Below are 57,671 nucleotides of genomic sequence, written 5' to 3' on the forward strand. Positions count from 1 at the left end.
CTCCGCACCCCGCAAACCCGCCCCCAAAACCAGCAGGCTAGGGGGGGAGCCGAAACACCCAACCTCAACCCAAAGCCGACCGAACCGAACTCGGAGACTGAACCACAACCTCCGCCACCGTATGCAACTTCTCCAACTGAGCCTGAAGCATAGCAATCGGCCGGGAACCCTCCAGCGTCAACGCAATATCCAAATGCTCGCTGCCCGAACTCATCGACATCTCAGAAATCCGAAACCCACGCACCCGAACAACCTGACACAAACGCTCAAGCGCCGCCGCCTCCATATGCATACGACAATTCAAGTTGTAGCTCGGTGTAGAACACTCTGCTTGCGAACTCATGCTACCTGCTCCTTAGTAGATGCGCTGGTGCGCCGGGTTTCATCAATCATCTCTTTGTTGCTGCCGCCGGGTTTCACGATCGGCCAAACGTTCTCCTCACGGCTGATGGCAACGTGCAATAACATCGGCCCGTCATAAGCCAGAATGGCTTCAATGCCACGGCGAATCTGATCCGTGCGCTCAATGTGCAGCGCCGGAATATCGAAGGCCCGCGCCATGGCCACAAAATCCGGGTTGTCATCCAGATTAATGTGGCTTTCACGATTCTTGTAGAACAACTCCTGTTGCTGGCGAACCATGCCCAAACACTGGTTATCCATAATGATCAGCTTCAAGGGCAGGTTGTAACGGCGAATGGTGGCCAGCTCCTGAGCGTTCATCATGAATGAGCCGTCGCCGGTCACATTAATAACCGTGCTGTTGCGGTCGGCAAACTGCGCGCCGATGGCGGCTGGCAAGCCAAACCCCATGGTGCCCAACCCACCGCTGGTCAGGTGATGCCGGGGGTGATCAAACTCGTAATGCTGGGCCACCCACATTTGATGCTGGCCAACGTCGCAGGCAATCACCGCGTTATCGGGAGCAATTTTTGACAGCTGGCGAATAAAAGCAGGGCCAGCAATCGGAGCCAACGATTCTTCATTGTCGGCGGCCTGAAAACCGCCGGTGGTGTGCCAGGTTTTGCACTGTTTCTGCCATTCGTTGATCGTTAACGGCTTGGCATTCAACTCGGCAGTGAAAACTGCAAGAATCTGGTTCAGATTACCTCGCAACGCTAAATCCGCCGGGCGAAGTTTGTTGATTTCAGCGGCATCCGCGTCGATATGAATCATGCGCGCATTGGGGGCGAAACCGTCCAGTTTGCCCGTCGCGCGGTCATCCAGACGGGCTCCGATGACAAACAACAAGTCGCACTCATCAACCGCTTTGTTTGCCGCACGTGACCCATGCATGCCCAGCATGCCCAGGTTGTGCGGGTTGCCTTTGCCTGCGTTGCCGATGCCTTTCAGAGTCACAACCGACGGCATACCCGAAGCTTGTGCAAACTGGCGGAAATTGTCCTCCCCCTGCGCCAAAGAAATTCCCCCACCGCTATAGAGCAGAGGGCGCTTGGCGGATCGCAACATAGCGAGGGCCTCGGCAATGTCCGGGCATGGGCCTTCTGGCTCGCTCGATTTTGAAACGAAGGGGGCGGTCACTTCCGTGAGCAAGAGGTTTTTCGGAATATCAATCCAAACCGGCCCGGGGCGGCCGCTTTGGGCCAGTGTGATGGCTTCTTCCATAATGGTAGGTAACGCGTTGGCATCGTCCACTAAATAGCTGTGCTTCACGATGCCTAAGGTCATGCCCAGAATGTCGGTTTCCTGAAACGCATCGGTGCCGATCAGAGGTGAGGGCACCTGACCACTGATAACCAGCATGGGTATCGAATCCATGTAGGCATTGGCAACACCGGTAATCAGGTTGGTTGCGCCGGGGCCCGAGGTGGCAATGCAAACGCCTATCTCGCCACTGGCGCGGGCAAAACCGTCGGCCGCCAAAGCGCAGGCCTGTTCATGGCGGCACAGCACATGCTCCACGCCGACATCATCTACCAGTGCATCGTAGAGCGGCATAATGCAGCCGCCCGGATAGCCGAAAACGGTATTGATATTGTGGCGGTGAAACGCGTCAAGAATGTGCTGTGCGCCGTTCATGGTCGTTACTTCCCTTTTCTTTTGCCGCATAAAAAGAAACCCCCGGGACCTTTCGGTGCCGGGGGTTTCTGGTGTCTGTATCAGGTTGTCGCTATTTCACCTGCTTGTCCACGCAAAAGCCCCCGGACGGTACCACGACCACCAGGATTAGCTTTACTAGGACGATAACTGCAGTGAAGTTCATAAAATCGACAGTCTGCTCTGAATAGAGTTGAACAATATGTGTAGAATCTACCGCACGTTTAAAAGCGGTTGCAACCCTTTGTTGGAAATTATTGGAACAAGGTCAACTTTTTGCAGCAACCAAGAACAACTAAAACGGCGAGTGGAATATGACGAAAGCAAAGTGGGGTTCTCTGGGGCTATCGATACTTGTGATGGTGGTTTTGATCGTCTGGATGGCTACCGGAGATGTGAAAGTCGCCAGCGATGATGCACCACAAGAGCCTGAACAATCGGAAAAAGCACCCACTAAGGTGGAAGTCGAGTTGCTGAAAGCTGAGCCATACCAGCCTTCGATTAAAATGCAGGGGCAGATTGAGCCTTGGCAGAAGGTGATGGTCAGCGCGCGCACGGCAGGAACGGTTGAACAGCTGCGGGTAAATCTTGGGCAGCACGTCAAAGCGGGCGAAACGCTGTTGACGTTGTCCACCGATGGGCGTGATTCGGTGGTTGCCAGCTGGCGCGCGCGTATTCGCAAACTGGAAGCGGATTTATCGGCGGCCCGCAAGCTTAAAACCCGGAACCTGGTGGCAGAGAAAGAAATTCTGAGCCTTGAAAGCGAGCTGGCGGCGGCTCGGGCGGAAATGACAGGCGCCCAGCTGACGTTGCAGCACCTGACCCCCGTCGCGCCGTTTGATGGCGTCGTAAATCGCCGGGAAGTGGACCCCGGAACGCTGGTCAAAGTAGGCACTCCGTTACTGGAGCTGGTTCAGGTTGATCGCCTGAAAGCTACGGGGCGGGTGCCGCAGCAAACCGTGAAAGACGTACAGCCCGGCCAAGCGGTCGAAGTGATTTTGCTGGACGACACCCGCTTGGCCGGAGTGGTGAGTTTTGTCGCAAGTGCTGCCGATACTGCAACCCGTAGCTTCGCCGTAGAAGTGGTGGTGGAAAACCCTGAGCGCAAACGCGCCGCGGGCGGCACAGCAACGCTCAACGTGCGCTTGCCTGAGCAGAAGGCCATGTTTATCTCCCCCGCTTATCTGAGCCTCAATGATGACGGCCGTCCCGGTGTGAAATACGTCGATTCCAACAACGAGGTGGTATTCGAAACGGTCAAATTGCTCAGCATTTCCACCAATGGTGCGTGGGTAACCGGCCTCCCGGATGAAATATATTTGATCACTCGCGGTGCCGGGTTTGTTGTGGCCGGTGAGGTTGTGAACCCGATTGACCGTTCCGACAAGCGGGGCTGATGATTGTGAGAACCCTTATCACCGCAGCCATGGACCGCAGCCGCACTACGTTGCTGGCTTTTTTGTTTCTCCTGATTGGCGGAATCGTCGCCTATCAAGTGATTCCCAAGGAATCGAGCCCTGATATTGCGATTCCTATGATCTACGTTGCTATGGCGTTGGACGGGATCAGTCCGGAAGACGCCGCGCGGTTGCTTGTTCGCCCCATGGAACAAGAGCTTCGCTCTCTTGAAGGAATCAAAGAGATGCGGGGCAACGCCTCTGAGGGCCATGCGTCAGTCATGCTGGAATTCGATGCCGGTTTTGACGCCGATAAAGCCTTGCAGGATGTGCGGGAGAAGGTGGATACCGCCCGTAGCAAACTGCCTCAGGAAGCCGATGAGCCTCGAGTTCACGAAATCAACATTTCTCTGTTCCCGGTACTTTCCATTGGTCTGTCTGGCCCCTTGTCAGAACGTGAACTGATCACCATAGCCCGGCGTTTCCAGGATGCCATAGAGGGTGTGCCGGAAGTGTTGGAAGTCGAGATAGGCGGTGATCGGGAAGACCTGTTGGAGATCGTTGTAGATCCCCAAGTGCTAGAAAGTTACGGCATTGATTTCAATGAGCTTGCGTCCATGGTGAGCCGCAACAACCGACTGGTGGCCGCGGGTTCATTGGACACCGGAAATGGCCGAATGTCGTTGAAAGTGCCTGGTGTCATCGAGTCGATCGAAGATGTTATGTCGATGCCCATCAAAGTGGATGGCGACACGGTCGTTACCTTTGGCGATGTCGCCATGTTGCAGCGGACGTTTAAAGATCCGTCCGGGTTTGCGCGCATTAACAACGAACCGGCTTTGGTGCTGGAAGTGTCGAAACGATCCGGGGCGAACATTATTGCCACCATCGAGAAGGTCCGTTCGCTGGTTGAACAAGTGAAACCTCAGTTACCAGAAGCGCTGGAGATTCGTTACATCATGGATCAGTCGGAAGAGGTGCAGGATATCCTCTCTGACTTGCTCAACAACGTGATGACGGCGATTGTGCTGGTTTTGATTGTGGTAATTGCAGCTATGGGCGCGCGTTCCGCTTTGCTGGTTGGGCTAACCATCCCGGGGGCGTTTCTGACCGGTATTCTGGTGATCTGGAGCATGGGGCTCACGCTCAACATCGTGGTGTTGTTCAGCTTGATACTGGTGGCCGGAATGCTGGTGGATGGTGCCATTGTGGTATCGGAACTGGCGGATCGTAATTTGACCGATGGCCAGCCGGTAAAAACGGCTTGGGTAGAAGCCGCTTCCCGAATGGCGTGGCCTGTGATTGCATCGACGGCCACCACGTTGGCGGTATTCGTGCCCCTGCTGTTTTGGCCGGGTGTGGTGGGCGAGTTTATGAAGTTCCTGCCGATGACCGTGCTGATTTGTCTCATAGCCTCACTGGCAATGGCGCTTGTTTTCCTGCCGGTTATGGGCGGCGTCAGTGGTGGCCGGCGCGCTCATGAAGATGCGGTCGAGGGGCGCATCATGAAAGTCTATCGACACGCCTTGGCCAACATCCTGCAGCGCCCTGGGCTCACATTGATTGGAGCCCTAGTGCTTATTGTTCTGATCTATGCCGCCTATGGGCGTTTTAACCACGGCGTCGATTTCTTTCCGAGTGTGGAGCCCGATTCGGCGCAGGTTCAGGTGCGTGCTCGCGGCGATCTGTCCGTTTGGGAACGAGATGCCATCGTTCGTGAAGTGGAAAGTCATTTGCTGAACATGCCGGAAGTAAAAGCCTTATATGCACGTTCCATGCTGTCCACCGGAAACAATATGGCACCGGATGTGATCGGTGTGTTGCAGTTCCAGTTTACCGATTGGTACACGCGTCGGCCTGCAACAGAAATACTGGAAGACTTCCGCGAACGTACCGCGGGTATTCCCGGTATTGAACTGGAGTTTCGAAAACAAGAAGGCGGCCCTGCAGATGGCAAACCGATTGAGTTGTTAGTCAGCAGTCTGGATTCCGAGCAGCTTGATGGCTACGTGGATGAGATCGAACAGGCCATGCAGAGCATTGGCGGCTTTGTCGATATTGAAGACGATCGCAGTTTGCCGGGCATTGAATGGCGCTTGCAGGTAGATCGCGAGGCGGCCGCGCGTTTTGGTACCGATGTGCTGAGCATCGGCAGTGCCGTGCGTTTGGTGACCAACGGCATGGTGCTGGCCACCTATCGCCCGGAGGATGTCCGGGATGAAGTGGATATTGCGGTACGGGTACCGAATAACTGGCGTGAGCTTGAACACCTGCAGCGGCAGACCATCAATACGCCTCGTGGGCAGGTACCGTTGTCTCAGTTTGTGACTCTGGAGCCCGGTGACAAAACTGGCAGTATTGTTCGAGTGGATGGCCAGAGAACCATCACCATCAAATCCGACGTGGCACCGGGCCGGCGCATGGACGAGCTGCTCAAGGCCTTGCAAGAACAAATGCCGGAACCACCGGAAGGCGTCACGCTGCGATTTGGCGGTGAAAATGAGGATCAGCAGCAGGCCTCGACTTTCTTGGTCACGGCCTTCCTGGTGGCGATCTGCATGATGGTGCTCATCCTGCTTACCCAGTTCAACTCCATGTACCAGACCTTACTGATTCTCTCGGCCATTGTGCTTTCAACCGCCGGCGTTTTGCTCGGTCTGCTGTTGAACGGCCAGTCATTCGGCATCGTTATGGTAGGGATGGGTATCATCGCATTGGCGGGGATTGTGGTGAACAACAACATCATTCTGATTGATACCTACAACCAGATGAAGCAAGAGGGTAAGGAAGCCGTTGAAGCCGCACTCGAAACCGGTTGCCTGCGTTTCCGCCCGGTGTTGTTAACCGCCACCACCACGATTCTTGGCCTTATGCCCATGGTGCTGGGCGTTAACGTGAACTTGCTGGAGCCGTCGTTAGGCTTGGGGGCACCGTCTACCCAGTGGTGGACTCAGCTATCGAGTGCTATTGCAGGCGGCTTGGCCTTCGCGACTTTGCTTACCTTGCTGCTGACTCCGGCTTTGTTGGTGCTGGGGGAGAACGCCGGTCAGCGCTTTCGTTCACTGATCGGCCGCTCGGGCTGAAGCCGGGTTAGTTGTTTAGGCGCTGGGCGATGGCCTGGGCTTTGCCGGCCATTGCCTCGAGTTCCGGAACAGCCCGCAGGTTGTCTTCTGCCGCTTCGGACATTTTTTCGGAAATCTCGGCCACTTCCGTAACGTTTCGATTGATATCCTCACTGACGCTGGTTTGCTCTTCAGCAGCTGTCGCCACCTGAGTGGTCGCGTCATTTACGCTGAGCATTCGCTGATTGATAACTGCCAGCGTTTGCCTGACCGCATCCACGGAGTCGCTGCTCTCTCTGGCGACGATCCCGGAGGCCTCCATATACTCTGTGGCATCTTTAGATCCAGACTGAATATTGGCGATAATGCCGTCAATTTCCACCGTAGACGCCTGTGTTTTTGCTGCCAAATTGCGTACTTCGTCAGCCACAACGGCAAAACCTCTTCCCGCCTCTCCGGCTCGTGCCGCCTCAATCGCGGCATTCAATGCCAACAGGTTGGTTTGATCCGCAATCTCGCGAATAACCTGCATAACATTGCCTACCTGCTCACCGCTTTTCGCCAGTTGCGCTACGGTTTCGGTAGAGCTTTGGATTTGGTCCGTCAGGCGATTCATGCTGCTGACGGCAATGTTGATCTGATCGTCGGCATGACGGGTCTGATTGGTGGTTTCATCAACCTGACCGGCCACGGAGGCCGCGTGGCGAGCGACGTCCTGCGCCGTCGCAGACATTTCGTTCATGGCGGTGGCGATCTGGTCGATACGCTGGTGTGCTTGATCTGATTGGTTCGAAACGGCATCGGCACTGGTGCGGATCATTGCGCCGGTATCGGCCAATTGGGTGGCATTCTGCTTCATCAGTTCGCCAGTATCGGTCAGGAAACGATGCAGAACCCGCGCCGTATCTGCCAGTTTGCCCAGTTCGTCCCGACGCTCAAGGGTAACCGGGTCGGACAGATCGCCTGCGCCAATTTTGGATAGCTTGCCTACGAGCTCCTGAGTAGGGCGTATCACCGAGCGAATCAATGCAATCAAGCAGGCGAGGGTGCCCAGAATGATAGCGCCAAGCAACAGACTGCCCATAAACCATGTGTCGGATGTGGCATCTTGGCGCAACTCAGCCGAGCGTGAAACGGCAACATCCCGGATTTGCGTGACCGCGCCCTCAATCATCCGGCTCGGCTCCCGGTCGATGCCGGCCACTGCCTGATCTCCTGCGGTATGGTCAAAGTTTGCGGCTTCAAATCGCATGAAGCCTTCGCGATAGGCGCGTCCCATGGTTTCATGAGACGCTTGGAATCGTTGCATCAGCGCTTTTGCTTTGGCATCCGTCAGCGTCGGGATCAATTGATCAAGCTGGTGCTGAATGTTTGCTTCCGTACTCTGAAACCTATTCCAGTACTTTTCACGCTGCGCCGGATCCGTTCCCCGAAGCAGTACGTTCTTCCATTCCTGAACCTGTGTTTTGAAATCGCTCAGGATGTCCTGAGCCTGTATGGCCTGAACCATTTGAGCGCTAACCAGATGATCGTATTGCTCTTGGACTTTCAAAGAACTGTTGAAATACATGGCCGCCATGGCTGCAATCAGCAGGTTGGCCAGCGAAACGACGGTGAGAATGCGGTTCAGGATACTTTTGGTGTACCACTGCATTGGAGGTAATCCTGTTTCATGTGGGGGTTGAACGGTATGATTCGGTCGTACGGAGCGGTCAGGACAACCCTGCCGTAGATAGCTTCCTATTATCGGCCATTCGTGAAAATGCTGAACCCCCTTTTTGAAATTTATTCTGACCAGTGGCTACTGGCCGTGCACAAGCCGTCCGGACTGTTGGTTCACCGCAGCCCCATCGACAAGCACGAAACGGAATTCGCCTTGCAATACGCCCGGCAATTGAACGGTGGTCAGCATGTGTATCCGATTCATCGGCTGGACCGGCCCACGTCGGGCGTGCTGCTGTTCGCGCGTGATTCAGAGACGGCGCGAATAATGGGGCGGGCGATGATGGCTGGGCAGGTGTCCAAAACCTATCAGGCGGTGGTGCGTGGCTGGACACCGGAATCGGGTGTGATTGATCATCCTTTGAGGGATGAGCCGGAAGATCGGCGGCTGAAAGGGCTGGAGCAGCCGATACGGGAGGCGTTAACCCATTACCGGAGATTGGCAACCACCGAGTTGCCGGTCGAAATCGAGGGTTATCCCACCAGCCGCTACAGTCTGGTAGAGCTATACCCGAAAACCGGACGGAAGCATCAGCTGCGTCGGCATATGAAGCACATCAATCACCCGATTATCGGTGATGCCAATCACGGCAGAGGGCGGCATAACCGTTACTTTGCCGAACGGTTTGGTCAGGGCAGATTGCTGTTGGCGGCAACGGAGCTACGAATTCAGCACCCGGTGACGGGGGCGGAGCTTGTCCTGAAAGCGCAGCCGGAGCCGAGCTTTCAGGACGTACTGACTATTTTTCCGGAGGTTTAGCCTAAGCTTGGAAAACCGTGCTCGGTCTCTAAGGTATAGGCGAGTTCAAGCAGTGTGCGCTCGTCCCCGTGTTTGGCCATGAACTGTACCGATATAGGTAAGTTGTTGTTGGTCATGCCCATAGGCACGGAAATCGCCGGGGCACCGGTGGCGTTCGCCAAAGGTGTAAAGTTCGAGTAGGCATTCAAACGCTCGAACAGGGTGTCAAAAGGTACGTTGGGGCTCAGATGGCCAAGCTTCGGTGTTGGGTGGCCGAGCACCGGTGTTAATACTGCATCGTAATCGGCCATTTCGCGGGCATAGTCATGCCAAGACCGTTTCAAACGCCAAATAACGCCGGGCAGTCGCCACAGCTGTTTGCGGGTACGGCGGTCCAGGCCCTTGGTTAAACGGGTCACTTTTCGCTTATCAAAATCGGGGTGCAGCATTTGGCGCCCTTTGAGCCTCATGCCAAAAGCCAGCATGCCCCAGTACAACGCAAAGTCATTCGGGAAGGTGTCTGCTACAGGAACTGACATAAGCTCTACTGTGTGGCCCGCTTTTTCCAGTAATTTCGCGGTTTTCTCAACAGTTTGACGTGTTTCATTATCCGTAGGATGGCCGTTGATGGAATCCAGCACCAAGCCAATTCGCAAGCGTTTATCGCCGGGGCCTTGCACGAGCCCGACTTTGGGCAGTTTCTGATTGTAGAAATATTGCTCGGCATGAGACAAGAATCCGGCGGTGTCTCTTACCGAGCGGGTAACCACTCCGTCGCTGACGATGTCTACTGGCACACTCTTCGCCGAGTCGTTCAGCACCACTCGGCCTCGGGTGGGTTTCAGGCCAATGAGGCCACAGCATGCAGCCGGAATGCGAATGGAGCCTCCACCGTCGTTTGCATGGGCGATGGGGACCACGCCTGCCGCGACCATGGCTGCGGAGCCACCGGAGGATGCGCCACAGGAGTAATTCAGGTTCCAGGGATTTCGGGTGGCTTCACCATTTGGGAACTCGGTAGAGGCATTGAAGCCAAATTCCGGCAGCGTACTTTTGCCTAGGCATACGTAGCCTTGGGCCAGCATTTGTTCGACAAAGGGACTGGTGGCTTTGGCAGGCCGGAGTGGAACGGCTTCAGACCCGTGGCCACTGGGTAGGTCTTTTACGTCCAGATTGTCTTTTATAAAGGTGGGAACACCCGCAAATGGCGATGTCGCCGGATCTACAGCTTTAGCGTGTTCGAGGGCCCCTTCGTAATTTTCGGTGGCGACACCGTTGAGCGCTATTTGTGCCTGTTTGGACCGGGCTATCGCCGCTTTCGTTACCTCGACCGCAGATACTTCGCCCCGGCGAATTCGTTCCGCCAGTTCTGTGGCGTCAGAGCGACCGAGTGCGTCATCCTGAAAACAATGAAAGAGGGTCGGTTGCTTGTGGTCCATTCAGTACTCCAAAAGGTGTTTGACGGACCTTGACCATAACCCAGCCGAAAACGTGACGGCATATCATTTTGGGCTCAAGACGCTGTTTTTCTGGCTTCCTTGATTACGTCATAGGCGTGGCTGATTTCCCGGGTTCGTTCCTCAGCCATCTCTCGCATGCTTTCGGGTAAGCCCTTGCCGGCCAGTTTGTCTGGGTGATTTTCACTCATCAGCTTGCGGTAAGCCCGTTTGATTTCGGCATCTGATGCGCTTGGCGAAACGCCGAGTACTTTGTACGCATCTTCCAGCTGCTGGCCGGTAGAGTAGTTTGACCTGCTGCCCGACTGACCCGCGTGAGCGCCGCGTAACATGGCTTCGAGCTGGTCTACCTGGCTTTCAGGCAGGCCCAAGCCTCGAGCTATGCGAAGCAGCATTTCATGTTCGGCAGGATGTACCTGGCCATCAGCGGCGACCGCGGATACTTGAATCTGGAGGAACATCTGCAGCAGAGCCGGCTGACGCCCAGACGCGGCAAGGAAGCTCTGAAGTGCTGCATCCAGATCGAAATCCGGTTGCTTGCCGCGATTAAACGCGGCTTTGGCGATGGCTTTTTGCTCCTCGTTCAGGCGGAAACGCACAAACATGGTTTCAGCCATCTGGATTTCATCACGGCTGACAACACCATCAGCTTTGCAGAGAGCCCCCATCACAGAGAATGCCGATTCGATGAAGTTTTGCTGGATGTGCTGTAAGCCGCCGACCAGTTTGCTTTTTAACCGCTGAAACAGGAAGGCGCCGATTGCAGCGCCAATTAAAAAGCCCGGAAAGCGGCCAAAGGCGTAACCAATCAGGCCACCAAATATCATTGCGAACAGCATTCGGGTTTCCTTAAAGTCGTTATCAATAGCTGAAATATACGGGTTTTTTGGCTCGGCTTCATGAACAGGCTTTCATTTGCCTGAACAGCGGGCCATGTGTGTGATACGCGCGAGGGTCGGCTTCAAGGGCATTATTGTAACCAAGCCGCGAAGAAGCCGGCGGCGAGCGACAAAACCATGGGACCGGCCACCAGCATGCCAATGTTACGGTTGCCTATGGCCCAGGCAATGCCTGACTTCACCAGATTATTCACCGAGGCGGCGACAACGATTCCCAAAACGGCGGCTTCCATGCCCAGACCGTTGTTCGACATGCGGGTCAGTGAGAGGGTGATGGCATCAACATCCGCTACGCCCGATGTGGCAGCCAATGCATAAATACCGGCATCGCCGAACGCTTCTTTCAGGAATTCACCCAGCAGCAGGATCGCGGTGAGCAAAACACCGAAGACCAGTGCGGAGGCGAGATTCAACGGGTTCTGGGTAAGGCGTGGCTGGGTGATGAATTCGTCGGTTGTGTGCTTTCGCCAAATATAGAAAGCCGGGCCATATAATAGTGCCGTCATAAGCAGCACAGGCCAGGTCAGTTGCGGCAATAGCGCAGGGTTAATGATCAGGCAATACACCAGAATCCTCGGGAACATGGTGCCGCAGGCAATGAGAATACCGGCGGCAAACTGGGGATTTAATTCCGGAGCTTGTTTGGATTGCCGGGCAAAGTGCAAAGTCAGTGCAGTGGAAGAGCTTAGGCCGGCAAAAAGGCTGGTGAACAAGATCCCTTTTCGGGTGCCGGCAACTCGCATTGCGAAATAGCCGACAAAGGAAATGGAGGCAATCATGACCACCATCCACCAAATTTCCCGCGGGTTGAGTACGCCACCCGGCCCCAGCCGTTCGTTGGGCAGCAGCGGCAGCATGACGACGGAAATGAGTAGCAACTTGAGCGCGGCATCCAGTTCATGGGCTTGCAGTTTTCTGACCCAGTTATGGATTTCTTGCTTGTTGTCCAAAATGAGGGCGGTTATGACGGCGGCGGCAATGGCAATAACCGGATCGACGGCAACAGCAACGGCCCCGAAGCAGAAGGTCAGCAGCATGCCGATGAGGCCGGTAATGCTGAAGTTTTGTACGTGTCGCAATCTTTCTCTATAGGCGACCAATCCGATGGCCGTGACGCAGAACAGAAGGGCCGGGAACGCCCAGATGCTGATTTCGGTAGACAGTACCGCAGAGAGGCCACCAAGAAAGCCAATCAGTGAGAAAGTTCGGATGCCGGCGATACGTTCTCCGGCTTTCTGATCCCGGGCACCCCAGCCGCGTTCCAGACCGACGATGGCCCCAAGCAGCAAGGCCAATGCAAGGTGAATGGCGGTCTGGTTTGAAGTTATAAACTGGCTTGCTAGTTCATCCATGTAGGTTCCGTTCAATAACTCGCTGTTATTCTATTTTAGGCAATTACCCGGCCGAGGGTCACGCTTTGACGCGTGCAGCTCTGGGGTTTGTTACTTTTTTGAGCGGTTTCTGGTAAGCTTCGCGCCCCAAAATTTGAAGCAATCCACCTTCCTTAGGTTTTCTGCGTGCTGGTTTAGATGCGCGAGTAACTGTTTCTTTTTTCTCTGAGTAACTGGATATCCCCAACCATGGTGAACTCTCTCAAGCAAGATTGGTTCTCGAACATTCGAGGTGATTTGCTGTCCGGCATTGTGGTGGCTTTGGCTTTGATCCCTGAAGCCATCGCTTTCTCGATCATTGCCGGTGTGGACCCGAAAATCGGGCTCTATGCGTCTTTCTGTATTGCTGTCATTATTTCTTTCGTAGGTGGTCGCCCCGGAATGATCTCAGCCGCGACCGGTGCTATGGCGCTGCTGATGGTGACCTTGGTAAAAGAGCACGGCCTTCAGTATTTGCTCGCGGCCACACTGCTGACCGGTGTGTTTCAGATAGCGGCTGGCTACTTGAAACTGGGTAGCTTGATGCGTTTTGTGTCGCGCTCGGTGGTAACCGGCTTTGTCAACGCGCTGGCGATTCTGATCTTTATGGCTCAGTTGCCTGAACTGACCAACGTAACCTGGCATGTTTATGCCATGACGGCGACCGGGCTGAGTATTATCTATTTGTTCCCGTACGTGCCTAAAGTCGGGAAGCTGATCCCTTCGCCATTGGTGTGCATTATCTCCATGACGGCAGTGGCAATGTTCCTTAATCTGGATATTCGCACGGTAGGCGATATGGGGGAACTGCCGGATACCTTGCCAATATTCCTGTGGCCCGATGTGCCGTTTAACCTCGAAACACTGATGATTATTCTGCCGTATTCGGCCGGTTTGGCTGTGGTGGGTTTGCTGGAATCTATGATGACCGCAACCATCGTTGATGATCTGACGGATACCACCAGTGATCGTAACCGCGAATGTAAAGGTCAGGGCATTGCTAACATTGGCTCCGGTCTGCTGGGTGGTATGGCCGGTTGCGCGATGATAGGCCAGTCTGTGATCAATATTAAATCGGGCGGCCGTGGCCGTTTATCGACGTTCACAGCGGGTGTGTTTTTGCTGGTGATGGTGTTGGTGCTTGATGAATGGTTGGTGCAGATTCCGATGGCGGCGCTGGTTGCCGTGATGATCATGGTGTCTATCGGTACCTTTAGCTGGACATCCATCCGGGATCTGAAGAATCACCCGCTTTCAACTAATATCGTAATGGTGGTGACGGTCGTCGTTGTGGTTGCTACTCACAACCTGGCATTTGGCGTGCTGGCGGGCGTGCTGTTGGCCTCTTTGTTCTTCGCCAACAAAGTCGGCCATTACATGGCGGTGACGTCCGAGCTGGACGAAACAACCAACACTCGTCGTTATACCGTTACCGGGCAGGTATTCTTCAGTTCGTCAGAAAAGTTCACGGCGTCCTTTGACTTCAAAGAAGCGGTTGATAATGTTGTGATTGATCTCAGTCGCGCTCATTTCTGGGATATCACCGCGGTGGGAGCCCTGGATAAGGCCGTGATCAAATTCCGCCGGGAAGGGGCTGATGTTGAGGTGATTGGCTTGAACGAAGCCAGTGCGACCATTGTTGACCGGTTCGGTGTACACGATAAGCCTGAAGCTGTAGATCAGCTTATGGGACACTAAACAGAATTCTGATCAAGGCGAGACAGACATGTTGAGAGTAGTAGCTTGTATTGACGGCTCCAGGGCTGTGCACGCTGTGTGTGATTACTCAGCCTGGGCAAGCCGGCACATGGAAGCACCGCTGATGCTGTTGCACGTTCTGGATGACGAGCGTTATCCGTCCGAGCCGGATTTGGCGGGCAATATCGGTCTGGGTAGTCGAGAGCAACTGCTGACAGAACTGGCGGAACTTGATCGTAAACGTTCCAAGCTGGCGCTCGAGCATGGGCATCACCTGCTGGATGAGGCGGAGATCCGAGTCAAAGCTGCGGGTACGAACGAGGTGGTCAAACGTCAGCGGCACGGCAATCTTTCGGAATCTCTCGTTGCTTTGGAAAAAGACACCCGGTTGTTTGTCATGGGGTTGCACGGTGAGAGCAGTTCAGACAGCAACGTGCACATTGGCAGCCAGCTGGAAACGGTAATTCGCAGCGTTGAGCGGCCCATTTTGTTGGTGCCGGATGAGTACGCCGAGCCGAAAACGGCCATGCTGGCGTTTGATGGCAGCGAAACCGCGTTCAAAGGCGTGGAAATGTTGGCGGCCAGCCCGGTTTTACGCGGCATTCCGCTGCATTTGGTGATGGTAGGTGCCGATACAGCGGATAACTGGGAGCAGCTCAAGAAAGCCGAGGCCATGCTGTCCGGGTTGGACGTGGAGATTACGCTGGCGATTCGTCAGGGCGACGTAGAACCTACCTTGCATGCGTATCAGGAAGAGCAGGGCATTGATCTTCTGGTTATGGGCGCTTATGGCCATTCTCGTATTCGCCAGTTCCTGGTGGGCAGCACCACAACCACCATGCTGAAATCCGCGACCAAGCCATTGGTTATTCTTCGCTAATCAGGAACATCCGACATGCCCAGCAAGCCGCAGACTTCGTTTATCAAGTCACTGAGTTTGTGGCTTCTGTTGGGGGTGTTGACGGGGTGTGCCACGGCGCTTGAACCGGTCGAGCATGATCCGGTTCTGGCAAAGGCAAATGGATCTGTGCCGGACTCTTTCTTTACGAAACAGGCGGAAAAACACTTGTCCGCCAACCTTCCGGAGACGGGGTTTCTGCTCCTCAACACGGGCCGCGATGCGTTCATGGTCCGGGCCGCACTTATCGAGTCTGCCAACCAGTCAATCGATGCCCAATACTACATCTGGAATGATGACAGCTCGGGTCGTTATCTAGCGGGCCGTTTGCTGGCTGCGGCAGAGCGCGGTGTCAATGTCCGGTTGCTGTTGGACGACATCAACGTGGCGGGTAAGGAATCGTTATTTGCCGTACTGAACGGTCATCCCAATATTCACGTCCGCATTTTTAACCCGGCTCGCTCGCGCAGTGGGGCTGGCCGCTTTTTATCATTGATTCTCGATTTTGACCGCATCAACCGCCGCATGCACAACAAAACCTTTGTCGCGGATGGCTACGCAGGGATTGCCGGGGGCCGGAATATCGGAGATGAGTATTTTGATGAGCATCCTGAGCTGAACTTTCGGGACCGAGATGTGATGGCGTTGGGGCCTGTCGCTGGTCATATGACCGACAACTTTATAGCCTACTGGAATAGTCAGTGGTCGTACCCGCTTGAACAGATTTACCAGCCGCAACCTCCGGAACTGGCCGCCAGTGCCCGGTCACGTTTGATCAACGAAACTGCACAGGCTCAGGCATTCAAGGCGATACCCCCTCAAGGTCGTGAGGCTGCAAACACTTTGCTGGAGGAGCGCTTTGCTGATTTGATTCAAGCGCCGGCCAAATTGGTGTATGACGTACCGCCGAAAGACCCTGAAGCCCCCGCAGATACGCCCAAGCTCACTGCGCAGGCTCTTTACGGGCTAGTTACCGAGGCCGAGAAAGAAATTTTGGTGGAATCGGCGTATTTTGTGTTGGCGGACGAGCAGCTCAGCGATTTGCGCGAGGTGGTGAAACCAGGGCTTTCGATACTTGCGATAACCAACTCGCTGGCATCGAACGATTTGGTGACCAATCATTCGGCCTACGCCCGGTGGCGTGAAGAAATGCTTGAAAGTGGCATCGAGCTTTACGAACTCCGGCCTGATGCAAAAGACTGTAAAGCGTGGGTTGTTAATCAAGCGGCCTGTGATAATGGCGCGGTCAGCCTTCATTCCAAAGCCGTGGTATTTGACCAAAGTACTCTGTTTGTAGGCTCGCTCAATGTGAATCTTCGTTCAATCTACCTGAACGGTGAAACGGTGCTGATTATTCAGAGTCCGGAAATGGCCAAAGCCGTTTCTGACGATATCCGTCGTTCCATGACACCGGAAAACAGTTGGCAGGTGACCCTGGATGAGAGTGGCGATTTATTGTGGCAGTCGGCAGGTCAACAGGTTGATCACGAGCCGGACGTAGGCTTCTGGCGTCGTACGAAATCCCGTTTCTTGTCCTGGCTGCCACTGGAAAAGTATCTGTAAGCTGTTTGGCTCGGCATAGCTTGCAGACGTGCTATGGCGAATCCGAGCTGGTCGTAGGCAGAATCTGAGAGCGAAGGTAATAATCCATCAATCGATGGTATTCCTCTGCCCAGCTAGGGTCGAATGGCCGCTTCTCTTCCGGCTGCGGCTGGTTGAATAGGGGATTCTCTTTCTGCCACGGATAAAACAGACCGGACTTGTCGTTGCTGAACGCCCCGTGCTCGTTGATGCTGCGCTTCAAATTGAACCCTACGTTGCTGACTCCATCGAGGCTAAGAAGGTTCTCGCCACCGAGGGTAATATAGTCTTGGTCCGACAGGCTGAAATGATACAGCGTGGGGAAAATATCCCGATGGGACCCGATGCGCATGGGATCATACGTGTGGCGCGCATTTTCAAGAATCGGCTCAGGTACGTCTAGCAGGAATGGGACCGCATAGGTAAGGCCAAATTCTGTGGGCTCATGCGTGCTCAGGTTCCGTACGCGGTGGTCGCCGGTTACCGCAATAATGGTGTTGTCGCGAAGCGTAGCTGACTGCTTGATGCCCGTCATGAATTGTCCCAGCGCATCAGAGGCGTACTGAAAAGTTTCAAGAAGTACTCGGGTCTCTTCACCCTCATATTCCGCCATTGCGGCTAACCGGTCGCTGAGTTCCGTCGGCCCGGGTTCATAGATTTCCGGTACCTCGTAAGGTGAATGATTGGTGGTGGTCATAATAAAGAGCAGGGTGGGTTTATCCGCTTCTTCCAATACTTTGTTGGCGAACTGGAACATAAAACCATCAGGCACACCCCAGGTTCCTGAGTATTCATCCGCTTCCGGAATTGCTTCGATGATGTCGTTTTCATCATAAACGCGGTCGAATCCCTGCCTAGGCAGGTAGCTGGCCAGGTTGCGCCACATGCCATTTCCACCATATAGAAACGCCACCTCGTAGCCCGCCCGCTTGTAAGGTAGAACCGCAGAACTCGGCAATGCGACCGTTTGAGCCGAGGAATGGCTGATGGTCGCCACAGGACTGTGAAATAGCATCATTACAATACTATCGATGGTCCCGGACGTGCCCGCTAAAAAGCGTTTGAAAAGAAAACCGTCTTCGAAATGAGGGCGGAGTTGTCCCAGCAGGTCGTTATCGGGAGGATTGTCTTCCACCAGAATATTCATGCCCATCCCCTCCATCATTGTTACAACCACATGGGGTGGGTTCTGTTGGAGGTATTCGTTTTCCGGAGTGTGGTGTACCGGGGTCGGCTGGCCGAGTACTTTTTCCATCTGAGCGCTCAGTTCGGCCTCAGAAACGGGCTCGAAGCGCTGTTGTTCTTTATAGTCAGAGGCTGCCCACTCCAGCGCCATGAATATGTTCGGAGTGACCATGTTGAGCGGTTTGTATTGGGAAACGCTGGCGTGATAACGCTTAAGGGGATGGCTGTCTAGAGTGCCTCGCGCTGTGACAAAGGTTGACAAAAACAGGGCGACAACCGCCAGTGCGGTAACGCCCCAGTGCCAGTAAGCTTGCGGGTTAATTCGACCCAACGGACTGCGGAGGAACCACCGGGCGGTGAAATAAGCCAGCGCACCTACCCCAAAAGCCAACAGAGAGCCGCGTATGACGGGGTAGTCTTCCCAGATGTTGATGAGCACTGCGGTGGAATCGTCTTCCCATAGCCCGAACACAAATAGGTCGACATAACTGCCATAGGTCGTGTAGTAGTAGAAATTGCAGATGCAACCTATTACGTAGAGGGCGGCTACAACGGTATGGTAGCCGATCGCAAATCTTAACCAGCGCCGGTAAGCGCCGTGAAACGCTGCGGCAACAAGGCCGCTTAACAATAGCGGCGAATAGGCAATCGCAGTGACCTTGGCGTCAAATCGCCCGCCAACAAAAAAAGCCTGCCAGATATCATCTCCAACCCCTGTTTCCGGCAACCCATCCCGTATATGCATAAAAAACAGGTAGCGTGAAACCAACAGTATGCTGAAGGAAAACAGAAAGCACTTGAACAAAAAAAGTGACAGCTGGCGAAAGCGGGACTGGTATTTCATCTGAGAAATGGCAACACGCGTTAAGAGGAACGGATACTAACAACCGGCTCAATCGCAGACTGTTGCATGACAACGGGCTCTGAGCAGCAGCGACGTTATGCATGACAGGGACGTACGTCTGAGCCATTTCATAGGGCGCCATTATTGTAGCGCGGGATATTGTTGGTGAGCAATCCGGTGTATTCGAGCTCTGTTTGTGTCTTGCGGTAGGCACCAACTTTGACGACGGTTCAGACGGCCTTCCCCGCGGCAACGCCTGACGCCCAGGCCCATTGAAAGTTGTGCCCGCCCAGGTGCCCGGTTACGTCCACCACCTCTCCGATAAAGTACAAAGTAGGCTGCTCCAGTACTGCCATGGTCTTTGATGACAACTGGCGGGTATCCACGCCACCCAACGTGACTTCGGCTGTTCGGTAACCTTCTGTACCGGCGGGTTTCACTGTCCAGTTTTCTAACGTGTTTGCTGTCTGTTCAAGTTCTGCGTTGCGGTATTCCTGCAGCGGTCGGTTCCATCCTTGCAGCTCGTTGAATGCCTGGGCGAAGCGCTTTGGCAGGTGTTGGTTCAGGTACTGGGCGATGGTGGATTGAGGCTTGTTCTTGCGAAGCGAAAACAAGTCATCCTGAATCTGCTGCCTGGGTAGCAGGTTGATGTGTACCTCATCACCGGGGTGCCAGTAACTGGATACCTGCAGCATCGAAGGGCCGCTGAGGCCACGGTGGGTGACCAGCATCGGCTCTCTGAAATGCTGATTGTTGCAATGGGCTTCTACCGGGCAGCTTACCCCGGACAACGGAGAGAGTTGCTGCTTTAGCTCGGGATGCAAAGTAAAGGGCACCAAGCCTGCGCGGGTGGGCAGAACGTTCAGGCCAAACTGTTTGGCCAGTTCATACCCAAATCCGGTTGCACCCATGGTGGGGATTGAAAGCCCGCCACAGGCGACCACGAGTGATTCGCAACTCAGCGCTCCTGAACTGGTTTTCAGATTGTAGCCGGTGGTTGAAGACTGAACTTGCGTGATGGATGTGCTCATGCGGATTTCCGCCCCTGCCCATTCGCATTCGGTCAGCAACACGTTAAGAATGTCTTTCGCGCTGCTCTTGCAGAACAGTTGTCCCGGCGCTTTCTCCTCATGCTCCACGCCATGGCGGTCCACCAGTTCGAGAAAATCCTGCGGGGTGTAGCGCTTCAGTGCCGAAATACAATAATGCGGGTTGTCGGAAAGAAAGTTCGCCGGCGTGCTGTTCAGATTGGTGAAATTACAGCGGCCGCCGCCCGACATCAGAATCTTCTTACCAGGCTTGTTGGCGTGGTCTACGACCAGCACCTTGCGGCCGCGATAGCCTGCGGTGGCCGCACACATCAAACCGGCTGCACCTGCGCCGATGATGATAACGTCGTAGTGTGATGAAGATGCTGCCATTGCCTGCCCGCCCCTGATGAAAAACCGGCGGGCAGTATATCAGTCTCAGGGCAAGTGTACGGAGCCTTCCATGAAGAACACGGCGTGGCCGGAGATTGCCACACGGTCGCCGCGAAGTTCGCAGCGTAAATTGCCACCACGTTTCGAGAGTTGGCGGGCAATCAACGAGCGCTTACCTGATTGCTCGGCCCAATAGGGAGTAAGCACGCTGTGAATGGAGCCTGTTACCGGGTCTTCGTCAATGCCCACGCCCGGTGCAAAATAGCGGCTGACGAAATCACACTGGTCCCCCTTCGCCGTTATGATCACCCCTTGATTGCCCAGCCGGCTCAGGGGCTGCAAATCAGGAGTCGCGGCGCGAACTGCGTCCTCAGAGCCCAGCACAATCATGTAATTCGTGTCGTTAGGAACAAAGAATGCGTTCTCTGGTGCTTCTGGCATGGCCGCTTTAATTAATTCCGGGGTAGAGCAGGGCTCGTATGCCAGGTTTGGAAAGTCCAGCTCCAGAGAATCGTCCGGCCTCCTCGAAACAGACAGCAATCCTGACTTCGACAGGAAACGGATTTTGTCGTGGGGCCATTCAGACTTATTAAACACCACACAGGCGGCCGCTTGAGTTGCATGACCGCACAAAGGCACTTCCGCTGTAGGCGTGAACCACCGTATGTGGAAGTCGGCCTCTTCCCGCTCGGGGGTGGCTACTAAGAAGGCTGTTTCTGACAGATTGTTTTCTGCAGCAATAGCCTGCAAAACCGTATCGGGCAGCCAATGCTCAAGCGGCATGACCGCAGCCGGATTGCCACTAAAAAGTGTATTGGTAAAGGCGTCAATCTGGTAGATCGGGATTTTCATGGTTTGTCCTAGTCCGTTGAAATTCGATTCTGTTACATAAACAGGCTAGCTAGCCCGCAAATCCTCCGGCTTCAACAAGCCGGCCGCAATTGCGATACCGGTGACATCTGGCAGCCTGTCGGCACCAAGGCGTTTCATTACCCGTGCACGATACAGGTCGATGGTTTTCACACTGACACCAAGTTGTTCGGCAATTTCCCGGCTGGTATAGCCCTGCGCCAGTGGGAGAAAAACATCGCGTTCGCGCCGGGTGAGGGTGTTGATCAGCTCCTCCGCATCCTGACTGACCTCCGTGTGGTTTTTGGCTGCGCTCGGGGTTTGCATCGCTTGCTGGATGCTGTCCAGTAGCAACTGTTCGTTGAAGGGCTTTTCGATGAAATCAAACGCACCAGACTTGAAGGCTCGGACAACGATGGGCACGTCGGCGTGACCGGAAACAAAGATGATCGGCACATCGATGTCTCGTTTTTGCAGTTCTTCCTGAACATTCAATCCACCTAGCCCGGGCATGCGGATGTCCAGAACCACGCAGTCGGGGCGGTTCTCGTTTACCTCGTCCAGAAACTGCCGGCCATCGCTGTAGGCTTTCACCTCTAGCCCGACCGACTCGAGTAACCACTGGGTCGATTCCAGCATGCCTGCATCATCGTCTACGACGAACACGGTGTTAGTTGCAGATGAAGAGAGTTCAGGCATCTAAAGGCTCCGATTTATTTGTAGTGGTAGCGGTATGGGTGTTTGGAAAGCGGCAGATCAGCGACAAGCCGCCGGTTTCGGCGGGCCGGGCATCCAAAAATCCGCCAAAGCCCTCAATAATAGAGCGGCTCATGGAGAGTCCCAGGCCAAGCCCTTTCGGTTTGCTGGTGTAAAACGGCTGGAACATCTGACGAACGCCCTCGTCATCCAGTCCGGGGCCTTCGTCTGTTACTACGATCAAGGTTTCATTTTGATCGTTGATGAAGGTTTTGACCAGAATGTCCGACGTATGGATGGATTTCGACTTTTGACAAGCGTCGACGTTGGCTTCGATGCCATTTCGAATCAGATTGATCAGCACCTGTTCCAGAAGAATGGGGTCGGCGATGACAACCGGGTCTTCATCGGCCAGTTGTCTGGAAATCTTCACATTGTGCTTGTCTGCTTCCCATTGGCAAAGGCGTGTCACTTCTGAGATAAGCGTGTTGAGTGCCACCGGGCCCATGCTTTTTTTGCCTTTACGCAAAAATGCGCGCAGCCGTTTGATAACTTCAGAGGCGCGGTTTGCATGGTGGATAATCTTTTGAAGGCCATCATCCACTTTTGTTAGTTGCGCTGGATGCTGGTCACGATTTCTCAAAAAGCGTTGGCTGGCGCTGGCGAAATTCACAATCGATGCCAGTGGCTGGTTCATTTCATGGGCAATGCTTGAAGCCAGTTCGCCAAGGGTGGCGAGCCGTGCGGTGTGCGCCAGTTCGTCGGCCAGCAAACGGTTCTGTTCCTCAGATTCTATTCGGGCGGTGATATCCCGGGACACACTGATCACCTCCACCACCGCGCCGGTATAGGTTTCACGAATGGCTCGGCTGGCAATTTCAAGCCAACGGCGGGCACCGTTTTTATGGGTAATATCGAGGGTCATGGTGGCGTAGCCATCGTCCCGAAGTTTTTGTCGGGTTTCTGTAAATAAGGCGTCCGTTGGCTGGCCGGTAAAAACATCTTCCAATCGCTGACCGCGCAATTCTTCCGGCCAATAACCCAGCAGGCGCCACGACGCAGGCGTTGCATCAATAAAACGGCCATCCGGGGCGTGCCGTGAAATCAGGTCGGTGGTGTTCTCTGTAATCAATCGATAAAGGCGGTTTGAGCGGGTGGCTTGTTCTTGGGTGAGGATGTCGGTAGTGGCATCCCGGCCACGAATCAGAACCTGTTGAGTGTCAGCATCGGGAATGAAGCTCCAAAGCAAAATAAGGCTGCCGATTCGGGATTCCACCTTTTCAATTGCCCGGTTTTGTTCCAGAGCCGACTTGATCAGAGCCACCGTATTGACGGGTAAAACCTCCCCGTAGCCTTCCGATGTTTTGGGCCGGAGCGATTGCATTGCCGGATTGGCGCACAGCACGTTTCCCAGAGCATCTACAATGAGAGTGGGGCTCGGATCTTGTGAGAGCAATTGCACGAAGCCCTTTTTGGGAGTGGACCTACTCATGATTATAGAATATACCCTATAATACGATGGTAGAATTTCTAGTAATAACTCTGTAATCTACCATTTGATTAATCGAAAGAATAACCAGTCTAACCTTTCCACTGTAGACGGCATAAAAATAACACCAGAATATGAGGACCACACACATGACTTCGATCTTTGATGAAGGCCTAGCGCCTCGGGACGCGAACTACGCGGTCCAATCCCCCGTTGATTTCATCGAACGCACCGCCAGCGTGTACCCGAACTATCCCGCCATCATTCACGGCGCTATTCGCCGGAACTGGGCAGAAACCTACGATCGGTGCCGTCGTTTAGCGTCAGCCCTGAAAGGACGCGGAATTCATCGCGGCGATACCGTTGCGGTCATGTTGCCGAATATTCCGGCCATGGTGGAATGCCATTTTGCCATGCCGATGATCGGTGCGGTTTTGAACACCCTCAACGTGCGACTCGATGCGGACGCAATCGGATTTATGCTTGAACATGGCGAAGCGAAAGTCGTCATTGCAGATCGTGAATTCGGTCAGGTCATCAAGGATGCCGTAAGCGGGTTGAAAAACAAGCCGTTGGTGATCGACGTGGACGACCCAGAATACGGCGAAGGTGTTCAGGTTAGTGATCTTGACTACGAGGCGCTGCTGAAGGAGGGGGATCCGGAGTTTCAGTGGAGTTTTCCTGCGGATGAATGGGACGCGATCTCTCTGAACTATACCTCTGGCACCACGGGTAACCCGAAGGGTGTGGTTTATCACCATCGTGGTGCCTACGTGAACGCGCTGGGTAACCAAGCGGTTTGGTCTATGGGGATGCACCCGGTTTATCTGTGGACGCTGCCCATGTTCCACTGCAATGGCTGGTGTTTCCCGTGGACGATCACTGCTATGGCCGGTACCCATGTATGCCTGCGCCGAGTTGACCCGGAAAAGATTCTTCAGCTGATTCGCGACCATCAGGTTACCCACATGTGCGGTGCGCCAATCGTGCTGAACGCCTTGCTGAATGCGTCGCCTGAAGCCAAGGCGGGCATCGATCACGAAGTGAAATCTATGACAGCCGGTGCCGCGCCCCCTGCGCAGGTTATCGGTGCCATTGAAGAGCTTGGCATCAAAGTGACTCACGTCTACGGCCTGACCGAAGTGTACGGCCCGGTGACGGTGTGTGCCTGGAAATCCGAGTGGGATGAACTGCCGCTGGACGAGCGCGCCAAGCTGAAGGCTCGCCAAGGGGTGCGTTATCACACCATGGGCGGAACCATGGTGGGTGACCCGAATACCATGGAGCCAGTACCCAAAGACGGTAAAACCATCGGGGAGATCTTCCTGCGCGGAAACACCGTGATGAAAGGCTACCTGAAAAATCCGACTGCGACGGAAGAAGCGTTCCGTGGCGGCTGGTTCCATACCGGTGACTTGGCGGTATGGCACGAAGACGGCTACCTGGAAATCAAGGATCGCCTGAAAGACATCATCATCTCCGGTGGCGAGAACATTTCCACCATCGAGGTGGAAGACACCCTGTATCGACACCCCGCGGTGATGGAAGCTGCGGTTGTGGCGCGACCCGATGAAAAGTGGGGCGAGACACCTTGTGCGTTCGTTACCCTGAAGCCGGAAGCCGGGGATGTTTCTGAAGAGGACATTATCAGCTTCTGCCGGGAGCATCTGGCCCGCTTCAAGGTACCCAAAACTGTGATTTTCACTGATCTCCCTAAAACCTCGACCGGCAAGATCCAGAAGTTTGTGCTTCGCGATCAGGCCAAAGAGCTGAATTGATCAGGCCATAGGCTGCGCCGCCCGGCGCAGCCAAACCTCAACACAAAAACAACATTGACTGGCACCCGTTAGAGAGTGCCTGGAGGTACAGTAATGCAGCTACTAAAGAGAAAAAATGGCGAAGAGCAGCCGTACTGGCCGGCTGGCCCCTTCAAAATTCGACTCCCGTTTGTCCACTATCGGTGGGAGTTTGCGGAGATGGTTCAGGCTTTGATCATGTTTGTGGTCAGTCTTGCCATGATTCCGTTGCTGGAAAAATATCTGGGTGTTCCTTACGACGTAGCCTTGGCCTACGTGGTGATCTGCGGCATCGGGTTCATGCTGCCTGCGTTACTGGGTGTTCCGTTGGTTCCGGGTTGGATCACACCCGGGATTCCCGTTGTGCTTTTGTTCCTTTCGGATTACGAGCCGGGTCCTGAGGCTATTCAAGCCTTGTTTGCACTGCAGTTCCTGGTGTTCCTGATCTTCCTGATTCTGGGTGTTACCCGCCTGGGTAGTAAGCTGGTGGAGTGGATCCCGCGCTCTATGAAAGGCGGCATCATCATTGGTGCCGGCATCGCCGCTTTAATGGGTGAAATTGAGGCCGGTGGCCGACTGGCCAATACACCTATCTCACTGATCGTGGGCGGTCTGGTGTGCCTGTACCTGATGTTCTCTGTCTCGTTTAAAGGCTTTGTTGATAAGAGTGCGCTGGCCCGCAAGATTGCCAACTACGGCATGGTGCCGGGTATGGTTGTGGCAATTTTGGTTGGTTTTGCCACTGGTGAATACGACGTGCCGGATGTGCAGTGGGGCATCACCAAGCCGGCGTTTGACCAGCTGTGGAACTACCTGCCGTTTACTGTGGGCTTCCCGGATATGAACGTCTTCCTGTACGCCATTCCGACCGCTGTGATTGCTTACGTCATCGCCTTTGGTGACATCGTGGTGGGGCAGTCGCTGATGAGTCGCGTAGACCATTTGCGTAAAGACGAAGACATCGACAACAGCATCGACCGAGCGCACCTTGTCACGGCCCTGCGTAACGGTGGCCACGCTTTCTTCGCACCTTATCCCGGCCTGGCTGGCCCAATCTGGACCGCGGTGACCGCCACCATGGCCGAGCGCTACAAGTACGGCCGCAACGCGATGGACTCTATCTACAGCGGTGGAGGCACCTTCTGGATTACTGGTTTCATCGCTCTATTCGTGCTGCCGCTGGTGAGTTTCTTCCAGCCTGTCTTGCCAATCGCCTTGTCGTTGACCCTGTTGCTGACCGGTTATATCTGTTTGATGGTGGGTCTGGAGCAGCTGGAGAACAACACCGAGCGTGGTATTGCCGGCACCATGGGTGTGGTACTCGCGGTGTATGGTGCAGGCTGGGGACTGGCAACCGGTGCCGTGTTGTACTTCCTGATTGAGCGTACTCGTCTTCTGGGCTTTACCTCGGACCCTGAGGCCCCCGGCGCAGAAGTGGCCGAAGAACACTGATATCTGTCGCCGTTGTTATCAGCGGCGGCATCAACCCCTGTGTGTCCTTGGGAGGCCTTTGTGCCTCCCTTTTTTTATTTGGCCCGTTCTGGCGGCTGCAATGTTTTAAAGCGTGTGTGACACTACTGCCTGCAAAATAATGATAAGAAGAGGTGTGCCGGCATCAAGGCAGCCCGAATCTGGAGGTGTGTAGTATGCGCGTAGGTTTGATCGTTGATTCAGCTTGTGATTTACCCCACGAATTTGCCATCAGGCATGGCCTGTTTATCCTGCCGGTCACTGCGATCATCAATGGTGAAACCTACATAGATACCCACGACCCGGCGCTTACCCAGCGGTTTTATCAGAGTGGTCTGTTGGAAAAAGGACACCATGCTGAAACAGAAGCGTTTTCGGTTGAGCAAATACACGAACTGTTCATGGAAAAGATTGTCCCCGAATACGATATCGCCATTTGTGAAACCGTCACCCGAAGCCGAAGCCTGATCTTTCAGAATGCCAGTGATGCAATGCACACGGTAATGGCGAACTATGAAACGGCCCGCAAGGCATCCGGTCGAGCCGGCAAGTTTTCCATGAGGGTGATTGACAGCAAACAGATTTTTGCCGGGCAAGGCTTGTTGGCGGCGCATACGCTCAAGCTGATTGAGCAAAAAGTTTCCAAGAATGCGTTGAAATACGAAGTTGAAACGTTTTCCGATAACATCTTCACCTGCGTTATTCCGCGGGATATTCATTACATCCGCGAGCGTGCGCGGCGCCGAGGAGACAAAAGTGTCTCGGCTGTCGCGGCGTTTTTAGGGAAAGCTTTAAACCTGACACCGGTGATTTTTGGGCAAGGGGTGGAAGGAAAGCCGGTGGCGAAAACCTTTAACTTCGATACTGCCGTTGAGCGCGTGATGAACTATGCCGCCAGTCGTGTTGAAGCTGGATTACTGACGCCTTATGTCAGCTTGTCCTGCGGGTTAAACTGGGATGAAATCGAAGCTTTGCCCGCGCTGGACCGCCTGCGTGAAACCTGTGAACGGCACAATGTTGAGCTGCTGCTGTCGCAAATGGGCATCACCAGCTCGATCTATGTAGGGCCGGGCAGCATATGCCTGAGCCTGGCGTCGGAACCTCATGAATTTCAGGATTATCAATAAGAATGGATAGCACCTCTATGACCACATCGGGCACTGATCTGGCCGACAAGCTCCTTGAAGCGCACGTTAAGCACGAGTTGTCGGCTTTAAAAGGTGCCAAGCTCACCAAGTTTCTCGAAACAGAGGTGGATGAACTGCTGGGTTATGCAGGCACCGTGACGCTGTCGCAGCTGGTCAGCGCGGAACAGGTGATGGGTGTGATTCAACGCATTGTCGTGAACATGGAACTGGACGCAGGTATCCCTGAGCTGGCCGGCGAAATGGCGGCGAAGGTGGCCAGTGCGCCGGTGCAAGCTGACACCACTCTGGGCGAAATACTGTCGCGGGAACAAGCGGCCGCGTTTGTTGAAGAAGCCTTGGAATTGCGCCAGCAGCGTGAGCTTTTTATTGCAGAAATTATGGCACACCCGGTATACCAAGAACTTGTTTCTAATGTGGTGTACCACGGCTTGGTCAACTATCTGTATGAAGACAATTTGCTGACCCGCTCGGTACCGGGTGTCGGTTCTATGATGAAGTTCGGCAAGAAGGTTGCCAACAAAGCCGTGCCGGGCCTGGATGAAACCTTCGAGCGCCGCATCAAGGCCTGGTTGTCCGACAGTCTTCCGGGGCTGATCACCCGGAGTGAGCAGTTTCTTCAGAAAGCCCTGACAGACGATGAGCTTCGGGATAGCGTGATGGCCGCTTGGGTTTCGCTGGAGGGAACCACCATCGCAGAACTGAACGAGGGGCTGGGCGATGTGCGCCTGCAGGAATTTGTGGTGCTCGGCTACGAATTTTGGCTGAACTTCCGGCAAACGCCGTATTTCGAAGGCTGCGCCCGGGCGGTGGTTGACCACCTTTACGAGACGTATGGCCCTGTGCCGGTTATGGATTTACTGCAAGATTTAGGTGTTACCCGTGAGGTCATTGCCACCGAGCTCAAAGAGCTGGCTCTGCCGATGGTTGATGTGTTGCGGAAAGAAGGCTATCTGGAAGCTTTGTTGCGCAGACGGCTAGGGGCATTCTACCGTTCTGCGGCGGCTAAGAAGTTGTTGAAAGACTAGCGTCTTTCAGGACGGGTCACACATCACAAAAAAGGCCGGAAGATGTTTCTCTTCCGGCCTTTTCGTTTTCGGCATCGGCTGCAATCAGCGCTCCAGATACTGGAGCTTGTCTGGCTTGCCGTCCCATTCTTCTGCATCTGGCAGCGGGTCTTTCTTTTCCGTGATGTTCGGCCAAGTACCCGCGAGATCGGCGTTGATCTCTATGAATGCTTCCTGGCCAGCAGGTAGCTCGTCTTCCGAGAAGATGGCTTCTGCCGGGCATTCTGGTTCGCACAGAGCACAATCAATGCACTCGTCCGGGTCGATAACCAGAAAGTTGGGGCCTTCATAGAAGCAGTCTACCGGACAGACTTCTACGCAGTCGGTGTATTTGCACTTGATGCAGTTATCAGTAACGATAAACGCCATAGTCAGATCCCTGGTTCGTAGAACAAACAGTCTCATCAGGAGCTCGGAAAAATCGGCCCCATTCTTAATTTATGCGCGATATTGTAGGGAGCGCCCTTGCCAGCCGCAAGCCTCAGAGCGCTATAACCTTATTACTTGGGTCAAGTTACCGTTTATTTCTGCTAATTTCGCAACAACGCTTTAAGTTCGTACAGCTGATTGAGTGCGTCTCTCGGGCTTAAATCATCAACATCCAGCTTTTGCAACGCGCGTTCGACGTCACTGGGCCCCATGCTGGCGAACATGTCGCCCTGGAATGCACTGTGATCATCGTTGCTTGGCGCGGTCACTGGGGCCTGGGCCGGTGCGGGCTCGGATTTTGGAACCTCGGCCGCCGGGCCGGCACTGCCTTCCAGATGCGCTAGTTGTGCTTTGGCGTGTTGAATAACGCCTTGAGGTACACCCGCCAATTGTGCAACCTGAAGGCCGTAACTCTGGTTTGCCGGGCCATCGTGGACATTGTGCAGAAACACGATGCTGTCATCATGCTCGGTAGCGGTCAGGTGCACGTTAACCGCGTGTTCCAAATTTTCGGCTAGCTGTGTCAGCTCAAAGTAATGGGTCGCAAACAGGGTGTAGCACCGAATGTCTTTGGCCAGATGCTCGGCGGTAGCCCAGGCCAGTGACAAACCATCAAAGGTACTGGTGCCTCGGCCCACTTCGTCCATCAACACCAGGCTGTGCTCGGTCGCGTTGTGCAGGATGTTGGCGGTTTCGGTCATCTCTACCATGAAGGTCGAGCGGCCTCCGGCGATGTCATCCGATGAGCCCATGCGGGTAAAGATTCGGTCAACCGGGCCCAGTACCGCGCGGTCAGCGGGCACGAAACTGCCGGTGTAGGCAAGCAGCGCAATGAGCGCGGCTTGGCGCATGTAAGTCGATTTACCACCCATGTTTGGGCCGGTGATCACCAGCATGCGGCGCTTGTCGTCGATCAGAAGATTGTTCGGGACGAACGGTTCATCTAGCAGTTGTTCGACCACCGGGTGACGACCTTCTTCGACGGTAAAGCCCGGCTCGTCGGTGAACTCCGGTGCGGTGAAGCGAAGGCTGGTGGCGCGTTCGGCAAAATTACTCAGCACATCCAGTTCGGCCAGCGCCTGGGCTGCATCTTGTAAAGGGGCCAGCTGTTCGGCAACGGTTTCCAGCACCTCGTCGTACAGGCCTTTTTCCCGGGCCAGGGCACGGCTCTTGGCGCTTAGCGCTTTGTCTTCGAATTCTTTCAGTTCGGGCGTGATAAAGCGCTCGGCGTTTTTCAGAGTCTGGCGGCGGATATAATCTGCCGGAGCTTGATCAGACTGGGCTCGGCTGATTTCGATGTAGTAGCCATGTACTCGGTTGTACCCCACTTTCAAGGTGCTGATGCCGGTGCGTTCGCGTTCCCGGGTTTCTACATCGAGCAGATACTGTCCCGCGTTTTCGCTGATGTTGCGCAGTTCGTCCAGTTCGGCATCAAAACCTTCACGAATCACACCGCCATCACGAATCACCACGGGCGGGTTCTCAATGATGGAGTGTTCAAGCAGGTACGCCAGCTCAGGGTACTCGCTGACGGTGTTCGCAAGATGCGCAACATGCTCCGATTGCACGGATTTCAGGGTTTCCTGAAGGTCGGGCAGGGCCTGGAAGGCATCGCGAAGGCGCGCCAGGTCCCGGGGGCGGGCAGACCGCAAGGCAACCCGGGCGAGAATGCGTTCAATATCGCCGACACGTTTGAGCAGATCGTGAATCGGTTCGTAATGGAAGCCGTCCAGCAACGCGGCGACGGCTTGTTGGCGCTGGCGGACTACATGAATATCACGCAAGGGGCGGTTCAGCCAGCGGCGCAGTTCCCGTGCACCCATGGGGGTGGCGGTGCGGTCCATCACCCACGCGAGGGTGTACTGGTGGCCGCCCATCAGGTTGGTGTCGATCTCCAGATTACGGCGGCTGGCCGCATCCAGAATCACCGCTTCCTCCCGGCGCTCTCGGGTTAGTTTACGGATGTGGGGCAGGGCTGTGCGCTGAGTTTCGCGCGCGTACTGCAATAGGCAGCCCGCGGCGCAGATGGCCAAATGCAGGTCTTCGCAGCCAAAGCCGGTCAGATCTTTTACCTGCAATTGCTGGGTGATAATACGATGCGCCGTGTCCATTTCGAACAGCCACGGGCCTTGTCGACGCACGCCGGTGAAGCTTTCAAGGATCTCGCCGTAGGGGAAATCTTCGCTGATCAGGATTTCTGCCGGGCGCAGGCGCTGAAGCTCGCCTTGCAGCGCTTCAAGGTTATCAAGCTCGGATACGGCAAACCGGCCGCTGGAAATATCCAGTGAAGCAAATCCGAACTGCTCTTTGTGGCTGAAGATGGCTGCCAGCAGGTTGTCTCTGCGATCTTCCAGAAAGGCTTCATCGCTGAGGGTGCCCGGGGTGACAATGCGGACGACCTTTCGCTCAACCGGACCTTTGCTGGTGGCCGGGTCACCAATTTGTTCGGCAATGGCAATGGATTGTCCGGCACGGACCATGCGTGCTATGTAGCCTTCCGCAGCGTGGAACGGGACACCCGCCATCGGGATGGGGTTGCCGCCGGATTGGCCTCGCGCGGTCAGTGTGATGTCCAAAAGCTCGGCGGCTTTCTTGGCATCGTCATAAAACAGCTCGTAAAAGTCCCCCATACGGTAGAACACCATCTCGTTAGGATGTTCACCTTTGATTTTGAGGTACTGCTGCATCATTGGAGTGTGCTTGGGAGATTCCTGCTTGGCCGGGTTCTTCGCGGATGCCGTCATATGTCCTCGGTAACTAGGGGCAATCGTGTAAAAGGGTGGGATGTTATCACGAGCCGCTGTGGGCTCGAAGATCCTTTCTCGGTGATTCCGGTTAAACGTCGTTTAGCTGTTCGACGAAAACAGCTCGGGGTAATTTTGTTCGAGGTGGGGAAGATCGGTTTGTTCGTCTACATCATTCAAATATTCGCTTTCGTGGCATGTCCAGCCTAGGGCTTTGATTCTGTCCCTGGTGATCCGTGCAACGTGGTCTGTACTCCAGGGGATATCGGTAAACAGAGTCGTGGAAAACCGTTGCAAGCCGATCAGAGCGTAGCCACCGTCGTTAACCGGACACAAACAGCTGTCGTGGGTTTGCAGCGATTGCGCCATGGCTCTGAGCTTCCCGGCAGTCAGGTCCGGGCAGTCGGTGCCGATTATGAGTACAGCTGCGTCTTGGTCAAGACTGCTTCGTACCGCGGCAGCCATGCGGCTCCCCAAGTCGCCGGCCACCTGTGAGTATAGCTCGCACTGTTCGATACCGGGTAGATCCTGCCAGTATCGAGCGTTCGGGTCTGGGGTAATGTGCAGTTCAACCGGCCCCAGTTTGGCGGCCAAGGCGTGTTGCAGCGCGTGCTTAAACAGGCGGTCTGCCAGAGCCGCTGCAGCATGCTCCCCCAAAGCCGGAATCAGTCGGGTTTTGGCGTGGCCGGGCCGGGGTTCTTTCGCCATTATGATGATTCGGACAGGTTTCATCGGTAACGCTCTGCTAATTTCTGTACGGGAACACCCCGCCAATAGGCCCACCGAAGTTGCCACATCAGTATGATGGTTGGCCAGCTGCCTCGGGCATCCCAGCGCCGGCCGGAGGTGATGACTTTTTCTCGCAAGCAAACCGGACGGCAGAGCTTTTTCAAACGTTTGCTGATCTCGATGTCTTCCATCAAGGGTTGCTCGGGAAAGCCACCGGTTTTGTCGAATAGCCCTCGGGTCATGAACAACGCCTGGTCGCCGGTAGCAATGCCGCTAAGTCTCGAGCGCCAGTTCATGAGAGTGGCGACAACCGGTAGCATTCTGGAGCTCCCCTGTATTATCACGTCAAAGCGTCCCCATACTGGAGAACCAGTGTTAAATGTGCGAGCCAGAACCTGATCCGCATTCTCGGGAAGCCTGGTGTCGGCGTGCAAAAACAACAGGTGTTGTGAATGGCAGGCGCGCGCTCCGGCGTTCATCTGGAGCGCGCGACCGGCGGCAGAGGTTATGACGTTAAAATCAGCACGGCGCGCTATCTCGGCGGTTTGATCGGTACTGCCGCCATCGACAATGACCACTTCGGCTCCTCGTTGCCGCCAATGATCCAAATGCGTCAATTGGCCCGTTATTGCGTCTGCCTCGTTCAGCACTGGTACGATGATGGACAACTCAGGTTGAACCCGGGAAGGGTGTGACACGTAAATTTAGCGCTCCGAAACATGTTTGGGTTTGTGGCTCTTAAGCGATAGCCCTTTTATCTAACCAGATGGAGTCGCACTTGAGAATACCTTTGTTTGTGGTGTGTTGCTGGCAGTCCTTGGAGGTGCGATGAAACGATTGGTTTTGATGGGAGCGGGCCACGCGCACTTGGTTGTTTTGAAGCAGTGGTTGCGTGAACCTCTGACGGATGTGGAGCTGGTGTTGGTTACTCCATCCACATGGCAATATTACTCGGGCATGATTCCCGGCTGGGTTGCCGGGCATTACTCCATTGATCAATGCCGAATTGATGCTGAAGCCCTGGCGTTGGCGGCTGGTGCTGACATTGTGTTGGACACCGTAGAGGAAATACGAGCGGACGAGAAGCAGGTTCGGCTAGCGGGCGGCGAGTTAGTGGATTACAACTGGCTTTCGATCGACATTGGCGCGCAAACTAGCGTTACGAGTCTGCGGGGATACACAGGTTCACTGCTAAGTATTAAACCGTTGGAGCAGTTTCACGAACGCTGGTCGCGGGTTCAGGAGCGGCCAGCTTCGGAGGTGCTGCATTGTGCGTTGGTTGGCGGTGGCGCCGCCGGTGCCGAGCTGGCGATGGCTTTTGCGTATGCCGGCCGGACCGGCGCTAGCGCGCCGATTGAAGTAAGTTTGATTACCGGTCATCAAGGGCTTTTGCCGGGGTTTCGCCCTTGCATACGGAAGTTGGCCCGCCGGAAACTGAAACGGTTAGGTGTGCATGTTATTGAGCAGCGCGCGGAAGCTGTCGGCCCGCTCCTGACCCTGACTGACGGTGCGAGTATGCGCCCGGATCTGGTTGTTGCGGTTACGGGCTCAGAAGCCTTCCCGTTTTTGAAATCGAGTGGCCTGGCGGTGGATGCCGAAGGGTTTGTGTTGGTGAATGAACACCAGCAAAGCCTGTCCCATCCCGAGGTGTTTGCCGTGGGGGATGTGTGTAGTCGATCGGACCGAGCGTTAAATCGCTCTGGAGTGCACGCAATTCGAGCCGCACCGGCGTTGGCGGCCAATTTACGAGCCGCTACGAATGCCGGCGAATTCGCAACCTTTCAACCGCGGCCTTATACGTTGTACCTTATTTCCTGTGGCGACCGATCCGCCATAGGGTGCTACGGCCCGCTCGCGTTCTCCGGAAGGTGGGTCTGGCGGTTGAAAGATAAAATTGATCGTGGGTTTGTGGAAGGCTTTTGACAGGAGATTGAGCGATGCAGGCATCCGATCAGGCGCTTGAGCAGGCAGGCAGCGAATTGGCAGCCCTACTGGAAAAACAAGGCCGGACAATGGCCACCGCCGAGAGTTGCACGGGCGGCTGGGTCGCCAAGGTTTTGACCGATAGGCCGGGCTCGTCGGCGTATCTGCTGGCAGGGCTGGTGACGTACAGCAATGATGCCAAACAGGCGATTTTGGGCGTAGAGTCCTCAGTTATAGCAACGCATGGTGCAGTGAGCGAGCCGGTGGTTCGCCAGATGGTTGCCGGGGCTTTGAGCGCGGCCGGTGCCGATGTGGCTGTGGCGATAAGTGGTGTTGCCGGCCCCGGGGGCGGTAGCGCCGAAAAGCCCGTTGGCACGGTGTGGTTTGCATGGGGTGCTCAGGGCCGAAGCACAGAAACCCGTGTGGAGTGTTTTGATGGCGACCGTGACCAGGTGCGCAGACAAGCAGTTTTGTATGTCCTGCAGGGGGTTACAGAGTTTCTGCGAACGCTGTGATGTTTTTCGCTTGGGCGGGGGTTGGTCTCTGCCAACGCTTATGTTTTAATACTGTTCAAATATACAGGAAAAACACTGGATGGCCTCCAGTGTTTCCTTTCGAATATCGGAGCTGACCACAAACTTTTCAGAGTCGGCCGTTCAGGTAAACAAGGTGGGGCAATAATGGAAGATAACCGCAAGAAAGCACTCAGCGCAGCGCTTGGCCAGATTGAGCGCCAGTTCGGCAAAGGTGCCGTGATGAAAATGGGCGACCAGCCCCGTGAAGCCATTCCTGCGGTATCTACCGGCTCTTTGGGACTGGATGTCGCATTGGGTATAGGCGGTTTGCCTTACGGCCGGATTGTTGAGATCTACGGTCCTGAAAGCTCTGGTAAAACCACCTTGACCCTGCAGGTTATTGCGGAAGCTCAGAAGCAGGGTAAAACCTGTGCGTTTATCGATGCCGAGCACGCGCTTGACCCGGTCTATGCAGAAAAACTGGGCGTTAACGTAGACGACCTGCTGGTGTCCCAGCCGGATACCGGTGAGCAGGCGCTGGAAATTGCCGATATGCTGGTGCGCTCCAACGCCATTGATGTGATCATCGTTGACTCGGTAGCGGCTTTGACACCAAAGGCTGAAATTGAAGGCGAGATGGGTGACAGCCACGTTGGCCTTCAGGCTCGTTTGATGTCTCAGGCGCTGCGTAAGCTGACCGGTAACGTCAAGCATGCGAATTGCCTGATGGTGTTCATCAACCAGATCCGTATGAAAATCGGTGTGATGTTCGGCAGCCCCGAAACCACCACCGGCGGTAACGCACTGAAGTTCTACTCGTCTGTGCGTCTGGATATTCGCCGTATCGGTGCGGTCAAAGACGGCGACGAAGTGGTGGGTAACGAAACCCGCGTTAAGGTTGTTAAGAACAAGGTATCTCCGCCGTTCAGGCAGGCTGAATTCCAGATCATGTACGGTAAGGGCATCTACCACATGGCTGAAGTGCTCGACATGGGCGTGAAAGAGGGTTTTGTTGATAAGGCCGGTGCATGGTACGCCTACAACGGTGACAAGATCGGCCAAGGCAAAGCAAATGCGTGTAAGTATCTTGAAGAGCATTTGGACGTGGCCCAGGAAATCGAAGCCAAGGTTCGTGACAAGCTGATGCCAAAGCCGGTTAAAAAGGAAGAGGCAGAAGCCGCACCGGCTGAGGCAAACGGCGAATTGCTTTAATTTCAGTATCAGGAGGTGAGATATGAAGCGTCTGCTCATTGTAGCCCATGCCCCATCTCCAAATACTTTGCGATTGCGGGAAGCCGTTGAAAACGGCGCCCGCCATCCGGATATTGAAGCGGTAGACGTGGTTGTAAAAGCACCGCTGGAAGCCGGCCCCGAGGATGTACTGGCTTGTGATGCCATCATCCTCGGTACTACTGAAAACCTCGGCTATATGTCGGGGGCCCTCAAAGACTTCTTTGACCGAAGCTATTACCCCTGTCTTGAAGAGACACAAGGTCTCCCTTTCGCTTTTTACATTCGCGCCGGTCACGATGGCACGGGCACCCGCCGGGCGATTGAAAGTATTACCACCGGATTACGTTGGAAGCTGGTTAACGAGCCTCTGACCTGTCGCGGCGAGTTTAAAGAAGAATTTGTCGAGCAGTGTGAAGAGTTGGGCATGTACGTTGCAGCCAGTCTGGATGCGGGTTTGGTTTAATTCAATTCGTTAAAACTGGAAGTGATAGGCGACAGTCAGCAGCGCAAGCACTACAATGCAAGGTTGTTTTTACCATTTGAAATCGACCTCGACGGGTACCAAACTTGAAGTCATTGCCGCTGCAACAGTTGTACAAAGCCTGTGTTCTGAAAGACCTGCCATTTAAAACCACCCGGCAATTGGAACCTCTGGCCGAAATCGTAGGCCAAAATCGAGCTGAAGAAGCGGTTCGTTTTGCGCTGGCCATGCCTCACGGAGGCTACAACGTGTACGCCGTTGGCCGAAATGGGTTGGGCAAGCGCACGATGATGCTGCGCTACCTTGAGCACCACACCGATTCCAAGCAGCAGATACATGACTGGTGCTATGTCGCCAATTTTGACGAACCCAGAAATCCGAAACTGCTTAAGTTGCCGGCCGGTATGGGGAATCAGCTGAAACAGGACATGGATAAACTGATGTCCCGTTTGGTCAAAATGATCCCCCAGACGTTTGAAGGTGATGGTTTTCTGGAAAGAGCTGAAAACCTGAAAAACGACTACGTCAAAATGCAGGAAGACGAACTGGAAAAGGTTGCTGCGCAAGCACGACGTAAAAAGGTCAGTCTGACTGTCACAACTCCGGGCGGGTATCGGCTGGTTGCCATGAATGGGGATCATCCCCATACACCCGAAAGTTTTAAAGAATTGACCGACGCTCAGCGGGATAAGTTTGAAGAAGTCATTAACAAGCTGGAGAAAAAGCTCCGGCAGGCACTTCGCAAACTGGCCGACTGGGAATTGGAGTACGCTGAAAAGCAGCAGGCGCTAAACCAGGAAACCCTTGAAGGGATATCTGGCCATCAGTTTGATGAATTAGAAGCCAAATACGAAAAGCATTCCGATGTGGTCACCTACCTGAAAGCTGTGCGTAAAGACCTGGCTGAAAATCTCGATATTTTTCTGGAAGACGGTGAGGAACAGGCAGCGATGGCCTATGCTTCGCTGGACAGAAAGGCGCCCCGTCGGTACCTGATCAACTTGCTGGTTCATCAAAGCAACAACGAAGTGCCTGTGGTGGTAGAAGAGAACCCGACTTATCACAGCTTGTTCGGTTACGTGGAGAACGTCACGTACAAGGGAACAGTGTTCACGGATTTTTCGCTGATTCGCCCGGGTAGCTTGCACCGTGCCAACGGCGGGTATCTGTTAATGGACGCCGAAAAGGTGCTGGAGCAGCCGTTTGTTTGGGACGCGTTGAAGCGCGCTCTGCGCTCACATGCCATTGAAATCAATTCCTTGGAGCGGGAATTAACCCTGTCCGGCACCATCTCGGTGGAGCCGGAAGCGGTTCCGCTCGATGTGAAAATTGTGCTTTTCGGGGATCGGGAAACCTGGATGTTGCTGCAGGAATACGACCCGGAATTTGCAGAGCTGTTCCGGGTGACTGCCGACTTTGAAAACGAGATGTATCGCACCGTCGACAGTCAGGTGCAGTATGCTAAGTTTATTGCCAGCCTGGTGGTTGAGAAGAAACTGCTGCACTGCAACGCGAAAGCGGTGGCTCGGATCATAGAATACAGTGCGCGCAGAGCTGAACACCAAGACCGGCTATCGTTGCATGCTGCTGATATTGCCAATCTGCTTAGAGAGTCCGACTTCTGGGCGCGGCAGGCGGGCGCTCGCTTGATCAGCGATGTGCACGTGACTCGCGCACTCGAAAGTGCTCGCTATCGAGACAGCCGAATTCGTGACCATTTTTACGATTCCATTCGGGACGGGACAACGCTGGTAAGCACCACCGGTACGTGTGTGGGGCAGGTGAACGCCTTGTCTGTGTTATCGACGGGTGGGTTTGAATTTGGATTGTCCAATCGGGTCACGGCTTCTTGTTACTACGGTGACGGCGAAATCATCGACATCGAGCGCGATGTAAAACTGGGCGGAAACATTCACTCCAAAGGTGTGATGATTCTCAGTTCATGGCTGGCCTCGCACTTTGCCATGAATGATCCCATGCACTTGTCTGCCAGTCTGACCTTCGAGCAGAACTATGGCGAAGTGGACGGTGACAGCGCCTCGTTGGCAGAGTTGGTGGCACTGATCTCCACCTTGTCGGATGTGCCTGTACGTCAGGATTTGGCGATTACCGGCTCGGTCAACCAGTTTGGAGAGGTGCAGCCGATTGGTGGTGTAAACGAGAAAATCGAAGGCTTCTATACCACATGCCAGCTGAAAAGCGGTTTGACCGGGAGCCAGGGAGTCATTATCCCGCATACCAATGTTCAGAACCTGATGCTGGATAGCGAAGTGCTGCAGGCTGCTAAAGCAGGAAAGTTTTCGGTGTATCCGGTTGCCCGCGTAGAAGAGGCGATTACACTGTTGTTGGGTAAGCCTGCAGGCAAGGCTGACAGCAAAGGCAGGTACCCTAAGCAGAGCGTTTTTGGCATTATCCAGCAAAGATTAGAAAAAATGCGTGAACATGAGCGCCAGGAGCACGCTCGGGACGATCAAAAAGATCCTTCCATTCACTGATTGGGCCTATAACAAAACGGACAGGAGAGTGAACCTTCATGACTGATACCCCGCAGACTGTGTACGTAGTAGAGGACGACGAAGCCGTCCGTGATTCGTTGGCGTTGTTGCTGAAGTCTGACAGCAAGCCGGTGAAAACCTACGAAAATGCAGGCGCTTTCCTGAAAGACTATTCGGAAGAGATGGCAGGCTGCATCGTGCTGGACATCCGGATGCCCGGTATGGACGGCATGGAGTTGCAGAAGAAACTCAACGAAAAGCATTCCATCTTGCCGATCATCTTCGTGACCGGCCACGGCGACGTTCCAATGGCCGTTGACGCCATGAAAGAGGGTGCGGTGGACTTCATTCAGAAGCCCTACCGGGAAGAAGCGTTGCTGGAAAAGATTGAGGCGGCCCTTGAGCAGGACCGAGAGCAGCGTAAGACGTTGGGCGAGCGTATGGAAATCGTGCGCCGTGTGAAAAGCCTGACTCCGCGTGAAACGGAAATCATGGACCGGATGATCGCCGGCCAGGCAAACAAAGTGATCGCCATTGAGCTGGAGATCAGCCAGCGAACGGTTGAAATCCATCGTTCACGGGTGATGCACAAGATGGGCACGCATTCCCTCGCACACCTGGTGCGTATGGTGCTGTCCGTAAAGGACCTTATCGACTGATCGGGCTGGTATGGTCATCATGCCAGAATCTTTATAACCGATTAGGTTGACTATGACTGCAATTGCCAGTGAAAACTCAGAGGTGACGGTTCTGTTGGTGGATGATAATCCGCAGAACCTGAAGGTTCTATACGAGACCCTGAAAGACAAAGGGTATCGATTGCTGATTGCCAACGAAGGCGCAAAAGCTCTGGATCTCGCCCACCGTCATCGCCCTGAAGTTATTTTGCTGGATATCATGATGCCGGAGATGGATGGTTACGAGGTGTGTGAGCGCCTCAAAAACGATCCGGTCACCTCTGATTGTGCCGTGGTTTTCCTGTCAGCGCTTGATGATCTGGCCTCCAAAGTGAAGGGGTTTTCGCTGGGCGGCGCCGATTACATTTCCAAACCGTTCCAGTCTCAGGAAGTGATTGCCCGCGTAGATACCCACGCCAAAGTTATTCGTCTTGAGAGGGAGTTGCAGGCTCGCAACCGTGAGTTGGTCAGTGATCAGGCCCGCATTCTTAATTCCATCAGTGAGGGCATCTACGGCCTTGATGAAAATGGCGTGATTGAGTTTGCGAACCAGGCCGCTGCGATGATCGTGAACTCTCCCGTTGAAGACCTTATCGGAAAGAATTTTTTTGAGCTGCATTTTGCGACGGCATCTGACAGTGATGTCTGCCTGCCGGTGATGGGAACCTGTCGGCAGGGGGTCGCCGAGCATCAGCGGGACATTCAGTTAAAGCGTGTTGATGGCGAGGCTTTCCCGGCAGAGTATCGAGCAACTCCGAAGCTGGATAACGATGAGCTGCACGGGGCGGTCGTGGTATTTCGGGATATCACCGCAGAACTCAACAACGAACGAGCCTTGGAAGAAGCCCGGGCACTGGTGCAGGAGCAGCGGGACCAATTGGCCCACACCTCGCGATTGACCACGATGGGTGAGATGGCGGCCGGATTTGCTCATGAGGTTAATCAGCCTTTGACGGCGATTGCCAATTACGCGCGAGTGTCTGGCCGGGTTATGGCGAAAGAAAACCCCGACCTCTCCCTGCTGCACGAAACCATGGAAAAAATTGAAGCGCAGTCCCACCGTGCCAGTGAAATCATTCGTCGTATTCGCCGGTTCATGAAAAAACCGGCGACCGGCAAAGAGATCGTAGCGGTATCCACGCTGCTTGATGATACTCGCCAGTTTGCGGAAGTGGATATGCGCAACAATGAAGGCGGGATTGAGGTGGTTATCGAAGACGGCTTGCCGGATGTGGTCGCGGACCCGGTACAGGTGCAACAGGTGGCTCTGAACTTCATTCGCAATGCGCTTGAGGCGACCCGAGCGGCCGGTTCTTCCGCGCCCGTCGAGGTAACGGCTCGTCAATGTAGCGAGAAATGCGTGCGCGTGCAGGTGCGGGACCACGGTGTAGGTGTTGCTGAAGAAGCGGAAGAAAAACTCTTTCATCCGTTCTTCACCACCAAAGAAGACGGCATGGGAATTGGTCTGGCCACGTGCCGCTCCCTGATTCAGGCTCAAGGTGGAGAAATCGGCTACGAGCGACCTGATGGTGCCGGAGCTTGCTTCTACTTCACGCTTCCGGTTGCGGGTGCAGGCACAGACGCCTGCACTGCCGAGTAACCTCACTGCCTGATTGTTCAGGCAGTCCTGCCTTCGGACTGGCTCGCCTAGAGCCAGTCTACACGTCCGCTCAGATGCGGTGCTGTGCCTTTCTCGTTTAGTACCTGATAATCCCAGCCATCACTCCCTTCCTGCCAGTTTAGCTGGGCCGTGCCCGGTAGCAGTAGCGGTGTTTTGAAGGCGCAGGTGATGGTGAATGCGCCGCTTGCCCAATCTTCTCGCTGCTGAAGTTTTGCCAGTGCATGGGCCTTGCTCCACATGCCGTGAGCGATTGCTCTGGGAAATCCGAAAGCTTTTGCGGTCAGTGTGTAGAGGTGGATGGGATTTCGGTCTCCCGCTACCTTGGCGTATTGTCTGCCGATATTTTCCGGGGCGGTGATCAAATCGGTGTACGTCAGTGTCTCCAGTTTGTTGCGAGCGTTTTTTGCTTTAGTCCCGGAGGTTTTAGGTGCTGCCATGCGGAACAGGTTTGTGCTGGTTTCTTCCCAGATCAGCGTGCCGGCAGAACGTGCTTCCGTCACCAAATCAAACTCAATGCCCTTGTCGGTTCGTTGCTGATTGCTCAGCGTTACGCGAATATCCAGGTTTTCTCCGGTTAAAACCGGTCGGTACTGTGTGATGCTGTTGCGGATGTGTACCAGTCCCAGCAAAGGAAGAGGGAACTGAGGGTCGGTTAGTAATTTCAGATGCAGTGGAAATGCCAAGACATGAGGCCAGGTTGGGGGTAGTTCTGATCCGGCTTTGAAACCGCAAACTTTGCGATAGCTGGGCAGCGTGTCTGTGTCTGTAGCGATGCCGACCACTTCAGCCTGTAGTTCTGGAATGCGTGTGTTGTCACTCGGTTTTTGTTGTTTGGGAAGCAAGGCTCGTCCAAATAACGGGAGCAGGCTGGGCGTCGTGTTTCGGTAAATGATCGAGTCGGGCATGAATGCTGTCTCCGTTGCCGGGTCGTCGCCGGTAAGTTATAAAAGTTAGTTGTATTGTTGAAGTTTATTCGCGGTTTAGTACAACTGTGCTTCTATGGCCTGATATGATACTAGTGGATGGCCACAGTCGAGGCTGCCAGGAAGTCTGTCAAACCCCGTTGCAACGGGCATTGACCAAGCAAGCCTCGGGCGTTGTCCAGCGGGCCAAAGCGATCGCTGTTAATTATAAAAACGCGGGATACAAGGGAAACTATGCAGGAATTACGTGATGCTGGTGTGATGTTGCGCTTGATCTACGAAGCGATGAAAAAAAAAGGTATTGATACCGACGCTGTTTTTAGTCGCTTGGGTGTAGATGAAAGTTATGTATACACCGAGCAGCTTCGAACGCCCCATAGTGCGCAGCTCTATTTCTGGCAGGCGGTAGAAGTCGAATCGGGCGACCCGGACATCGGTTTGCATTTGGGGGCCGTATTGCCGCCCTACAAAGGGCAAGTCCTGGAGTATTTGTTTTTAAGCAGCCCCACCTTCGGCGATGGTCTTCGCCGGGCTCAAAACTATCAGCGATTGCTGAGCGATGCTGCCAACACAGCGTTCTATATCGAAGGCGATGAAGCGTGCATGGTGTTGGATGCGGCATCCGAGGAAGTTCGTCGGCTCAAGCATTTTAACGAATGCTTTGTGCAGGGGTTGATCACCTTTTTCAAATCCATTACGGGTGACCGGTTTTATCCGTCCCGTGTTGAATTTGAGCATGACCGTGAACAAGGCATTGAACACGTTAAAGAAGTGCTCGGTTGTGATGTAGTGTTTGGTGTCGAGGAAAACCGACTGTATTTCCCTGTCGAGGTTCTGTCCTATTCATCACCACATGCAGAGCCGGAACTGCTGGCGCTGCATGAGCGCTTCGCTAGTGAACAGGTTGCAAGGCTTGAGAAGAAAGACATTGTCGGATCGGTCGAGCGCATTGTTGCCGAGTTGTTGGATAGCGGAGAAGTCACTCTGGATTCGGTTGCTGAGCGTCTGGACATTAAAGCCCGCACCCTTCGGACACGACTGACCGAGGCCGAGACGAGCTTTAATCAGGTTTTGGCGGATTTTCGCTACCGATTGGCCAGGCAATTGTTGGCGACTACCGACGAGTCAATCGATGAGATTGTGTATTTGACGGGCTTCTCTGAGCCCAGCACGTTTTATCGGGCATTTAAGCGTTGGTCCAACATGACGCCCATCGAATACCGCAAGACGGCTCAGAGCAAAGATGTCACCGAGGTGACTGCTTAATAGCCAAAGCCAAAAAAATGAAAAAAGTTTTGAGAAAGCGTTGACATAGGGGCGGAGGTCTATATAATTCCGCCTCGTTGTCAGCAAGCAATCAACGGATTGCAAAGGCAGCCCGCGCGGAGCGGTAGTTCAGTTGGTTAGAATACCGGCCTGTCACGCCGGGGGTCGCGGGTTCGAGTCCCGTCCGCTCCGCCATTTTTACCTCTCTTTTAGTTCGTTTTATCTCATCTTTCTTTTCGAATAATCTTTCGACTCTCTCCCGGGCTAATGCCGTACCAGCGTTGATATGCTTTATGAAAAGCCGGCGGGTTTGCAAAGCCCAATAACCAGGCGATTTCAGAGAGCGACGAGTTGGTTTCCTTAAGATAGTCCTTCGCTAGTTGTTTTCTGGTTTCATCCAAAAGCTGCCTGAAACCGGTTCCTTCTGAATTCAGTTGTCGTTGTAACGTCCAAGGCGTTGTCCCGAGCTTGGCCGCGATCGTCTCCAGCGTTGGAGTCTCACCTCTAAGCAGTGGCGTCATCAGTCGCTGAACGCGATCGCCAACACTCCAGCCTTGCTGTATCTCTCTTAATTCTTCTTCGCACCAGTTCGTCAGCTTGCTGTGCATGGCGTCGTGTGATTGTGTGGGTGTCTGGCGCCATACGCTTTCCTTGAGCTGGATTGAGTTTTCCGTAGCACCGAATTCGACCGGGCAGCGGAACCAGCTTTCAAACAGCTCGTCCAGGCCAATCGATGGATATTCTATGCAAACGCGCTCAAGCACATCATAGCGACCGGTCATATGCCGCACGAGTTGTACCCAAGCCGCCAGAATCGAGTCCACGACAAAATAGTTGTATTGGTTGTAGGGAGAGATCGAATGAAAGCGCGCCAGTCGTGCGGTTTTGTCTACCGTTGGTTCGCCTCGGGAATTCTGGCTGGTGAGCAGGGAGTACCGGATAAGTGTTGAAAGGGCCTGGCCAATCGACGGGGCGGTTTCGGCGGCGAATCCCGCCAACCCGGCGTCTGCCGGACGAGTCAGAGCGCCCATTCTCAGCCCAAGTGCGGGATTGCCCGTTAGTGTGATGCCCGCATGGCCCAGTCGCATGTAGCGCGGGATACTGATGCGAGACTCCGGCGACGCGAGCGCTGAATCGCCGAGATGAAATTGGGTTTGGAGTTTTTCGGTTTTGCCGCCTTCCGCTTCAATGGCGCGCAGCAATACAGAAACGTAGAGAAGGCTGATATCGCCTAAAGCGTTCGTGGTTTTGGGGCGTTTGGGTGTCATAGAGAGATTATGCGTGTTATTTAAAGATAATCAAATGTTGTTGCTGGATATTGTTGCTACTGAGCATGCTGGGTAATGTAGCGTCATAACAACAGGGGAGGGAGCGTTTCCCCGTCCTGACCAATTATGATGATGAGGAGTACATCGATGACTGCAAGCCCCGGCGTGAGCAAGTATCCACACCTTCTGGAGCCTTTGGATCTCGGCTTTACCACCTTACGTAATCGTGCCCTGATGGGTTCGATGCACACGGGTCTGGAAGAGTCGCAGGAAGGTATCGAACGCCTTGCTACTTTCTATGCCGAGCGCGCACGCGGCGGTGTCGGGCTTATTGTGACGGGTGGTATTGGGCCAAACGCCGAAGGTGCCGTTTTCCAGCACGCCGCAAAAATGACGAACGAAGAAGAGTCTGACTCACATAAAGTGATTACGCAGGCTGTACATGAGGCGGACGGCAAGATCTGTATGCAGATTCTCCATGCCGGCCGCTACGCGTATTCCCCGTCTCTGGTAGCACCCTCGGCCATTCAGGCGCCTATTAACCCATTCAAGCCCAAAGAGCTTGATGAAGAGGGTATTCAGAAGCAGATCGAAGATTACGCAACCTGTGCGGCCCTGGCTCAGCGAGCCGGCTATGATGGCGTTGAGATCATGGGCTCGGAAGGTTATTTCATTAACCAGTTCATTGTTTCGCACACCAATCACCGAACGGATCGGTGGGGTGGAAGCTACGAGAACCGCATTCGGTTGCCGATCGAAATTGTGCGCCGTGTTCGGGAGCGGGTGGGTGAGAATTTTATCATCATCTACCGCTTGTCGATGCTTGATCTGATTGAAGACGGCAGCACCTGGGAAGAGGTTGTGCATCTGGCTAAAGAAATTGAAAAAGCCGGTGCAACCATCATTAACACAGGTATCGGTTGGCACGAGGCGCGTGTACCCACGATCGCCACCTCAGTTCCGCGAGCGGCCTTCTCTAAGGTCACAGCGCGGATGAAGAGTGAAGTGAGTATTCCTCTGGTCACCACCAACCGCATCAATATGCCCGACGTGGCTGAGAAGGTTTTGGCGGAAGGCGATGCCGACATGGTGTCTATGGCGCGTCCATTTTTGGCGGATGCCGAGCTGGTGCTCAAGGCCGCTGAAGATCGCGCGGAAGAAATCAACACCTGCATCGGCTGTAACCAGGCTTGTCTGGATCACACCTTCAGTGGCAAAGAGACATCGTGCCTAGTTAACCCCAGGGCCTGTAACGAAACCAAGCTGGTTTACGTGCCAACCAACAAGCCTAAGTCGATTGCAGTGGTCGGTGCTGGTCCCGCCGGGCTTGCGTTTGCCACCGTGGCGGCAGAGCGCGGCCATAAGGTAACCGTGTTTGATGATGCCAGCGAAATTGGCGGCCAGTTTAACGTGGCCAAGCTGATACCGGGTAAAGAAGAGTTTTACGAAACCCTTCGCTACTTCCGTGTCATGCTCGATAAACACGGCGTTGATGTGCGTTTGAATACTCGCGTTACCGAAGCAGATCTGAAAGCAGGTGGGTTTGATGAGGTGATTCTGGCGACCGGTGTTAAGCCGCGCACGCCCGAAATCGAAGGTATCGATCACCCGAAAGTGATCGGCTATCTGGATGCCATCCTTAAGCGTAAGCCGGTCGGTCAGAAGGTTGCCGTGATTGGTGCTGGCGGTATTGGCTTCGACGTATCCGAGTTTATTGTGCACGAAGGCGAATCACCTTCATTGAACACCGATCACTTCATGAAAGAGTGGGGTGTTGATCTGACGGCCGAGCACCGTGGCGGCATCAAAGGTGTCGAGCCTGTAGTGCCTGCACCTGCCCGAGAGGTTTACCTGTTACAGCGGAAGGTTTCCAAGGTAGGTAAAAACCTCGGTAAGACCACTGGCTGGATTCACCGCACGTCACTGAAGAATCGGGATGTGCAAATGATCCCGGGTGTGAGCTATCGTAAGATCGACGACGAAGGCTTGCACATCACGGTAACCCCGAAGGGCGCGGAGCAGGGAGAAGATAAGCTGTTGCCGGTGGATACGGTGATTATCTGTGCCGGCCAGGACCCGCTTCGCGAACTGCAGGCGGGGTTGGAAGCTGCCGGGTTGCCTGTGCATCTCATTGGTGGCGCCGATGTGGCGGCTGAGCTGGATGCGAAGCGGGCAATTGATCAGGGTAGCCGTCTGGCTGCTGAGATCTGATCACAAAACGTTGCAGTTTTTCTCTGTGTTTCGGGATAGGTCTGGCTAGACTGTATAGCAGACCGCTCAATTTGGAGTCTTGGCGCGTTCCAAAGCGCCTTGTAATCGAGTTCCCGAAGCACGGAGAAGGTTAATGGTTATATCCAGCCAAACTGCCGAGCCGCACTCGGCAGTTTTTTTCATGGATGGAGTAGAAGTGTCGCGCCAGATGCGTTTGTCGGAGTTCGGCGCGTTTCTGGATGGTTACGTCGGCCTTTCAGATCTTGCTGAAACTGATGTGCGCGCGGTCCTGGTCAACCTGAACCCGGACCTGACCGTCGCGGCTCTGGTCTTCTTTAAGATTTGGTTTGATGAGGAAGGGCAGGCTGACCGACGCTGGAACCTGCCCATTGAAGCGCTGGCAGATCAAGGTTCGAAAGGGCCGGATCTGGGCGGTGGGGCGATCCGCCTGGTGTGCCGAAGCCAGACCCCAGACCGTGGGATCAAAGATCATCTGTGGGACCCGGATATGACGCCGGGAAACAGCCATTTTCACGCAATTCGTAAGTCGGTTCAGGCGAATACGTTGCGCTTTCAGAAAGTGGAAACCGCCGAACAAGACATTCCAATTCTGAATACCCCCGCTGAAGAACAAGGCGATGAGTCCCAAGAGCGGGCCCGCATCGCGCAATTGCTTCGCGAGCATCGATTGCGCATTAAAACCCTTCAAAGTGTGCATCGGGACGTGCTGGGAGACCTGCAGCGTGAGCATCGCCTTGAGATGCAGACGCTCCGGACGGAGTTGGCAGAACTTGAGCAGCAACACGAGCGCATGCGACATACCAATGAGCAACTGAAACAGCGGTTGTCGGAGCGCAATGAGCAGTACTTGTCTATGCAGCAAAGTATGGCAGCGACAGAAACCGGATCTAGCGACAAAACCAACGCCGAACGGGTGCTGTTGCGGGAACAGCTAGAACGCAAGGAGCGCGAATTACAGTTGCGCGATGAGATTATCGATGTTCTGGAGCACGAAAACGACGAGCTGAAGAACCGCAAGCCGCTAGAGGATTCGTTGCTCGAAAAGCTCCACGATCATTCGGTGTTTCTGGTGGCTTACCATCACGGCGTGGGGCATATCACCCTGCCAACGACTGATATTGGTGAATACTTCAAGAATCCGTTGGCGTACGCCGCTGAACGTTGTGGTATGAGCGAATCGGCCTATAAAGAATGGCTGGAACACTATGAGAGCCCGCTCTGCGTGGGAACAACCGAATCGGGAGGTCGGTGTGCTCAACCTATAGTGCGAGTAACCCAGCCGGCAGAATTCAGGGCAGGAACTGACGATCGTTGTGACGCTCACAAGCCCTGATATCGAACTTTTTTTAGTATCTGCGCCAGTTTCGTTAAACTGTCCCTAACTTCGTAAAAGATCAGGGCGGCAAGTTGCTGCGCCTGTCTCATATAGGCACCACGGGATACTTCATGGATCAATTCAGGAATATCGGCATCATCGGTCGCATGGGCAGCGTGAAAGTGGTTGAGTCGCTGCGCCAGCTCAAGCAATACCTGACGGCCAATAACTATCAGGTCATTATCGAAGAAGATACGGCCACCATGATTCCGGGCCACAGTCTTCAGGTCGCCAGTAAAAAACTGCTGGGAGAAATCTGTGATCTGGTCATCGTGGTTGGCGGTGACGGCAGTTTGTTGGGGGCGGCCCGGGAATTGGCAAAATCCAAAGTGCCTATTCTCGGTGTGAACCGAGGTCGCCTGGGCTTTCTTACCGATATTTCGCCGGTGGATCTTGAGGAGCGTCTGGCGCAGGTTCTGGCCGGCGACTACATGGAAGAATCGCGCTTCCTGCTCGACGGGTACGTTGAACGTAACGGCCAGCCGCTGGGATTCGGGTCGGCACTGAACGATGTGGTGCTTCATCCCGGTAAATCGACCCGGATGATCGGTTTTGATTTGTATATTGATGGCCATTTTGTCTATAGCCAGCGTTCAGACGGTTTAATCGTTGCAACACCAACGGGGTCCACGGCTTATTCGTTGTCTGCCGGTGGTCCGATCATGCATCCCAAGCTGGATGCTGTGGTACTGGTTCCGATGTTTCCGCACACCTTGAGCAGCCGCCCGATTGTGGTCGATGGCAAAAGCGAGATCAAATTGGTGATCGGGGAAACCAATGAAACCTATCCGCAAGTGAGCTTTGATGGCCAGATGAACATTTCGTGTGCTCCCGGCGATATTATTCGGATCACCAAAAAGCCATTCAAGATCCGTCTTATCCACCCGACCGATCATAATTTCTACGCCACCTGCCGTGACAAGCTAGGGTGGGCAAGCGAGATAGCAGCGAGTTGATCATGGTGAGAGCAAACGAAGTTGCAAGGCGCGGCTACGACATTATTGGTGACGTGCACGGGTGTGCCAACACGCTAGAGCAATTGCTGGAGCAAATGGGGTATCGCAAGCACAATGGTGTGTATCAGCATGCACGCCGACAAGCGATATTTATCGGCGACATCATCGACCGGGGCCCCAGAATTCGCGAGTCCTTGCATTTGGTTCGGGATATGGTCGAGCGAGGCTCGGCGCGTATCGTGATGGGGAATCATGAGTACAATGCGCTGGGTTACTGCACGCGCGCGCGCCCCGGGAGCGGCAAGCAATTTCTGCGGGAACACAACCCGCGACATGACCGGTTGATCAAGGAAACGCTTGAGCAATTCGACGCTTATCCCCACGAATGGAATGAGTTTCTGGAATGGTTTTACACCATCCCGCTGTTTATTGAAGAAGAGGGGTTTCGTGCCGTTCACGCCTGCTGGGATCAATCGCTGATTGATCAGTTCCGGCAGAGCCAGGGCGGTGCGTGCATTGATGAAGATTTCCTGCATGCTTCTGCCGCGATTGAGTCGTTTGCAGGTCAGGTTATGGACACCTTGCTGCGGGGAACAGATCTTCGCTTGCCCGAAGGCGTGAAAATCACGGGGCGTGACGGCTATACCCGAGAGTTTTTCCGCACCAAGTTCTGGGCTGATAACCCTCGAACCTACGCCGATGTGGTGTTTCAGCCAGACCCATTGCCACCTGAAGTGGCTGCAATGGAGCTGACGCCAGAGGAGCGGGCCCAGTTGATCACCTACCCACAAGATGCACCGCCGGTTTTTGTTGGGCATTACTGGATGGACAGTGAGCCTGCGCCTCTGAAGCACAACGTCGCCTGCATTGATTACAGCGCCGTGAAGTACGGAAGAATGGTGGCGTACCGGATGGACGATGAAAAAGTCTTGTCGAAAGACAAATTTGTTTGGGTGGATGTCAGTCGTCCTGACCAAACCGATTATCCCATCAGTGAAGACAGTGTCGCTCGATAACCCCCTGCGAGGTAAGTTTGAATAACCCGAACTCTTCCCCTGTGACCCCGGATGGCCGTTGGCAGCCGGGGCCTAAGCACGCCCCCTTGGTAGTAGCGGTGCTTGTTCTGGCCCTGATTATGGTTTGGCTGACAGGCATGGGCCAGAATGCGCTGGCCGTTAAACTGACGGCGGTAGATCCCCGAATAGTGCCTTGGCATGTATTCGATACACTGTCGGGCCGGCTAGACGCGCTGTTGGCAACCTTGGCGGCGGGCGAAGTCTGGCGCTTGATCACGCCGGATTTCCTGCATTTCAGTTGGACCCATCTGATCTTTAATGCGGTGATGCTTTGGTTTCTGGGCAGTCAGATTGAGTGGATCGACGGTCGGGCGCGTCTGGTTGCTTTATTTGTTGTCACCAGCCTTGCATCCAATGTGCTTCAGTACTTGGTATCCGGGCCGTTATTTGGTGGTTTGTCTGGTGTGGTTTATGGCGTGTTGGGTTATTGCTGGTTGAGTCAGCAGCGGCGACCCCGTTTTCAGTTTCCGCCGGCGTTGGTGACGTTCGCGCTCATATGGATGGTCATTGGCTTTACACCCATACCCGAATGGGTTGGGTTGGGCCGAATGGCGAACGAAGCGCACCTGGGCGGTTTTCTCGGAGGGCTTGGCATGGCGCTGGTTATGCCTCCCCATAAAAAAAGCCCCACCCAAAGGTGAGGCTGAAAAGAGCTAATAGCTCCTGATGAGAGAGACCAAATGAAACGACCAGTGTCATTTGGTTTGAAAATAATAATCGTTATCATTTGCGTCTGTCAAACGGATTTGCCGATTTTTTTTACGAACCTATTTTTCAAGAGGTGGGTCATGACCTACGACGAATTGATTGAGCGGCTGGATCCAACCATATACCGCAACCTCAAGCAGGCCATCGAACTGGGCAAGTGGCCGGATGGCCGTGCCGTTTCACGTGAGCAGCGTGCGATTTGCCTGGAGGCAGTCATCTACTACGAGAACAAGCACGATGTGCCGGAAGAAGAGCGGGTAGGGTATCTGGACAGAGGCGAAAAGGCCGGTACGGCTTGCGACCCCTCTGTGCAGTTCCGAAAAGATCGCCAGGAACAAAGTTCCAATGTCGATCCCGATCAATTTGTTGAGGTTAAGGTTTGACTGACTCCATCGATGTGACCGGGCGTCTTCGTAAAATGCCTGCCGAGGCAGGCAACCCGGTGGCTTACACCTTGGCAGTGGGCGATACCCGAATCCCCATGAACGAGCTGATCGGCAAAAAGCTCCGGTTGGATTTTGAAGGCGTGATTCGCTGCATTAACTGCGACCGCACGACCAAGAAAAGTTTTAACCAAGGCTTTTGTTACCCCTGTTTCCGCAAGCTGGCAGCCTGCGACAGCTGCATCATGAGCCCTGAGAAGTGTCATTATCATTTAGGCACCTGCCGCGAGCCGGAGTGGGGTGAAGCCAACTGCATGGTAGAGCACGTGGTGTATCTGGCTAACTCAAGTGGTTTGAAAGTTGGCATCACCCGGGGCACCCAGGTGCCCACGCGCTGGATCGATCAGGGCGCGGTTGATGCAATCCCGATGCTACGTGTGTCTACTCGTTATCTGGCGGGCTTGGCGGAAGTCGCGTGCAAGAGCCATGTTGCTGATCGCACCAATTGGCGGGCGATGCTGAAAGGTGATGTGCCGGAATTGGATCTGGTTGAAGAGCGCGAGCGCATATTGGCGTTAGTGCAAGACGACCTTGCTGCATTGAAGCAGCAACACGGTGAAGACAGCCTTCGAATTGTGGACGAAGCCTCACTTGGCTTGGGTTATCCGGTGCAAGTCTGGCCGGCGAAAGTCAAAACCCATAATCTGGATAAAACGCCGGAAGTCGAAGGATTATTGGAAGGCATCAAAGGCCAATACCTGATGCTGGATACCGGGGTGATCAACATCCGAAAATTTACCGGTTACGAAGTCCGGTTCCGGGTTCTTGACTGAGCCTGTCATGTTTTTGTTTGGAGAGTATGAATGCGAACCAACCAGCCGCAAACCATTTACCTGAACGAGTACCAGGTTCCCGCGTATTTGGTTGATTACGTGGATTTGCGTTTCGAACTGTTTGAAGACGGGGCCCGGGTTCACAGCACGTTGACTGTGCGCAAGAACCCCGAGAGCACGCAAGCCGATGCGCCTTTGGAGTTAAATGGCGATAGCTTGACGCTGGAATCAGTGTCACTGGATGGTTCCCGGCTGTCGGGGGACGCCTATGAGGAGCAAGGCGACAAGTTGGTGGTCCATGCCGTGCCGGCGCAATTCGAGCTGAACGTGGTCACCTGGATCGAGCCTCAGAACAACACCCGTCTGGAAGGCTTGTACAAATCCTCCGGGATGTTTTGCACCCAGTGCGAAGCCGAAGGGTTCCGCTGCATTACCTACTACCCGGACCGCCCTGACGTGATGGCCGTTTTCCGTACTCGGGTAGAGGCTGACAAATCGGCCTATCCGATTCTGCTTTCGAACGGTAATCCAATCGACCAAGGTGAACTGGAAAATGGTCGTCATTATGTGACCTGGGAAGATCCGTTCCCGAAGCCCGCATACTTGTTTGCGCTGGTTGCGGGTGACCTGGTTGAGAAGAAAGACACCTTCACAACGTGTTCCGGCCGAACCATCGATTTGCGCATGTATGTGGAGCCTCGGAACGCGGCTAAGTGCGATTTCGCCATGGATGCCCTGAAACGCTCCATGCGTTGGGATGAAGAAGTGTACGGCCGGGAATACGATCTGGATATTTTCATGATCGTGGCGGTTGATGATTTCAACATGGGTGCCATGGAGAACAAAGGGCTGAATATTTTTAACTCATCCTGCGTACTGGCCAGTCAGGAAACGGCCACCGACGCCTCGTTTCAGCGCATAGAGGCGATCGTTGCCCATGAGTACTTCCACAACTGGTCCGGTAACCGCGTAACTTGCCGGGATTGGTTCCAGTTGAGCCTGAAAGAAGGCTTTACCGTGTTCCGGGATGCCCAGTTCTCTGCGGACATGGGGTCGCCAACGGTTAAGCGCATCGAAGATGCCACGCTCCTGCGCACCGCACAGTTCGCAGAAGATGCTGGCCCTATGGCGCATCCGGTTCGTCCGGCTTCCTATATGGAAATTTCTAACTTCTACACCCTGACCATCTACGAGAAGGGTGCCGAAGTGGTGCGGATGATTCACAACCTGTTGGGTGACGAATTGTTCCGTAAAGGCAGTGATCTTTACTTTGAACGCCATGATGGCCAAGCGGTGACCACCGATGACTTTGTGCGGGCTATGGAAGATGCGTCCGGGCGCGATTTGGGTCAGTTCCGTTTGTGGTACGAGCAGGCGGGTACGCCGGTGGTTACGGTTTCTGATGACTATGACGATCAGCGCGGTGTCTATCGTCTGAACATTCGTCAGAGTATTCCGGATACGCCGGGCCAGTCGGATAAAAAGCCGCAGCACATTCCGTTTGCGCTCGGATTGCTCGATAAAGCCGGGCAGCCATTGCCGTTGAATTTGAGCGCCGAAGAGCAAAACGGGCCGGTAGATCGTGTATTAGAGTTGACGGGTGCCGAGCACAGCTTTGAATTCCATGGCGTGCCCGAGCGACCAGTACCCTCGTTGCTGCGGAATTTTTCGGCACCGGTACGAGTGCAGTACCCATGGACCCGTGAGCAGTTGCTGTTCCTGATGAGCCACGACCCCGATGGCTTTAACCGCTGGGACGCTGGGCAGCGTTTGGCCGTTGATGTTGTTCAGTCATTGATGGGTGCGTCGGATGATGCCGAGATTGATCCGCGATTGGTCGAGGCCTACCGAAGTCTGCTGAACGACACGTCACTGGATCAGGCGCTGGTCGCGAAGATGCTGTTGCTCCCGTCAGAGGCCTATCTGGTTGAGCTGGCGGATCAGGCGGATGTGCCGGCAATTCATGCGGCCCGTGAACGCGTGCTGACCCATCTTGCCGAATCGCTGCGGGATGAATTGGTGGCGTGCTATCTGCGCAGCCAGACTCAAGGCGACTACCAGCTAACGCCGGATGCGATTGCCCATCGAAGCCTTCGTAATACGGCGCTCGCTTGGCTGCTGCACATTAAAGATGCGGATGGCTTGGCCTTTGCGCTCGACCAGTATCGGTCAACCGATAACATGACCGACCGTTTGGGCGCATTACGGGCTTTGGTGAACTCTGACTTTGTTGATGAACGCGAACAGGCGCTTGCGGAGTTCTATCGTCAGTTCAGTGATGACCCACAGGTTGTTGAAATGTGGTTCTCTGTGCAGGCCGCCAGCAATCAGGCCGGTCAGCTACCACAGATTCAGGCGCTTCTTCAGCATTCTGCGTTCGATTGGAAAAACCCGAACAAGGTTCGCTCGGTGATCGGGGCGTTTGCCGGCCAAAATCTGGCCGCGTTCCACAAAGCGGATGGCAGTGGTTATCAGTTCCTGGCAGAGCAGGTGTGCCGGTTGGATGACAGAAATCCTCAGATTGCGGCCCGGCTGATTTCACCGCTGACACGCTGGAAAAAGTTTGCCCCCCAATATGGCCAGAAAATGAAGGCGGCGTTGGAGCAAGTGCGTAATAAAGATGAACTTTCACGCGACGTTTATGAAGTCGTTCTGAAAAGTTTGGCGGATTAATACAAAGGAAATGGAACCAAGACACCGTTGGCTTCGTGTAGTGGTGAAGCCAACGGTGGCGGACACTTACAGATACAAAATCGCACTTTTGGTCGATAGACTTTGTTGCTCGATCGGCTAACCTGAAAGAAAGTTTGAGTAGTATCAGACAATAACAAGATGGCCCGCTAGAGGCTTTCAGACGACTTTAAGGTTACACAATGAAATACAAGAAAAATGTATGGCTCGGCGGGCTGCTGGCTTTGTCATTTGCTGCGTCACCGGTAACGGCTGCTGTTTCATCAAGTCAGGCTGCGCGTTTAGGTAATGACCTCACTCCCTTTGGGTCTGTTAAGGCGGGTAACGAGGCAGGAACCATTCCCGCGTGGACCGGAGGTTTGACCGAACCCCCGGCTGGCTACGAGGGCAGTGGTCAGCATCACATTGACCCTTTCCCGGACGACCAGGTTCTTTTCGAGATCAATGCCTCCAACATGGAGCAGTACAGCGAGCACCTGTCTGATGGCGTTAAGGCCATGCTGGAAACCTACCCGACCACCTTCCGAATTCCGGTATATCAGTCACGCCGCACTCACGCGGTGCCAGACTGGGTTGAGGAAAACATCAAGAAGAATGCCACCAATGCCCGCATTGTGGGTGAAGCGGAAGGTCTCAAAGGCGCCTACGGCGGTTACCCTTTCCCGATTTTGCATGGTTCCAATGAAGAAAAGGCCTGGCAGGTGATCTGGAACCATCTGACTCGCTGGCGTGGCATCTCGGTGACTCGTCGCAGCAGTGAAGTTGCAGTGCAAACCAACGGCGATTACGGCCTGGTGACATCGCAGCAAGAAGCGTTCGTTAACTTCTATAACCCCGAAGGCAGTGAAAAAGATCTCGATAACGTGATCTTCTACTACTTGTCGTTCACCCAGTCGCCACCGCGATTGGCGGGTGGTGCCATCCTGGTTCATGAAACCCTTAACCAAATTGTGAGCCCCCGTAACGGATGGGGTTATAACGCGGGACAGCGACGTGTTCGCCGTGCCCCGAACCTCGGGTACGACTCACCCATTGCAGCTGCCGACAACCTGCGTACCGCGGATGATACCGATATCTTCAATGGTGCGATGGACCGGTACAACTGGAAATACGAAGGTCTGAAAGAGATCTACATCCCCTACAACAACTACCGGATTGGTGAGAAGGGCACACCGTATTCGGAAATATTGGGGATGACTCACCTGAACCCGGACCTTACCCGCTGGGAGCTGCATCGCGTGCATGTGGTTGAGGCAACGTTGAAAGACGGTGAGCGCCACATTTACGGTAAGCGTCGTTTCTATGTCGATGCAGACAGCTGGAATACCGCCCTGCTTGATCAATACGACGGTCGAGGCAACCTGTGGCGTGTCACTATGGGGATTCTGAAGAACTACTACGAATTGCCCGGTGTGTGGACGGTGCTCGATGTTTACCACGATCTGCAGGCCCGCCGGTATCACGTTCTTGGCTTGGATACGGAAGAGCCGAATACCCGCGTGTTCACCGACGATATCCCGAACAGACGCTATTTCTCGCCGTCTTCCCTGCGTCGTCGCAGTGTGCGGTAAGTCGATGATGGCGGGCGCAGGCTTGCCGTTATCTGAACAGTATCATCAGAACCGGCAGCGCAGTGTTGCCGGTTTGTTTGCGGCGTCTGCGGCAACCGTTTCACGATTCAATCAACGTAAAGGCAATCTGAATGGCTAATAGGTTCAAGTGCGCGACACTGGGTTCTGCCTGTCTGGGCCTCTCCATGACTTTGGTAACCCCCTCGGTGTCTGCGCTTACAGATATCATTGATATTCCTGCACGGGATACAGAATTGGCCCCCGAGTCGTTGCTGAATGATGTGACCCGCACGGGTGATCGTATTGTTGCGGTTGGTGAGCGGGGTCACATTATTTATTCCGATAACGACGGCGAAAGCTGGACTCAGGCTGAAGTTCCGGTTTCGGTTACTTTGACGGCGCTTGATTTTGGTACCGAAAGCCATGGTTGGGCGGTCGGGCACAGTGGTGTCTTGTTGCACTCTTCGGATGCAGGCGAGAACTGGACCTTGCAGTTTGACGGGTTACAAGCGGCGGCGTTGACCATCGAAACTAAAAAAGCGCAGATCGCGGAGATGGAAGACGTCATCGAACAGGCTCCGGAAGATCAGAAAGACGATCTTGAGTGGGCGCTGGATGATTTGGTTTTTGCGCTTGAGAACGCAGAAGCCGATATGGAAGTGGGGCCCGTTAACCCGTTACTCGATGTTTGGTTTGAAA

At 54.4% G+C, this 57,671-nt stretch carries 45 protein-coding genes and 1 tRNA gene (1 of these 46 running past the window's edge); 29 read left to right on the top strand and 17 right to left on the bottom strand.

The features are described from left to right. Positions 1-64: 64 nt before the first annotated feature. Complete coding sequence (locus MWU64_RS10805; RefSeq protein ID WP_247064287.1) at positions 65-343, bottom strand: ACT domain-containing protein; 279 nt, start codon at positions 341-343, stop codon at positions 65-67. Beyond that, positions 340-2,040 (bottom strand): acetolactate synthase 2 catalytic subunit, encoded by a 1,701-nt coding sequence (gene ilvG / locus MWU64_RS10810; protein ID WP_247064289.1) that lies wholly within the window; start codon positions 2,038-2,040, stop codon positions 340-342. The genes MWU64_RS10805 and ilvG overlap by 4 nt, the downstream gene beginning before the upstream one ends. 332 nt (positions 2,041-2,372) lie before the next feature. Here ilvG and MWU64_RS10815 point away from each other — a divergent pair, with 332 nt between their 5' ends. Continuing rightward, entirely contained in the window at positions 2,373-3,455 is a 1,083-nt protein-coding gene (locus MWU64_RS10815; protein WP_247064291.1) for an efflux RND transporter periplasmic adaptor subunit, read from the top strand. Positions 3,456-3,460: 5 nt separating this feature from the next. Continuing rightward, positions 3,461-6,538 (top strand): efflux RND transporter permease subunit, encoded by a 3,078-nt coding sequence (locus MWU64_RS10820; protein ID WP_247064293.1) that lies wholly within the window; start codon positions 3,461-3,463, stop codon positions 6,536-6,538. A gap of 7 nt (positions 6,539-6,545) precedes the next feature. On the opposite strand, the gene MWU64_RS10825 is transcribed toward MWU64_RS10820, so the two are convergent. Next, positions 6,546-8,171 carry a methyl-accepting chemotaxis protein gene (locus MWU64_RS10825; RefSeq protein ID WP_247064295.1) on the bottom strand — a complete coding sequence of 542 codons (1,626 nt, stop codon included), beginning with the start codon at positions 8,169-8,171 and terminating at the stop codon, positions 6,546-6,548. 108 nt (positions 8,172-8,279) lie between these two features. Between MWU64_RS10825 and MWU64_RS10830 the strand changes: the two genes are divergently transcribed. Continuing rightward, positions 8,280-8,999 (top strand): pseudouridine synthase, encoded by a 720-nt coding sequence (locus MWU64_RS10830; protein ID WP_247064297.1) that lies wholly within the window; start codon positions 8,280-8,282, stop codon positions 8,997-8,999. Here MWU64_RS10830 and MWU64_RS10835 read toward each other — a convergent pair. The 3 genes from MWU64_RS10835 to MWU64_RS10845 form a co-directional block, all read right to left on the bottom strand. Then, positions 8,996-10,417: an amidase gene (locus MWU64_RS10835; RefSeq protein ID WP_247064299.1), complete on the bottom strand. Its 1,422-nt coding sequence runs from the start codon at positions 10,415-10,417 to the stop codon at positions 8,996-8,998. The two genes, MWU64_RS10830 and MWU64_RS10835, sit on opposite strands and share 4 nt — an antisense overlap. Before the next feature lie 74 nt (positions 10,418-10,491). Then, on the bottom strand, positions 10,492-11,274 hold the full coding sequence (gene djlA, locus MWU64_RS10840) for a co-chaperone DjlA (RefSeq protein ID WP_247064301.1): 783 nt from the start codon (positions 11,272-11,274) through the stop codon (positions 10,492-10,494). Between the two features lie 131 nt (positions 11,275-11,405). Then, positions 11,406-12,686, bottom strand: coding sequence for an MgtC/SapB family protein (locus MWU64_RS10845; RefSeq protein WP_247064303.1), 1,281 nt, complete (start codon positions 12,684-12,686; stop codon positions 11,406-11,408). 228 nt (positions 12,687-12,914) lie between these two features. Between MWU64_RS10845 and MWU64_RS10850 the strand changes: the two genes are divergently transcribed. From MWU64_RS10850 to MWU64_RS10860, 3 genes are read left to right on the top strand one after another with little or no spacing between them, the layout of a single operon-like run. After that, positions 12,915-14,402 carry a SulP family inorganic anion transporter gene (locus tag MWU64_RS10850; RefSeq protein ID WP_247064305.1) on the top strand — a complete coding sequence of 496 codons (1,488 nt, stop codon included), beginning with the start codon at positions 12,915-12,917 and terminating at the stop codon, positions 14,400-14,402. 28 nt (positions 14,403-14,430) lie between these two features. Further along, positions 14,431-15,282, top strand: coding sequence for a universal stress protein (locus MWU64_RS10855; protein WP_247064307.1), 852 nt, complete (start codon positions 14,431-14,433; stop codon positions 15,280-15,282). Positions 15,283-15,297: 15 nt separating this feature from the next. Further along, positions 15,298-16,863 (top strand): phospholipase D family protein, encoded by a 1,566-nt coding sequence (locus tag MWU64_RS10860; protein ID WP_247064310.1) that lies wholly within the window; start codon positions 15,298-15,300, stop codon positions 16,861-16,863. Positions 16,864-16,894: 31 nt separating this feature from the next. Here MWU64_RS10860 and MWU64_RS10865 read toward each other — a convergent pair whose 3' ends face one another. The 5 genes from MWU64_RS10865 to MWU64_RS10885 all read right to left on the bottom strand — a co-directional run bounded on the left by MWU64_RS10865 (position 16,895) and on the right by MWU64_RS10885 (position 23,368). After that, complete coding sequence (locus tag MWU64_RS10865) at positions 16,895-18,811, bottom strand: LTA synthase family protein (protein WP_247064312.1); 1,917 nt, start codon at positions 18,809-18,811, stop codon at positions 16,895-16,897. Between the two features lie 329 nt (positions 18,812-19,140). Next, entirely contained in the window at positions 19,141-20,331 is a 1,191-nt protein-coding gene (locus MWU64_RS10870) for an NAD(P)/FAD-dependent oxidoreductase (RefSeq protein WP_247064314.1), read from the bottom strand. Positions 20,332-20,376: 45 nt separating this feature from the next. Further along, positions 20,377-21,183 carry a PhzF family phenazine biosynthesis protein gene (locus MWU64_RS10875; RefSeq protein WP_247064316.1) on the bottom strand — a complete coding sequence of 269 codons (807 nt, stop codon included), beginning with the start codon at positions 21,181-21,183 and terminating at the stop codon, positions 20,377-20,379. 45 nt (positions 21,184-21,228) lie between these two features. Further along, on the bottom strand, positions 21,229-21,879 hold the full coding sequence (locus MWU64_RS10880; RefSeq protein WP_247064319.1) for a response regulator: 651 nt from the start codon (positions 21,877-21,879) through the stop codon (positions 21,229-21,231). After that, complete coding sequence (locus MWU64_RS10885; protein WP_247064321.1) at positions 21,872-23,368, bottom strand: PAS domain S-box protein; 1,497 nt, start codon at positions 23,366-23,368, stop codon at positions 21,872-21,874. The genes MWU64_RS10880 and MWU64_RS10885 overlap by 8 nt, the downstream gene beginning before the upstream one ends. Positions 23,369-23,514: 146 nt before the next feature. Here MWU64_RS10885 and MWU64_RS10890 point away from each other — a divergent pair, with 146 nt between their 5' ends. The 4 genes from MWU64_RS10890 to MWU64_RS10905 all read left to right on the top strand — a co-directional run bounded on the left by MWU64_RS10890 (position 23,515) and on the right by MWU64_RS10905 (position 28,804). Beyond that, positions 23,515-25,143: an acyl-CoA synthetase gene (locus MWU64_RS10890; RefSeq protein ID WP_247064322.1), complete on the top strand. Its 1,629-nt coding sequence runs from the start codon at positions 23,515-23,517 to the stop codon at positions 25,141-25,143. A gap of 93 nt (positions 25,144-25,236) precedes the next feature. Then, positions 25,237-26,613: a solute carrier family 23 protein gene (locus tag MWU64_RS10895; RefSeq protein ID WP_247064323.1), complete on the top strand. Its 1,377-nt coding sequence runs from the start codon at positions 25,237-25,239 to the stop codon at positions 26,611-26,613. A 194-nt stretch (positions 26,614-26,807) separates the two neighbouring features. After that, positions 26,808-27,758 carry a DegV family protein gene (locus MWU64_RS10900; RefSeq protein WP_247064324.1) on the top strand — a complete coding sequence of 317 codons (951 nt, stop codon included), beginning with the start codon at positions 26,808-26,810 and terminating at the stop codon, positions 27,756-27,758. Between the two features lie 17 nt (positions 27,759-27,775). Further along, complete coding sequence (locus MWU64_RS10905) at positions 27,776-28,804, top strand: hypothetical protein (RefSeq protein ID WP_247064476.1); 1,029 nt, start codon at positions 27,776-27,778, stop codon at positions 28,802-28,804. An 84-nt stretch (positions 28,805-28,888) separates the two neighbouring features. On the opposite strand, the gene fdxA is transcribed toward MWU64_RS10905, so the two are convergent. The 4 genes from fdxA to MWU64_RS10925 form a co-directional block, all read right to left on the bottom strand. Continuing rightward, entirely contained in the window at positions 28,889-29,212 is a 324-nt protein-coding gene (gene fdxA / locus MWU64_RS10910) for a ferredoxin FdxA (protein ID WP_247064478.1), read from the bottom strand. A gap of 161 nt (positions 29,213-29,373) precedes the next feature. Next, complete coding sequence (gene mutS / locus MWU64_RS10915; protein ID WP_247064325.1) at positions 29,374-32,016, bottom strand: DNA mismatch repair protein MutS; 2,643 nt, start codon at positions 32,014-32,016, stop codon at positions 29,374-29,376. A 102-nt stretch (positions 32,017-32,118) separates the two neighbouring features. Further along, positions 32,119-32,748 carry a TIGR04282 family arsenosugar biosynthesis glycosyltransferase gene (locus tag MWU64_RS10920; protein WP_247064328.1) on the bottom strand — a complete coding sequence of 210 codons (630 nt, stop codon included), beginning with the start codon at positions 32,746-32,748 and terminating at the stop codon, positions 32,119-32,121. Further along, positions 32,745-33,443 carry a TIGR04283 family arsenosugar biosynthesis glycosyltransferase gene (locus MWU64_RS10925; protein ID WP_247064330.1) on the bottom strand — a complete coding sequence of 233 codons (699 nt, stop codon included), beginning with the start codon at positions 33,441-33,443 and terminating at the stop codon, positions 32,745-32,747. Before MWU64_RS10925 ends, MWU64_RS10920 begins: the two co-directional genes overlap by 4 nt. A gap of 130 nt (positions 33,444-33,573) precedes the next feature. Here MWU64_RS10925 and MWU64_RS10930 point away from each other — a divergent pair, with 130 nt between their 5' ends. From MWU64_RS10930 to MWU64_RS10960, 7 genes are all read left to right on the top strand, one after another. Continuing rightward, on the top strand, positions 33,574-34,668 hold the full coding sequence (locus MWU64_RS10930; protein ID WP_247064332.1) for an FAD-dependent oxidoreductase: 1,095 nt from the start codon (positions 33,574-33,576) through the stop codon (positions 34,666-34,668). A gap of 14 nt (positions 34,669-34,682) precedes the next feature. Then, the gene (locus tag MWU64_RS10935) at positions 34,683-35,183 is read left to right on the top strand and encodes a nicotinamide-nucleotide amidohydrolase family protein (protein ID WP_247064334.1); all 501 of its coding nucleotides are present in this window, start codon (positions 34,683-34,685) and stop codon (positions 35,181-35,183) included. Between the two features lie 165 nt (positions 35,184-35,348). Further along, positions 35,349-36,395 (top strand): recombinase RecA, encoded by a 1,047-nt coding sequence (gene recA / locus MWU64_RS10940; RefSeq protein WP_247064336.1) that lies wholly within the window; start codon positions 35,349-35,351, stop codon positions 36,393-36,395. Positions 36,396-36,417: 22 nt separating this feature from the next. Continuing rightward, positions 36,418-36,879, top strand: a complete 462-nt coding sequence (locus tag MWU64_RS10945) for a flavodoxin family protein (RefSeq protein ID WP_247064338.1) — start codon at positions 36,418-36,420, stop codon at positions 36,877-36,879. Positions 36,880-36,983: 104 nt separating this feature from the next. Next, entirely contained in the window at positions 36,984-39,392 is a 2,409-nt protein-coding gene (locus tag MWU64_RS10950) for an ATP-binding protein (protein ID WP_247064340.1), read from the top strand. A gap of 38 nt (positions 39,393-39,430) precedes the next feature. Then, positions 39,431-40,051: a response regulator FixJ gene (fixJ, locus tag MWU64_RS10955; protein ID WP_133006082.1), complete on the top strand. Its 621-nt coding sequence runs from the start codon at positions 39,431-39,433 to the stop codon at positions 40,049-40,051. A gap of 52 nt (positions 40,052-40,103) precedes the next feature. Next, positions 40,104-41,669 (top strand): response regulator, encoded by a 1,566-nt coding sequence (locus tag MWU64_RS10960; protein WP_247064342.1) that lies wholly within the window; start codon positions 40,104-40,106, stop codon positions 41,667-41,669. A gap of 47 nt (positions 41,670-41,716) precedes the next feature. Here the strand turns inward: MWU64_RS10960 and MWU64_RS10965 are convergent, their stop codons facing one another. Then, positions 41,717-42,595, bottom strand: a complete 879-nt coding sequence (locus MWU64_RS10965) for a MaoC/PaaZ C-terminal domain-containing protein (protein WP_247064344.1) — start codon at positions 42,593-42,595, stop codon at positions 41,717-41,719. Between the two features lie 252 nt (positions 42,596-42,847). Here MWU64_RS10965 and MWU64_RS10970 point away from each other — a divergent pair, with 252 nt between their 5' ends. Together MWU64_RS10970 and MWU64_RS10975 are read left to right on the top strand one after the other, a co-directional pair. After that, on the top strand, positions 42,848-43,879 hold the full coding sequence (locus tag MWU64_RS10970; protein ID WP_247064346.1) for an AraC family transcriptional regulator: 1,032 nt from the start codon (positions 42,848-42,850) through the stop codon (positions 43,877-43,879). 118 nt (positions 43,880-43,997) lie between these two features. Then, positions 43,998-44,074: transfer RNA gene (locus tag MWU64_RS10975), tRNA-Asp, on the top strand. A 29-nt stretch (positions 44,075-44,103) separates the two neighbouring features. On the opposite strand, the gene MWU64_RS10980 is transcribed toward MWU64_RS10975, so the two are convergent. Next, entirely contained in the window at positions 44,104-45,147 is a 1,044-nt protein-coding gene (locus tag MWU64_RS10980) for an AraC family transcriptional regulator (RefSeq protein ID WP_247064348.1), read from the bottom strand. 147 nt (positions 45,148-45,294) lie between these two features. Here MWU64_RS10980 and MWU64_RS10985 point away from each other — a divergent pair, with 147 nt between their 5' ends. The 10 genes from MWU64_RS10985 to MWU64_RS11030 all read left to right on the top strand — a co-directional run. Further along, positions 45,295-47,358, top strand: a complete 2,064-nt coding sequence (locus MWU64_RS10985) for an NADPH-dependent 2,4-dienoyl-CoA reductase (protein WP_247064350.1) — start codon at positions 45,295-45,297, stop codon at positions 47,356-47,358. 133 nt (positions 47,359-47,491) lie between these two features. Further along, positions 47,492-48,712, top strand: coding sequence for a DNA repair protein (locus MWU64_RS10990; protein ID WP_247064352.1), 1,221 nt, complete (start codon positions 47,492-47,494; stop codon positions 48,710-48,712). 113 nt (positions 48,713-48,825) lie between these two features. Continuing rightward, the gene (locus MWU64_RS10995; RefSeq protein WP_247064354.1) at positions 48,826-49,710 is read left to right on the top strand and encodes an NAD(+) kinase; all 885 of its coding nucleotides are present in this window, start codon (positions 48,826-48,828) and stop codon (positions 49,708-49,710) included. A gap of 2 nt (positions 49,711-49,712) precedes the next feature. Further along, positions 49,713-50,726 carry a metallophosphoesterase gene (locus tag MWU64_RS11000; RefSeq protein WP_247064356.1) on the top strand — a complete coding sequence of 338 codons (1,014 nt, stop codon included), beginning with the start codon at positions 49,713-49,715 and terminating at the stop codon, positions 50,724-50,726. Continuing rightward, positions 50,723-51,427 (top strand): rhomboid family intramembrane serine protease, encoded by a 705-nt coding sequence (locus MWU64_RS11005; RefSeq protein ID WP_247064480.1) that lies wholly within the window; start codon positions 50,723-50,725, stop codon positions 51,425-51,427. The genes MWU64_RS11000 and MWU64_RS11005 overlap by 4 nt, the downstream gene beginning before the upstream one ends. A 147-nt stretch (positions 51,428-51,574) precedes the next feature. Then, positions 51,575-51,877, top strand: a complete 303-nt coding sequence (locus tag MWU64_RS11010) for a DUF1315 family protein (RefSeq protein ID WP_247064358.1) — start codon at positions 51,575-51,577, stop codon at positions 51,875-51,877. Beyond that, positions 51,874-52,710 carry a DUF2797 domain-containing protein gene (locus MWU64_RS11015; protein ID WP_247064360.1) on the top strand — a complete coding sequence of 279 codons (837 nt, stop codon included), beginning with the start codon at positions 51,874-51,876 and terminating at the stop codon, positions 52,708-52,710. Before MWU64_RS11010 ends, MWU64_RS11015 begins: the two co-directional genes overlap by 4 nt. Positions 52,711-52,740: 30 nt before the next feature. Further along, positions 52,741-55,383 carry an aminopeptidase N gene (gene pepN, locus MWU64_RS11020; protein WP_247064362.1) on the top strand — a complete coding sequence of 881 codons (2,643 nt, stop codon included), beginning with the start codon at positions 52,741-52,743 and terminating at the stop codon, positions 55,381-55,383. 200 nt (positions 55,384-55,583) lie between these two features. Further along, positions 55,584-56,972 (top strand): DUF1329 domain-containing protein, encoded by a 1,389-nt coding sequence (locus MWU64_RS11025; protein WP_247064364.1) that lies wholly within the window; start codon positions 55,584-55,586, stop codon positions 56,970-56,972. 131 nt (positions 56,973-57,103) lie between these two features. Beyond that, positions 57,104-57,671, top strand: partial view of a YCF48-related protein gene (locus MWU64_RS11030; protein WP_247064366.1) — the 5' portion only. The gene runs 581 nt beyond the window's last position; only the first 568 of its 1,149 coding nucleotides appear in the window; its start codon is at positions 57,104-57,106; the stop codon falls past the right edge of the window.

The organism is Marinobacter sp. S0848L (assembly GCF_023016065.1).
Taxonomy (GTDB): Bacteria; Pseudomonadota; Gammaproteobacteria; order Pseudomonadales; family Oleiphilaceae; genus Marinobacter.

Coding starts and splice junctions, on each gene's coding strand:
- MWU64_RS10805 (WP_247064287.1), bottom strand. CDS start 343: ATGAGTTCGCAAGCAGAGTGTTCTACACCGAGCTACAACTTGAATTGT.
- ilvG (WP_247064289.1), bottom strand. CDS start 2,040: ATGAACGGCGCACAGCACATTCTTGACGCGTTTCACCGCCACAATATC.
- MWU64_RS10815 (WP_247064291.1), top strand. CDS start 2,373: ATGACGAAAGCAAAGTGGGGTTCTCTGGGGCTATCGATACTTGTGATG.
- MWU64_RS10825 (WP_247064295.1), bottom strand. CDS start 8,171: ATGCAGTGGTACACCAAAAGTATCCTGAACCGCATTCTCACCGTCGTT.
- MWU64_RS10830 (WP_247064297.1), top strand. CDS start 8,280: ATGCTGAACCCCCTTTTTGAAATTTATTCTGACCAGTGGCTACTGGCC.
- MWU64_RS10835 (WP_247064299.1), bottom strand. CDS start 10,417: ATGGACCACAAGCAACCGACCCTCTTTCATTGTTTTCAGGATGACGCA.
- djlA (WP_247064301.1), bottom strand. CDS start 11,274: ATGCTGTTCGCAATGATATTTGGTGGCCTGATTGGTTACGCCTTTGGC.
- MWU64_RS10845 (WP_247064303.1), bottom strand. CDS start 12,686: ATGGATGAACTAGCAAGCCAGTTTATAACTTCAAACCAGACCGCCATT.
- MWU64_RS10850 (WP_247064305.1), top strand. CDS start 12,915: ATGGTGAACTCTCTCAAGCAAGATTGGTTCTCGAACATTCGAGGTGAT.
- MWU64_RS10855 (WP_247064307.1), top strand. CDS start 14,431: ATGTTGAGAGTAGTAGCTTGTATTGACGGCTCCAGGGCTGTGCACGCT.
- MWU64_RS10860 (WP_247064310.1), top strand. CDS start 15,298: ATGCCCAGCAAGCCGCAGACTTCGTTTATCAAGTCACTGAGTTTGTGG.
- MWU64_RS10865 (WP_247064312.1), bottom strand. CDS start 18,811: ATGCATATACGGGATGGGTTGCCGGAAACAGGGGTTGGAGATGATATC.
- MWU64_RS10870 (WP_247064314.1), bottom strand. CDS start 20,331: ATGGCAGCATCTTCATCACACTACGACGTTATCATCATCGGCGCAGGT.
- MWU64_RS10875 (WP_247064316.1), bottom strand. CDS start 21,183: ATGAAAATCCCGATCTACCAGATTGACGCCTTTACCAATACACTTTTT.
- MWU64_RS10880 (WP_247064319.1), bottom strand. CDS start 21,879: ATGCCTGAACTCTCTTCATCTGCAACTAACACCGTGTTCGTCGTAGAC.
- MWU64_RS10885 (WP_247064321.1), bottom strand. CDS start 23,368: ATGAGTAGGTCCACTCCCAAAAAGGGCTTCGTGCAATTGCTCTCACAA.
- MWU64_RS10890 (WP_247064322.1), top strand. CDS start 23,515: ATGACTTCGATCTTTGATGAAGGCCTAGCGCCTCGGGACGCGAACTAC.
- MWU64_RS10895 (WP_247064323.1), top strand. CDS start 25,237: ATGCAGCTACTAAAGAGAAAAAATGGCGAAGAGCAGCCGTACTGGCCG.
- MWU64_RS10900 (WP_247064324.1), top strand. CDS start 26,808: ATGCGCGTAGGTTTGATCGTTGATTCAGCTTGTGATTTACCCCACGAA.
- MWU64_RS10905 (WP_247064476.1), top strand. CDS start 27,776: ATGACCACATCGGGCACTGATCTGGCCGACAAGCTCCTTGAAGCGCAC.
- fdxA (WP_247064478.1), bottom strand. CDS start 29,212: ATGGCGTTTATCGTTACTGATAACTGCATCAAGTGCAAATACACCGAC.
- mutS (WP_247064325.1), bottom strand. CDS start 32,016: ATGACGGCATCCGCGAAGAACCCGGCCAAGCAGGAATCTCCCAAGCAC.
- MWU64_RS10920 (WP_247064328.1), bottom strand. CDS start 32,748: ATGAAACCTGTCCGAATCATCATAATGGCGAAAGAACCCCGGCCCGGC.
- MWU64_RS10930 (WP_247064332.1), top strand. CDS start 33,574: ATGAAACGATTGGTTTTGATGGGAGCGGGCCACGCGCACTTGGTTGTT.
- MWU64_RS10935 (WP_247064334.1), top strand. CDS start 34,683: ATGCAGGCATCCGATCAGGCGCTTGAGCAGGCAGGCAGCGAATTGGCA.
- recA (WP_247064336.1), top strand. CDS start 35,349: ATGGAAGATAACCGCAAGAAAGCACTCAGCGCAGCGCTTGGCCAGATT.
- MWU64_RS10945 (WP_247064338.1), top strand. CDS start 36,418: ATGAAGCGTCTGCTCATTGTAGCCCATGCCCCATCTCCAAATACTTTG.
- fixJ (WP_133006082.1), top strand. CDS start 39,431: ATGACTGATACCCCGCAGACTGTGTACGTAGTAGAGGACGACGAAGCC.
- MWU64_RS10960 (WP_247064342.1), top strand. CDS start 40,104: ATGACTGCAATTGCCAGTGAAAACTCAGAGGTGACGGTTCTGTTGGTG.
- MWU64_RS10965 (WP_247064344.1), bottom strand. CDS start 42,595: ATGCCCGACTCGATCATTTACCGAAACACGACGCCCAGCCTGCTCCCG.
- MWU64_RS10970 (WP_247064346.1), top strand. CDS start 42,848: ATGCAGGAATTACGTGATGCTGGTGTGATGTTGCGCTTGATCTACGAA.
- MWU64_RS10980 (WP_247064348.1), bottom strand. CDS start 45,147: ATGACACCCAAACGCCCCAAAACCACGAACGCTTTAGGCGATATCAGC.
- MWU64_RS10985 (WP_247064350.1), top strand. CDS start 45,295: ATGACTGCAAGCCCCGGCGTGAGCAAGTATCCACACCTTCTGGAGCCT.
- MWU64_RS10990 (WP_247064352.1), top strand. CDS start 47,492: ATGGTTATATCCAGCCAAACTGCCGAGCCGCACTCGGCAGTTTTTTTC.
- MWU64_RS10995 (WP_247064354.1), top strand. CDS start 48,826: ATGGATCAATTCAGGAATATCGGCATCATCGGTCGCATGGGCAGCGTG.
- MWU64_RS11000 (WP_247064356.1), top strand. CDS start 49,713: ATGGTGAGAGCAAACGAAGTTGCAAGGCGCGGCTACGACATTATTGGT.
- MWU64_RS11010 (WP_247064358.1), top strand. CDS start 51,575: ATGACCTACGACGAATTGATTGAGCGGCTGGATCCAACCATATACCGC.
- pepN (WP_247064362.1), top strand. CDS start 52,741: ATGCGAACCAACCAGCCGCAAACCATTTACCTGAACGAGTACCAGGTT.
- MWU64_RS11025 (WP_247064364.1), top strand. CDS start 55,584: ATGAAATACAAGAAAAATGTATGGCTCGGCGGGCTGCTGGCTTTGTCA.